Raw genomic sequence first — 40797 nt, 5'->3', positions numbered from 1 at the left:
CACAATTCAGCCCCTCCGGCGATTGAGGAGCGGGGGTCCGGGGGCTGGCCCCCGAAGCGCCGCAGCCACGCGGCGCCAGCCGCATATCGGCACAGTCGGGAAGGGGCGGGGTGGGGGAAAGATCACGCCAGTCGACGTGCGCCCGGCGACGGGACCGCAGTGAAGACGCGGGGAGCCGCGAGGCCCGCCCCGTCGAACGCCACCTCGACCGCCTTCGTCACGCCGTCCGCCGAGGACACCTCCACCAGCACGATCGCCGAGCCCCCGAACCCGCCCCCCGTCATCCGCGCCCCGAGCGCACCGGACGACAGCGCCGTGTCGACCACCAGGTCCAGCTCCGTGCAGGAGATGCGGAAGTCGTCCCGCAGCGAGGCGTGGCCCTCGGTGAGGACGGGGCCGATCGCGCGGACGTCGCCCGCCGAGAGCAGCTCGATAACCCGCTCCACGCGCCGGTTCTCCGTGACGATGTGCCGGACCAGGCGCCGCACCTCCGCGTCGTCGAGCCGGCCGAGCGCGGCGTCCAGGTCCTCGTACGCGATGTCGCGCAGTGCCGTCACGCCGAGGGACGCCGCCCCCGTCTCGCAGCCCGCGCGGCGCTTGCCGTACTCGCCGTCGCTGTGGGCGTGCTTGACCTGGGTGTCGACGACGAGGAGTTGCAGGCCCAACGCCCCCAGGTCGAAGGGGATCTGGCGCTGCGCGAGGTCGCGGGTGTCGAGGAACAGGGCGTGGCCGTCCGTGCAGCAGGCCGACGCGGTCTGGTCCATGATGCCGGTGGGCGCGCCCACGAAGACGTTCTCGGCACGCTGGCAGAGGCGGGCCAACTGCCACCGCTGGAGGCCGAGTTCGTACAGGTCGTTCAACGCGAGGGCGGTGACCACCTCCAGGGCCGCCGAGGAGGACAGGCCAGCGCCGGTCGGCACCGTCGACTCGATGTGCACGTCGGCGCCGCCCACCGGGTGCCCGGCGTCGCGCAGCGCCCAGGCGACGCCCGCGACGTAGTCCGTCCAGCGGGCGGAAGGGGTGAGTGTGTCGAGGCGCAGCTCGACCGGAGCGCCGTCGATGTCCGCGGAGTGCAGGCGCAGCACGCCGTCGTCGCGGCGGCGGACCGCGGCGGTCGCGGTGTGCGGCAGCGCGAAGGGCATCACGAAGCCGTCGTTGTAGTCGGTGTGTTCGCCGATCAGGTTGACGCGGCCGGGGGCCGTCCAGACGCCGTCCGGGGCGTGTCCGTAGAGCGTCGAGAAGGTCTCGGTGACGGTCACTCGCCCGCCCCCGAAGAGCGCTGCGCGAACGCCCAGGCGTCGGCGACGATGCCCGCGAGGTCCGCGCGGGACGGGTTCCAGCCGAGCTTCTCGCGCGCGGCGCTCGCGGAGGCGACGAGGACGGCCGGGTCGCCGCCGCGGCGCGGGGCCATGACCTCGGGGATCGGGTGGCCGGTGACCTGCCGGACGGTCTCGACGACCTCGCGCACCGAGAAGCCGTTGCCGTTGCCCAGGTTGCAGATCAGGTGCTCGCCGGGGGTCGCGGCGGTCACCGCGAGCAGGTGCGCCTCGGCGAGGTCGGCGACGTGGATGTAGTCGCGTACGCACGTGCCGTCCGGCGTCGGGTAGTCGTCGCCGAAGACGGAGATGGCCTCGCGGCGGCCCTGCGCGACCTGGAGGACGAGCGGGATGAGGTGCGACTCGGGGTCGTGCCGCTCACCGAACTCCCCGTACGCCCCCGCCACGTTGAAGTAGCGCAGCGAGACCGCGGCGAGGCCGTGCGCGGCGCACTCGCCGGTGATCATGTGGTCGACGGCGAGCTTGGAGGCGCCGTACGGGTTGGTGGGCGCGGTCGGCGCGGACTCGCGGATCGGGACCTCGTCCGGCTCGCCGTAGGTGGCGGCCGTGGAGGAGAAGACCAGCTTGCGTACGCCGGCCGTGCGCATCGCGGCGATCAGCGCCATGGTGCCGCCGACGTTGTTCTCCCAGTACTTCTCGGGCTTCACGACGGACTCGCCGACCTGCGAGAACGCGGCGAAGTGCAGGACGCCGTCATAGCTGGAGTCCAGCCACTTGGCGGCATCGCGGATGTCGCCCTCGATGAACTCGGCGCCCGCGGGCACGCCCTCGCGGAAGCCCGTGGAGAGGTTGTCGAGCACGGTCACGGAGTGGCCGGCCTCCAGGAGATGGGCGGCCACGACGCTGCCGACATAACCCGCGCCACCGGTGACCAGATACTTCCCGTACCTACCGCTCATTTACTCGCTACCTCTCGCAGTCGCTCGGCCGCGGTCTCCGGCGGCACGTCGTTGATGAACACGTTCATGCCGGATTCGGAACCCGCGAGGAACTTCAGCTTGCCGGAAGTGCGGCGAATGGTGAAAAGCTCGAGGTGGAGCGCGAACTCGTCGCGGCTCACCCCGTACGCCCCCAGGTCCGTGAACGGCGCCTGGTGCCAGGCGGAGATGTACGGCGTGGGCGGTTCACCGGGGCCGAAGATCCGGTCGAAGCGCCGCAGGAGTTCCAGATAGAGCCGCGGGAACTCGGTGCGCGCGTCCTCGTCCAGGGCGAGCAGGTCGGGCACGCGGCGCTTGGGGTGCAGATGCACCTCGTACGGCCAGTGCGCGGCGTGCGGGACGTACGCGATCCAGTGCTCGCCCTCCAGGACGACGCGCTCGGCGGCGGATTCGCGGGCGAGGACGTCGTCGAAGAGGTTACGGCCGGTCCGCTCGCGGTGGGCGGCGAGGTTGCGGAGCATCAGGGCGGTGCGCGGGGTGACGTCCGGGTAGCCGTAGATCTGGCCGTGCGGGTGGCCGAGGGTCACGCCGATCTCGGCGCCGCGGTTCTCGAAGCAGAAGACCTGGGCGACGGACGGCAGATGCGACAGCTCGGCGGTGCGGTCGGTCCAGGCGTCCAGGACGAGCCCGGCCTGCTCGTCGCCGAGGTCGGCGAAGGACGCGTCGTGGTCGGAGGTGAAGCAGACGACCTCGCAGCGCCCGGAGTCACCGGCGAGGGACGGGAAGCGGTTCTCGAAGACGACGACGTCGTACGAGGAGTCCGGGATCTCGGTGAGCCGGTCGCCCTCGGAGGGGCACAGGGGGCATTCGTCGGCCGGCGGGTGGTAGGTGCGGGCCTGGCGGTGCGAGGCGATGGCGACGAAGTCGCCGAGCAGGGGGTCCTCGCGGATCTCGGAGCTGGTGGCGACGGGGTCGAGGGGGCGGCGGTCGAAGGCCGTGCGGGCCGCGTCGTCGCGCGCGTCGTAGTGGATGAGCTCACGACCGTCGGCGAGCCGGGTCGAGGTCTTCTTCACGTCAGGGACTCCCCCATCACAACCACCAAACAGAAACGAACATAACAAACCACAAGCCAACAGCCCCGTCAACGGAAGATCCTTTGCGGCCTCTCACTGCGGCCCCGCATGCCGCCCTCGATCACAATCAAACAAAGAACACCAACACAAGTGTTCAGTTTCTGAAGCTGGGGGCGTAGGTTCCGGTCTGATCAGTTCGCGCGACGAAGCGAGAGACCCCCCATGCACTACTTGGCCGAAGGGCTACGGCTCCCCACCAACGGGCTGGATTACGCGATCCTGGCGATCTACTTCGCCGTCGTCCTGGGCATCGGTTTCGCCGCCCGGCGCAGCGTGAAGACCAGCCTCGACTTCTTCCTCTCCGGGCGCTCGCTGCCCGCCTGGGTCACGGGCCTGGCCTTCGTGGCCGCCAACCTGGGCGCCACCGAGATCCTGGGCATGGCCGCCACCGGCGCGCAGTACGGCGTGGCCGTCGTGCACTGGTACTGGATCGGCGCCATCCCGGCCATGGTCTTCCTGGGCCTGGTGATGATGCCGTTCTACTACGGCTCCAAGGTCCGAAGCGTGCCCGAGTTCCTGCTCCAGCGGTTCGACAAGTCCGCACACCTGCTGAGTTCGGTGCTGTTCGCTTTCGCCTCGATCCTGATCGCGGGCGTCAACCTGTACGCCCTGTCGATCGTCGTCGAGGCGCTCCTCGGCTGGCCGCAGTGGGTGTCCATCGTCGTCGCGGGCTTCTTCGTGCTCGCGTACATCACGATCGGCGGTCTCTCCTCGGCGATCTACAACGAGGTCCTGCAGTTCTTCGTGATCCTCGCCGCGCTCATCCCGCTCACCATCCTCGGCCTGAAGCGGGTCGGCGGCTGGGACGGCCTGACCGGCTCGCTGACCGAGCGGCACGGCGGCGACTTCATGACGGCCTGGGGCGGTACGGGCATCGGTGACCCCAACCCGCTCGGCGCGAACTGGCTGACCATCGTGCTCGGCCTCGGCTTCGTGCTCTCCTTCGGGTACTGGACGACCAACTTCGCCGAGGTGCAGCGCGCCCTGTCCGCGAAGAACCTGTCCGCCGCCAAGCGCACCCCGCTGATCGCCGCGTTCCCGAAGATCTTCATCGTGTTCATCGTGATGATCCCCGGCCTGGTCGCCGCCGTCCTCGTCCCGAAGATCGGCACCGCGGGCTCCGACCTCACGTACAACGACGCGATCCCGCTGCTCATGCAGGAGTTGCTGCCCAACGGCGTGCTCGGGATAGCCGTGACCGGTCTGCTCGCCGCGTTCATGGCGGGCATGGCCGCGAACGTCTCGTCCTTCAACACCGTGTTCACCGCGGACATCTGGGCGAAGTACGTGGTCAAGGGCCGGGAGGACACGTACTACTTGAAGTTCGGGCGGCTCATCACCGCGATCGGTGTGATGGCCTCCATCGGCACGGCCTTCCTCGCCGCCAGCTTCAGCAACATCATGGGGTACCTGCAGACCCTGTTCTCCTTCTTCAACGTGCCGATGTTCGTGGTCTTCATCATCGGCATGTTCTGGAAGCGGGCCTCCATGAAGTCCGGTGTCTGGGGTCTGGTCGCGGGCACCTCGGCCGCGATGGTCAACTACTTCGTCATCTACAAGCAGGGCGTCATCGACATCCCCTCCGACCAGGGCGCCAACTTCGTCTCCGCGATCGTCGGCTTCGCCGCCGGTGCCGTGGTCATGGTCCTCGTCACCCTGTTCACCGCGCCCAAGCCGGAGGCCGAGCTGGCCGGTCTGGTGTACGGCACCAAGTCGCCCGGCATGGAGGAGCTTCCTCAGGAGGGCGATCAGGTCTGGTACCGCAAGCCCGCCCTGCTCGGCTGGGGCGCGATCGTCCTCGCCGCCGCCTGCTACATCCCGTACTCGTTCTGATCTGATCGGAGGCCCAGAGAATGTCTGAACTGCAGCGCGAAGTCTCCGAGTTGGAGGCCAAGTCCGCCACCGCCGCCCGTCTCTTCGACATCCGGCGCATCATCGGCGGCCTGTTCGTGGTCTACGGCGTGATCGTGACCATCGCCGGGATCACCGCGTCCGACGCCGACCTGAAGAAGGCCCAGGACATCAACATCAACCTGTGGACCGGCCTGGCCATGCTGGCGCTCGGGCTCTTCTTCCTGGTGTGGCTCAAGCTCCGTCCGGCGGTAGCGCCGGTGCCGTCGGAGCCCGGGGAACAGTCGCCGTAACCGCCCGGTCGAGCAGGCCCGTACGCGCCGCGAGCGCCGCCGCCTCCAGGCGGGAGCCGACGTCCAGTTTCATCAGGACCCGCTGGACGTGCGTACGGGCCGTGCTCGGCGCTATGCCCATGCCCGCCGCGATCAGCCGGGTGTCCTCGCCGTCCGCGACCCGCACCAGGACCTCGACCTCGCGGGGCGTGAGCAGCTGCAGCAGCCGGTGGCCCTCGTCGTCGGCCTTGGCCGGCGGGTTGAGCAGGTCCGCGAACGCGCCCCGCAGCAGCGCCGGGGCCACCGCCGCCTCCCCCGCCCGGGCCTTCATGATGGCCCGCTCGACGCCCTCGATGCGCTCGTCGTGCCGTACGTAACCCGAGGCGCCCGCCGCGAACGCGGCCGCTATGCCGCGCGGCGACGGCACCGGGCCGAGGACCAGGACCGCCACCTGCGGCCGGTCCCGCTTGATCCGCGCCACCGGGTCGAACGCGCCCGGCTCCGCCGGTGCCGCCGTGCCGAGGACGCAGACCTCCGGCGCCCGCTGCACCACGAGTTCCGCCGCTCCGGCGGCCGGCGCCGCCGCGGCCAGCACCCGGTGGCCGCGCAGCTTCAGCGCCGAGGCGAGCGCCTCGGCATGCAGACGGTGATCGTCGACCACCATGAGCCGCACCACCATCGCGCTACCCCCAGATCCCCGGCGACCCGTCGAAGGCGGCACCCCCCGGTCCGCCGTTCCCCGGAAGCTACACGCTCGTTCGACGTCGCGCGCCCCCCTGGACCCGGTCTTCAACCTCCGGTCCGCCCCGAGAGCCGGAAATCCCCGCTCCGCGCAAGCGACGGCGGGCCGCCTCCCTCCGGTGGAGAGGGGCGGCCCGCCGTGAAGTGCGCGCGCGGGGGCGCTCAGTCGGTGCCGAACACCACGGCGAGGTGCCGCTTGCTGGTGTCGGACGCGCTGGGCTTCGACATCAGCTTGTCCGAGATGTAGAGGCCGCCGTTGCCGTAGAGCATCTCGGCGCCGTCCGGCAGGGAGTACTGCGTCTCGGCGTCCCGGATGTCCTCCTGCGCCGGGTTCTCCAGGAGCACCGTCTGCTTGCCGGTCTTCGGGTCGATGGTGACGACCTGACCGCCCTTGTCGTACGGCGGGATCTTGTACGCGAGGATGTTCGTGCCGTCCATCCGCAGCGGCAGCATCTGGTACCGCTCGCCCGCGTCCGCCTTCGGGCCGACCGTCTTTCCGGTGGCCAGGTCGAAGGAGATGATCTCGTTGGTCATGCCGTACTCACCGCTGCCCTGGTGCTGGGCCGTCGGGACGTACACCCGGTCGTTGCCGACGACGACGCCCGAGCACTCCTGGACCATGTTCACATCGCAGTCGAGCTGGTACTCGCGCTCGCCGAGCGCGGCCTTGCTGCGCAGCTTGCCCGCCTCGTCCAGGGCGAAGATGTCCGAGACGCCGGACGCGGTGATGTCGGTCGAGTCCACGCCGAACACCACCGGCTTCGTCGACATCACCTTGGCGTTGTCGATGCCGGCGGGCAGCTTGTACGTCCACTTGGGAGTGCCGGACGTCGGGTCGATCAGCTGGACCTCAAGCCGCGGGTTGTCGTACGAGCCGCACTTGCGGACCGCGACGAGCTGCTCGCCGCCGGCGTACCCGGCGTCCTTGCAGGTGTCCGAGGGCTTGGGCGTCCAGCGGGGCTTGCCGGACTTCAGCTCGAAGGCGGCGCCGCCGTCCGTGCCGCCGCCGACCGCGACGGTCTCACCGGAGATCACGACCTCCTGGAAGTCCGCCTTGCCGCCGCCGTCGCTGACGCTCTCCTGCCACAGCTTGTCGCCGGTCTTGGTGTCGAAGACGGCGATCTGGCTGCAGCCGTTGTACTCCTTCTTGCCCTCGGCCTCGAAGACCACGGCGGCCAGGCCGTCCTCGGAGACCTGGCGGGAGCCGGCGCAGGTCGGCCCGGACAGCGGCAGCGTCCAGAGCTCCTTGCCGTCCTTCGGCCCGTACCCGACGATCTTGCTGTCGCCGCTCTTCACGTACGCGTCGTCGGTGAGCCAGGAGCCCTTGACGCTGAGCGTGGTGTCCTCGCCGACCTTCGGCGCGGGCAGCTGGAAGCGGACCTGGGCGGAGGTGTCCGACGGCACCTTCTCGTCGCCGCCGCCCCCGGCCGGGCCGCTGTCGCCGCCCTTGCCGCCGGAACCGCCTTCGCCGGTCTTCGCCTCTTCCTTCGGCTCGTCACCGGAGGACGCGTACCAGAAACCGCCGCCGACGATCAGCGCGACCGCGACGACCGCCGCGACGATGATCGTCAGCTGCGCGTTGAACTTCTTGCCGCCACCGGGGCCGCCGGGGCCACCGGGACCGCCCATGGGCTGCGTCACCGGCTGCGGGTACTGCTGGTAGCCGTACGGCGGCTGCTGGCCGGGGGCCGGGTAGCCGTACCCCTGCTGGCCCGGCTGGCCCTGCGGGGGCGTGCCCGGGGCGGGCGGCGGCGGGGTGCCGGGCGCCTGCGGGTAGCCGTACGCCGGCTGGCCGGGCGGCGGGCCCGGCGGCTGGGCGGGCGGGGGCGTGCCGGGGGCCGGGGGCGGCGGCGTGCCGGGAGCGGGCGGCGGCGGGGCGCCGAAACCACCGCCGGGCGGCGGGCTCTGCGGGGCGCCGAAGCCGTCCTTGCGGGGGTCGTTCGGCGGCTGGGGCGGCTGCGGCGGCTGGGTCATCTGTCGTCTACCTGTCTGCCTGTGCGGTACGGCTACGGCTGCCTGAGCGGTACGGAGGGAGTGCGGGCGGGCGTGCGGCGGGGGCCTGCCGCGCGGATCAGCCGGATCCGGACGGCGGGCCCCCGGGGGTCACTTGCCGAAGGAGAGCATGCGGGTCTCCTCCTCGCCGTCACGGCCCATCAGCCGCGAGGACGTGGCGTAGAACCGGCCGTCCGCATAGGCCATCTGTCCCATGCCGACCAGGGAGTTCTCGACACTCGCCGTGGTCTCCGGGTGCTGGAGGAGCAGCTTCGGCTTGCCTCCGTCCGGGCCGAACCGCACGGTCTGGCCCGGCTTGTCGAAGGTCGGCTCGACGTACGCGACGAGGTTGCCGGAGGCGTCCGCGGACAGCGGGAGGAGCGAGCGCGGGTCCTCGGTCTTGCCGCGCCACTTGGGCTTTCCGCTGTCGAGGTCGAAAGCGATGATCTCGTTGCTGCGGTCGTAGTCGCCGGACTTCTTCGTCTCGGTGGCCATGAAGAAGAGGTCGTCGGTGGCGACCATGCCCTGGCAGCTCTGCAGCTCCTTCTCCAGGATGGACAGGCCGCAGCGCTGCGTGAACGAGTCCTTGCCGCCGTCGAGCTGCGAGCGGACCTTGCCGTTGTCCTTGAACGCGACGATGTTCCAGGACTTGTCGTCCCGGTTCACCAGGGAGACGACGAGCGGCTTGACCGAGTAGACCTTCTGCACCTCGAAGCCCTTGGGCGTCATGAAGCGCCACTTGACCTTGCCGGTCTTCGGGTCGATCGACTTGAGCTGCTCGTTCTTGTCCGGCTGGGCCAGGCAGGAGTCGACGGCGAGCACCGAATCCCCGTCGGCGGCGAAGGAGTTGGGGAAGCAGCCCCGGTCCTTCTTCAGGGTGTACTGCTCCTTGCCGTCCTTCAGGCTGTACGCGCTGCCGGACTGGGAGCGGGCCACCATCACGTTCTCGCCGGCGATCTCCAGGTCGAGCGTGACGGTCGAGTCGAAGAGGCCGCCCGTCTCGGTCTTCTTCTGCCAGCCCTTCTCACCCGTGTTGAGGTCGATCATCTGGAGCTGGTTGCACTTGCTCTTCTCCCGGTTGTCCGTGTCCTTGTAGGCCACGACGACCATGCCGTCCTCGGAGGGGCGGGGCGGGGTGTCGCACACGGCGTGCGGCAGCTTGACGCTCCAGGCCTTGCTGCCGTCGCTCGTCTTGAAGGCGGTGACCTCGTTGTACCCGGCCTGGACGACGGTGTCGCCCACGGTCCAGATGTTCATGAGCTCGGCGCCGTTGCGCGGGGTGTCGAGGTCGTTCTTGGCGACCCAGACCTTCGCCTCGCCGGGCTTGCGGCCGGAGTTGAGGTCGTCCTCGCCGCCGTCGCGGCTGCCCGCGGTCTCCTCGCCGGCGTCGGTCGGCTTGTTGTCGCCGCCGCCCTTGGCGATGGGCTGCTTCTTCTTCGGCTCCTCGTCACCGCTGGCAGCGAACCAGACGCCGCCGCCGATCACGAGGACCGCGGCGAGGGCCGCACCGATGATGGCGGCGGGCTTGCCCTTGAACGGGCTGCCCGAGCCGCCGCCGGGAGGGACGGGGCCGCCGGGCATGCCGGGCGCGGGCGCACCCGGGTACTGCGGCTGCTGCGGGTATCCGTACGCCGCCTGGCCGGGCGCTCCGGGCTGCCCCGGCTGGCCGTACGGACCCGGCTGCGCCTGGGTGTACGGGTTGTCGGCGGCGGGCTGGCCGGGCTGCGGGTAGCCGTATCCGGGCTGTGCGGGCTGGCCGGGCTGCGGGTAGCCGTACCCGGGCTGTGCGGGCGGCGGCGTGCCGGGAGGTGCGGCGGGTGGGGCCGCGGGCGGGGCCGGCGGAGCCGCGGGCGGCGGTGTGGTGGGCGGCGCGGACGGCGGCGCCGGAGGCACCGGGGGTGTCTGCGGCGGCTGACCGGGCCCCTTGGACATCCCCTGCTGAGGGTCCTGCGGTGCCCCGGCACCGCCTGGCGGCTGCGGCGGCTGGCTGGGCGGCTGACTCATCAGCGGTGTACCTCTTCACACGGGTCCCGCAACCCAACCGGCCTCCCCCGCAATTCCGTTGGTCAAATCCCCCCGGAAAGGAGCGAATCGGGCATTGTCCCCGTACCTGTGTGTCTAGTCGAGCGGGACTTCTTTCTACCACTGACCGCTGACATCCAGCCGCGTCGGCCGCCCCCTTGTTCCCAAGGGAGGACCGGCCTGTGATGCCGTCGTTACCGCCTCGCGCGGGCCGTGGGCGGGGCGTTGCGGGAGGGGCTCAGGAGGCGTCCTCCGCCAGTTCCAGCCACCGCATCTCCAACTCCTCGCGCTCCCCGGCGAGTTCACGCAGCTCGGCGTCGAGCTGGGCGACGCGGCCGAAGTCCGTGGCGTTCTCGGCGATCTGCGCGTGGAGCTTTGTCTCCTTTTCGGAGATCTTGTCCAATTGCCGCTCGATCTTCTGGAGTTCCTTCTTCGCGGCACGGGCGTCGGCCGAGGACTTCACCGGAGCCGAGCTCTGCTGAGAGGGCGCGGCCGGAGTCGCCGCGGCCGCCTCCTCCATGCGGTGCCTGCGCTCCAGGTACTCGTCGATGCCGCGCGGCAGCATCCGCAGCGCGCCGTCGCCGAGCAGGGCGAACACCCTGTCCGTGGTGCGCTCGATGAAGAACCGGTCGTGCGAGATGACCACCATCGAGCCCGGCCAGCCGTCGAGCACGTCCTCCAGCTGCGTCAGCGTCTCGATGTCGAGGTCGTTGGTGGGCTCGTCGAGGAACAGCACGTTCGGCTCGTCCATGAGCAGCCGCAGGATCTGCAGCCGCCGCCGCTCACCACCGGACAGGTCCCCCACGGGCGTCCACTGCTTCTCCTTCCCGAAGCCGAACTGCTCGCAGAGCTGGCCCGCGGTCAGCTCCCGGCCCTTGCCGAGGTCGACCCGGTCCTTGACCTGCTGCACGGCCTGCAGCACCCGCCAGTTCGGGTCCAGCTCGGCGACCTCCTGCGAGAGGTACGCCAGCTTCACCGTCTTGCCGACCGCGACCTTGCCCGCCACTGGCTGCTCCTCGCCCTGGCTGCGGGCGGCCGCCGCGAGCGTACGGAGAAGCGAGGTCTTGCCCGCGCCGTTCACACCGACCAGGCCGATGCGGTCACCGGGGCCGAGCTGCCAGGTCAGATGCTTGAGCAGCACCTTCGGGCCCGCCTGTACGGTCACGTCCTCCAGGTCGAAGACCGTCTTGCCGAGCCGGGCGCTGGCGAACTTCATCAGCTCGGAGGTGTCGCGCGGCGGCGGCACATCGGCGATCAGCTCGTTGGCGGCCTCGATGCGGTAGCGCGGCTTGGACGTACGGGCGGGGGCGCCGCGCCGCAGCCAGGCCAGCTCCTTGCGCATCAGGTTCTGCCGCTTGGCCTCCTCGGTGGCCGCGATCCGCTCGCGCTCGGCCCGCGCGAAGACGTAGTCGCTGTAGCCGCCCTCGTACTCGTAGACGTCGCCGCGCTGCACGTCCCACATGCGGGTGCAGACCTGGTCGAGGAACCAGCGGTCGTGGGTGACGCAGACGAGCGCCGAGCGGCGGGTGCGCAGATGCCCGGCGAGCCAGGAGATGCCCTCCACGTCGAGGTGGTTGGTGGGCTCGTCGAGGACGATCAGGTCCTGCTCGGCGATCAGCAGCTGGGCGAGCGCGATACGGCGGCGCTCACCGCCGGAGAGCGGCCCGATGACGGTGTCGAGCCCCTTCTCGAAGCCCGGCAGGTCGAGCCCGCCGAACAGCCCGGTCAGTACGTCCCTGACCTTGGCGTCGCCCGCCCACTCGTGGTCGGCCATGTCGCCGATGACCTCGTGCCGGACGGTGGCCTCGGGGTCGAGCGAGTCGTGCTGCGTGAGGACGCCGAGACGCAGGCCGCCGCTGTGCGTGACGCGACCGGTGTCGGCCTCCTCCAGCTTGGCGAGCATCCGGATGAGGGTGGTCTTGCCGTCGCCGTTGCGGCCGACGACGCCGATGCGGTCCCCTTCGGAGACGCCGAGGGAGACCGCGTCAAGCAGGGCACGGGTGCCGTACACCTTGCTGACTGCCTCGACATTGACCAGATTGACGGCCATTTCACTCCTGGGAAGGGTTTACATCGACGTCCCAGCGTAGTCGCTGCCCGCACCTGCCCTCGAAGCTCACCCCCAGGGGGCTCCGCCCCCGGGCCCCCGCTCCTCAAGCGCCGGAGGGGCTGATTTCGTCGCCGGTCGTTCGTCTGCGGCGCCGTCCTGGCTGGTCGCGCAGTTCCCCGCGCCCCTGAAAAAGCTGCGGCTGCGCCGCGCTTTCCCCGCCGCATCTCCAGGGGCGCGGGGAACTGCGCGACCGGCCACAGCGGCGCCGCAGCCGAAAGACGGCCCGGGGTCCGGGGCGGAGCCCCGGGAGCTGTCCGCTCAGGACTTTCGGGAAGGGGCGGGGAGGGGAAGGAAGCCCCGGGTACCGGACACCAGCGCCCACCCCCCGAGCACCATCCCCACCGCCCCCGGCGCCGACACCTCCACCGCGATCAGCAACGCCGTCCGGCCCTCCAGGAGCCCCCCGAAGCCGACCATCGACAGGCCGAGGACGCCGAGCAGGCAGAGCGTGACGCCGAGGGCCGCCAGCGGCCCGGAGCCCGTGGCCGCCGCGGCAGGGCCCGGCCGCTCGAAGCGGCGGAACGCGGCCACGAGCAGAGCCGTGACCAGCCCCGCCACGACCACCCGCACCGGCACCTGCGCCCACCACCCCCCGCTCGCGGGCTCCGGCAGCGGGACGTCGAGGGCGAGGAGCGCGCCGTACACCGCGAGCATCGCCGTGAGGTGCCACAGGAAGGCGGTCATGGCGATGCCGCTCGCGGCGACCACCCCGCGCCACACCCGCGGCCGCCGCAGCCACGCCCCGACCGGCCGCCGCACCAGCTCGACCGCGCCGACCAGCCACAGCCCGTGGCAGAGCAGCGCGAACGTGGGCGGGGCCATGTTGGAGATCTTCTCGCCGGGCATCCCGACCATCGACAGCGGATACGGCCCGTACGTCACCAGGGCCACCGCACCCACGAGCCCGCACCCGGCCAGCGCGGCGGGCACGCCCCGGACGGCGAGCCGGCCGTCCGCGCGCAGGAAGCCCAGCTGGTGCACGGCGAGCCAGACGAGGGCGAAGTTGAGGAACTCCACGTACGGGACGCCGAGGGCGAAGCGCAGGACGTCGACCGCGCCCGCGGCGCCCAGAAGCACGCCGAACACGCCCCAGCCCCACCGCTCGTGCGCCCTGAGCAGCGGCGGCGTGCAGGCGACCATCGCGAGGTAGACGCCGATGAACCACAGCGGCTGCGCGACCAGGCGCAACGCGATGTCGATCAACCCCCCGCCCGCGCCGAGGAGTTGGACGAGCAGCGCGGCCGTTCCCCAGACCAGGACGAAGACGAGGGTCGGGCGGAGGAGCCGCGACAGCCGCCCCCGCAGGAACGTCGAGTACAGCTGTGCGGGGCCGGTCCTGCCGCGCAGCGAGCGGTACGACCGGGCGTGCGCGAAGCCGCCGACGAAGAAGAACACCGGCATGATCTGCAGGACCCAGGTGAGCAGTTGGAGCTCGGGGACGACGGCCAGCAGGTTGCCCACCTCGACCCGCCCGCCCGGGCCGGTGGCCACGGCGGCCATCAGCCAGTGCCCGAGCACGACGGCACCGAGCGAGGCGACGCGCAGCAGGTCGATGTACCGGTCCCGGGTGTCCGGGGTGGCCGCTGCGAGGCGGGCGACGGTGGCGCGGGCGACGGTGGCGCCGGAGGTGGAGTCCATGCCCGCCACCGTCCCGGCCCGCCCGGGCACGGCGACAGGGCTCGGATACTCAACTGGGCCTGAGTACCTGAGTCGTACGTCGTACGTACGTCTAGACCGCCGGGTCGAGAACCGTCGCACCCGGCGCCGGGGCCGAGGCGACGCGGACCGTGCGGCAGGTGTCCGACTTCAGCAGGGCCTCGGCGACGGCTTCCGCGGACGCGGCGTCCTGGGCGAGGAACGCGGTGGTCGGGCCCGAGCCGGAGACGAGGGCCGCGAGGGCGCCGCCGTCCGTGCCGGCCACGAGCGTCTGCTCCAGGGCGGGGAAGAGGGAGAGCGCGGCGGGCTCCAGGTCGTTGGTCAGGACGGCCGCGAGAGCCTCCGCGTCCCCTGCGCGCAGGGCGTCGATGAGCGCGGGCGACGCCTCGGGGGCCGGGACGTCGTGGCCCTCCCAGAGGCGGTCGAACTCGCGGTACACGGCCGGGGTGGAGAGGCCGCCGTCCGCGAGGGCGAAAACCCAGTGGAACGTGCCGCCCACCTCCAGCGGCGTCAGCACCTCGCCCCGCCCCGTACCCAGCGCCGCCCCGCCGACCAGGCTGAACGGCACGTCACTGCCCAACTCGGCACAGATGCCGAGGAGTTCGTCCCGGGAGGCGTTCGTGCCCCACAGCGCGTCGCACGCCACCAGCGCACCCGCCGCGTCGGCGCTGCCGCCCGCCATACCGCCCGCGACGGGGATGTCCTTCGCGATGTGCAGATGCACGTCGGGGGCCACGCCGTGCCGTTCCGCGAGCGCGAGGGCCGCCCGCGCCGCCAGATTGCCGCGGTCCAGCGGGACTTGATGGGCGTCCGAGCCCGAACACGTCACCCGCAGCTCATCGGCGGGCGTCGCCGTGACCTCGTCGTAAAGCCCGACCGCCAGGAAGACGTTGGCCAGGTCGTGGAAGCCGTCCGCGCGGGCACCGCCCACCGCGAGCTGGACGTTGACCTTGGCGGGTACGCGTACGGTCACACTCACTGGCCTGCTCCCCGGTTCTCGGCGATCTTCGCGAACTGCTCGACGGTGAGGGACTCGCCGCGCGCCTGCGGGGAGACCCCGGCGGCGACGAGCGCGGCCTCGGCTGCGGCGGCCGAACCGGCCCAGCCCGCGAGGGCGGCGCGCAGCGTCTTGCGGCGCTGGGCGAACGCGGCGTCGACGACGGCGAACACCTCCGCGCGGGAAGCCGTCGTCGCGACCGGCTCGGTGCGCCGGACCAGGGAGACCAGACCGCTGTCGACGTTCGGCGCGGGCCAGAAGACGTTGCGGCCGATCGCTCCGGCGCGCTTGACGTCCGCGTACCAGTTGGCCTTCACGGAGGGCACCCCGTACACCTTCGAGCCGGGGGTGGCCGCGAGGCGGTCGGCGACCTCGGACTGCACCATGACGAGCGTGCGGTCGATGGTCGGGAACGTGGCCAGCATGTGCAGCAGGACGGGCACCGCGACGTTGTACGGCAGGTTCGCGACGAGTGCCGTGGGCGCCGGGCCCGGCAGCGCGTCGACGTGCATCGCGTCGGAGTGCACGAGCGCGAAGCGGTCGGCGCGCTCCGGCATGCGGGCCTCGACGGTGGCGGGCAGCGCGGCGGCGAGCACGTCGTCGATCTCGACGGCGGTGACCCGGTCCGCGGTCTCCAGGAGCGCGAGCGTCAGCGAGCCGAGGCCCGGGCCGACCTCCACGACCACGTCGTCGGGGCGCACCTCGGCGGTGCGGACGATGCGCCGGACCGTGTTCGCGTCGATGACGAAGTTCTGGCCGCGCTGCTTGGTGGGGCGTACGCCGAGGGCGGCGGCCAGTTCACGGATGTCGGCCGGGCCGAGGAGGGAGTCGGGGCTGTTGCTCACCGCACAAGCGTAAGGGGCTGCGGAAACGGTCCTTACAACCGCGACTACAACCGCGACTGCAACCGCGACTACAACCGCGACCCGCAGTGCGGCCAGGGGCTCGCCCCGCGCTGCGTGTACAGCTTCTTCGCGCGGTACGTCTGCTCGGCCGCGCTCGCGTCCTGGGGGCGGCCGGTGCCGCCGAGGCTCTGCCAGGTGCCGGTGTCGAACTGGTAGAGCCCGCCGTACGTCCCCGAGGGGTCCACCGCGTCGGGCCGGCCGCCGGACTCGCACCGCGCGAGCGCGTTCCAGTCGAGGCCGTCGGCGCCCTGCACGCTGGTCGGCAGCGGCCGGGTCCCGACCTTCACGTGCTGGGTCCGCGGTGCGCGCACCAGCTGCGAGTCGATCCGCCGCGGCCGCTGCCGCACGCCGTTCACGGTGCGCAGCTCGTACGTGACGCGGCGGGCGCCCTGCCGTCCGGCGCGCTCGACGACCTCGGTGCCGCGGTAGAGCATGGCGTCGTCGGTGCGCCGCACGTCGAAGGCGATGGGCTCCTCGCGCACCTCCCGGCTGCCGGTGACGCGCAGGACGGTGAGGGTCTGGCCGTCGCGCGGGAAGGACTCGGGCGGTACGGACGTGGTGTCCTGCCCGTGCAGCGAGATCCCGGCCTCGGCGACGGCCTCGCGTACGGTCGCGGCGTTGGTGCGGATGGTGCGCTCGCGGCCGTCGGCCATGACGGTCACGGTGCGTTCGGTGCGGACGTCGAGTTCCAGGCCGCCGCGGGCGATCCGCTTCGAGCGGTCGGCGGACAGGTAGGCGCCCTCCGCGCGCACGCCGAGCCGGCGCAGCGCTTCCTCGACGGTGCGGGCCGTCGTCCACACCTGGCGGCGTTCCCCGTCGAGGGTGAGGCGGACGAGCCTTCCGTACCGGACGACGACCTCGTCGCCACTGGCCAGCGGGGTGCCGGGGGCGGGCGCGACGATGTCGTGGGCGCCGACGCGCAGGCCCTCGTCGGCGATGAGTTCGCCGACGTCGTCCGCGAAGGTGTGCAGGGTGCGCGGCTTGCCGTCGACGGAGAGCTGGACGGCCTTGTCCTTGGCGACGAACGCGGTGGTGCCGCCCGCGAGGAAGGCGACGACGAGGGCCTGCGGCAGCAGTCGCCGCAGCGCCTCGGGGCGTTCGGCGCTCCGCTTGCGCCGGGCGGCGCGGCGCGCTGCGGCTCGGCCCAAACTCAGCCCCTCCGGCGATTGAGGAGCGGGGTCCGGGGCGGAGCCCCGAGGCGGTGCGACGGTCGAGCCGCGCCATTCAGCGTTCACGACGAGCACTCCAGTAACGGTCCGAACTCGGGCCAGCAGAACCTAGCCGAGCAGACGGCCGACCGTCACTCTTCACACTCGGACAGTCACGGAGCGTCGCCGCGTTGCCCCACCCTTCCGCACCGCGCCCGTTATCCGTCAGTAATCAAATGCGCGCGCCGTGTTGTCGCGTACGGCCTCCGCCATGGCGTCCTCGTCGACGCCCTTGACCTGGGCCATGGCCCGTAGCGTGACCGGAATGAGATAGGGCGCGTTAGGCCGACCGCGGTAGGGCGCGGGCGTCAGGAAGGGCGCGTCCGTCTCGACCAGGACGAGGTCGAGGGGCGCCGCGTCCAGGGCGTCCCGCAGGGGCCCCGCGTTCTTGAAGGTGACGTTGCCGGCGAAGGACATGTAGTAGCCCCGCTCGGCGCAGATCCGGGCCATCGCGGCGTCGCCGGAGTAGCAGTGGAAGACGGTGCGCTCGGGGGCGCCCTCCTCCTTGAGGACGCGCAGCACGTCGGCGTGCGCCTCGCGGTCGTGGATGACGAGGGCCTTGCCGTGCCGCTTGGCGATCTCGATGTGCGCGCGGAACGACCGCTCCTGCGCCTCCTTGCCCTCGGGCCCGGTGCGGAAGTAGTCGAGTCCGGTCTCGCCGACGCCCTTGACCTGCGGGAGGGCGGCGAGCCGGTCGATCTCGGCGAGCGCCTCGTCGAGCGCGGCGTCCCCGCCGGGCTCGCGCGCGCCCTGCCTCGACCAGCCTCCCCCAGCCCTGGGGGGCTGGGAGGTGCCCCCAGGGTCACCGAGGACGATCCGGGGCGCCTCGTTGGGGTGCAGGGCGACCGTGGCGTGCACGGCCTCGTACGCGGCCGCCGTGTCCGCCGCCCAGCGGGAGCCCTTGAGGTCGCAGCCGACCTGGATCACCGTCGTCACGCCGACGGACGCGGCGTCGGCGAGGCTCTCGGCGACGGTCGCCGACTGCATGTCGAGGTGGGTGTGCGAGTCCGCGACCGGAACCCGCAGGGGTTCCGGCAGCGGCGGCGGCGCGTCTTTGGCGTCCTTGACGTCCTTGGGGCTCATGCCTCCGATCCTACGAAGGCCCGTTCGGTTCCTGCGAAGGCCCGCTCAGTGGTCGTTCTTGTGCTGGTGCCGGAAGGGACGCAGCAGATCGGAGAGGTGCCAGTGATGCTCCGACTTGCGCGCGGCGTCCGCGCCGGGCTCCGGGGCCTCCGGCTCCGGGGCGGACTGACCGGCGTACTCGAACGGCTGCCCATAGGGGATCTTCTGGACCGAGGACACCTGCCCCGCCCGCATGATCCGTACGACATGGCCACCGCAGTTCATGCAGGTGGGCCGGGTCAGCGGGGACGGCACCCGCCGGCCGTCGACCACGTACATCACGAACTCGTTGCCCGCGCCGTCGACGAAGTGCTCGATGTCGAACGACTGCTCCCAGCCGTGACCGCAGCGCATACAGGCGAAGGAGTACGACTCTTGAACGGTGGCTACGGCCTCGCGCGGCATACCCGTGGCGATGCGGCCGGTGGTCTCACTCATGCCAGCTCCTCTTGTCCTTTGGACAAGCACGTACCGGGACGGTCGGCGTCCCTGACACCAGTGGACGCCCGCACCCGGGGGGAGCGCATCAGGCCTGTCGAAGTATTGGAGCGTTCTTGGCCTTCTCTATGCGGAAAAGGCCTGGTGCGCGGCCTACGCTTTGCCTTTCACGATAGTCCTTTGCCGTCCGATGGCGCGCTGCGAGCCGCATTCTTCGCCGCGACCACGGCATCGAACACCTCACGCTTGGGCAGGCCCGCGTCGGCGGCCACCGCGGCGATCGCCTCCTTGCGCCGCTCCCCCGCCTCCTCGCGCACCCGCACCCGCCGCACCAGCTCGTCCGCGTCGAGCTCCTCGGTGGTCTCGGGGGCACCCTCGACGACGACGGTGATCTCGCCGCGTACTCCCTCGGCGGCCCAGGCGGCGAGCTCGCCGAGCGGTCCGCGCTTCACTTCCTCGTACGTCTTGGTCAGCTCGCGGCAGACGGCCGCGCGGCGCTGCCCGCCGAAGGCCTCGGCCATCGCGGCGAGGGTGTCGTCGAGGCGGTGCGGGGCCTCGAAGTAGACGAGGGTGCGGCGCTCGTCGGCGACCTCGGCGAGGCGGCTGCGGCGCTCGCCCGCCTTGCGCGGCAGGAACCCCTCGAAGCAGAACCGGTCCACGGGGAGCCCGGACAGCGCGAGCGCGGTCAGCACGGCGGAAGGACCCGGCACGGCGGTCACCCGGATGTCCCGCTCGACGGCGGCGGCGACGAGCCGGTACCCGGGGTCGGACACGGACGGCATCCCGGCGTCGGTCACGAGCAGCACCCGCGCCCCCTCGGCGAGCGCCTCGACCAGCTCCGGCGTACGGGCGGCCTCGTTCCCCTCGAAGTACGACACGATCCGCCCGCCGGGCTGCACCCCGAGCGCCTGCGTGAGGCGGCGAAGGCGCCGGGTGTCCTCGGCGGCGACGATGTCCGCCGTCTCCAGCTCGGCGGCGAGCCGCGGCGGGGCGTCGGAGGTGTCGCCGATGGGGGTGCCTGCGAGTACGAGCGTTCCTGCTGTCACGGGCCCATCCTCGCAGGGATACGGGAGCCCTCTCGCGGCGGATGCGGCCGTGGCCCGCCCGGGAGGCCGGTACCCCCGTGCTCACCCGGCCGCGTTCCCTACGATGGCGCGGTGACCAGTGCAGCGTCCACGACGGACTCCACCGACGCGCAAGCGGGACCGGCCGCCGAAGCCGCCGATCAGGACCGGCCGCCGGCCTGGCAGGCGCGGCTGCGGCGATTCGGGTACACGGCGCGGCCCAGCGGCGACGTCCGGGCCCGGCTGGTCCCGCCGTACCCCGACCCCGGGCTCCGCGTCTGGGCCGCGCTCGGGGTGGGCGCTGACCGGATCGCGCCCCTGAACCGGCTGCTCGCCTGGGCCGGTCCGCTGCTCGTCGCCCTGGTGGCGGGGGCCCTGCGGTTCTGGCACCTGGGCCGGCCGAACAAGGTGATATTCGACGAGACGTACTACGCCAAGGACGCCTGGGCGCTGCTGCACCGCGGCTTCGAGGTGAACTGGCCCAAGGACTACAACGACGAGGTCATCCGGCTCGGCTCGGACGTGCCGCTCGGCACCGACGCCGCGTACGTGGTGCATCCGCCGGTCGGCAAGTGGGTCATCGGGCTCGGCGAGTGGATGCACGGCTTCACGCCGTTCGGCTGGCGGTTCATGACGGCCGTGCTCGGCACGCTGTCGGTGCTGCTGATCTGCCGGATCGGCCGGCGCCTGTTCCGCTCGACGTTCCTCGGCTGCCTGGCGGGCGCGCTGCTCGCCGTGGACGGCCTGCACTTCGTGATGAGCCGGACCGCGCTGCTCGACCTGGTCCTGATGTTCTTCGTGGTGGCGGCGTTCGGCTGCCTGGTCGTGGACCGGGACCGGTCGCGGGCCCGGCTGCTCGCCCGACTACCGGTGGACGAGGACGGGTTGGTCCGCCCTGACGCGGACATCGCCGAGACCGCCCGCCTCGGCTGGCGCCCCTGGCGGATCGCGGCCGGGGTCTGCCTGGGCCTCGCCTTCGCCACGAAGTGGAACGGCCTCTACATCCTGGCCGCGTTCGCCCTGATGTCGGTCCTGTGGGACGTCGGCGCCCGCCGCGTCGCCGGGGCCGGACGGCCGTATCTCGCGGTCCTGAAGCGGGACGTGCTCCCGGCGTTCGTGTCGACGGTGCCGGTGGCGATCGGCACGTACGTGGTGTCGTGGACGGGCTGGATCGTCAGCGACAACGGCTACTTCCGGAACTGGGCCGCCACCGACGGCAAGGGCGGCAGCTGGACGTTCCTGCCGGACTGGCTGCGCTCGCTGTGGCACTACGAGTACGAGGTCTACCAGTTCCACATCGGACTGACCTCCGGCCACACCTACGACTCCAACCCGTGGAGCTGGCTGGTCCTCGGCAGGCCCGTCTCGTACTACTACGAGTCCCCCTCGCCCGGTGTGGACGGCTGCCCGGCGGACGTGGCCGAGAAGTGCGCGGCGGAGGTCCTCGCGCTCGGCACCCCGCTGCTGTGGTGGGCGGGCTGCTTCGCCGTGGCGTACGTCCTGTGGCGCTGGCTGTTCCGCAGGGACTGGCGGGCGGGCGCGATCCTGTGCGGCATCGCGGCCGGGTACCTGCCCTGGTTCGCGTACCAGGAGCGGACGATCTTCTACTTCTACGCCGTGGTCTTCGTGCCGTTCCTGTGTCTGGCCGTGGCGATGATGATCGGCGCGATCCTCGGCCCGCCCGGCTCGACGGAACGCCGCCGCATCGTGGGCGCGGTCGGCTCGGGCGTCCTGGTCCTGCTGATCGTGTGGAACTTCATCTACTTCTGGCCGATTTACACCGGAACTCCGATTCCGATGGATTCATGGCGGGCGCGGATGTGGTTCGACACCTGGGTGTAGCCGTCCCGTTGACGCCCCGTTGATCCCATTCGCATAACGGCGCCCCGTCCGCCCGCATGGGCGACGTACGCTCCCCTCATTCTTGAACGCGTTCAAAGAACCCTGGGGAGGGGCACGATGCGTGGAGGGGCCAAACTCGCGCTGGTCGGCGGAGTGTTCGCCGCGATGGTGGGGAGCGCCGGGTACGGGGCGTACGTACTGGTCGGCGATTTCGGGGATGCCGGCGGCGGGGCGGGGGACGGGAAGGCGGCCGTGAGGAGCGGGCCGCCGGACAAGGCGGAGGTGCGCGAGACGGCCGAGGCGTTCCTGTCGGCGTGGGCGAAGGGGGACGCCGAACAGGCCGCCTCGCACACGGACTTCGCGCAGGAGGCGTCCCGCACGCTCGACGCGCTCGCCTCGGACGCCGGGTTCGAGCGGGTGCGGGTGAAGGCGGGCACGCCGAAGGGCCGGACCGTGCCGTTCTCCGTGACGGCCACGGTCACGCACGGGAAGTACAGCGAGAAGCTGCGCTACGACTCGGAGTTGAGGATCGTGCGCGGCGAACGCTCGGGCCGGGCCCTTGTCGACTGGAAGCCGTCCGTGGTCCACCCGGAGCTGCGCGAGGGCGACACCCTGCGGGTCGGCGAGGCGCCGGAGCCGCCGATCAAGGCCGTGGACCGGGACGGGACGGAGCTGAAGCGGGCCGATTACCCCTCGCTCGGGCCGATCCTGGACACGCTGCGCGAGCGGTACGGCGACGAGGCGGGCGGCACCCCGGGCGTGGAGCTGTGGGTCGAGCGGGCGGGCGGGTCCACGGCCGACGACACGCTCCTCACCCTCGCCGAGGGCCGCCCCGGCGAGCTGCGCACGACGCTCAGCGCGAAGGTGCAGGCGGCTGCGGAGAAGGCGGTCGCGCCGCACGCCGATGCGTCGGTGGTCGCCCTCCGGCCGAGCAGCGGGGAGATCCTGGCGGTCGCCAACCACCGCGCGGACGGCTTCAACGCGGCCTTCCTCGGCAAGCTGGCGCCGGGCTCCACGATGAAGATCATCTCCGCCGCGATGCTCATCGACAAGGGCCTGACCAGCGAGAACGGCAAGGCGCCCTGCCCGGACACGGCGGTCTGGCAGTCCCAGCGGTTCCCCAACCTGCGGGGCCTCGCGCCGAACGAGGACGGCACGCTCTCCGACGGCTTCGCCCGCTCCTGCAACACCGCGTTCGTGAAGTTCGCCGACGACGTGCAGGTGGACGACCTCACCACCGAGGCCCGCCGCCACTTCGGCATCGGCGCCGACTGGAAGACCGGGGTCGTCACGTTCGACGGCAGCGTGCCCGCGTCCGGCGGCCCGGACACCGCCGCCGCGATGCTCGGCCAGGGCCAGGTGCAGCTGAACCCGCTGAACCTGGCGTCGATCGCCGCGACCGTCAAGGCGGGCGCCTTCCGGCAGCCGGTGATCGTGCCGCGCTCCCTCGACGACCGGACGCTCGCCACGGCCACCCCGCTGAACGGATCCACCGCCGAGCAGCTGCGCCGGATGATGCGCCGCACCGCCCTCAGCGGCACCGGGGCCCGCGCGATGGCGGGGCTCGGCGGGGACATCGGCGCCAAGACCGGCTCGGCGGAGGTCGACGGGCAGGAGCGGTCCGACAGCGCGTTCACCGCGTACCGCGGGGACATGGCGGCCGCCGCGATGGTGCAGAAGGGCGGGCACGGCGGGGACGTCGCGGGGCCGATCGTCGCCGAGGTGCTGCGGGCGGGCGGCTGACGGGCCGCGGGCCGTTCCGGTACGGGGCGGCGGCAGGCGGTTGACGGAGGCAGCGGCAGGCGGCTGACCAGGAGGGGTGCGGGCCGGGCCACCCGGCCGGTGAGAGTTGTCACTTACGGCCTATAGGGTGCCCATCCGGCAGGTCCGGTCGGAAGGCGCGGGCATCCGCGAAGCAACAACCGGCAAGCGCGGGCATCCGCGAAGCAACACCGGCAAGCGCGGGCATCCGCGAAGCAACAACCGGCAAGCGCGGGCATCCGCGAAGCAACACCGGCAAGCGCGGGCATCCGCGGAACGAGCAGCTGTGGGCAGGAGAGAGCGCATGGAACCCGAGGGCGGGCACGGCACCGGAGCGGTGGGCTCCAGGAGCGGGATGCGCAAGGAGGCCAAGATCGCCCTGATCGGGGCCGCCGTCGTCGCGGTCGCGGCCGGTGCGGGCTTCACCGCGTACGCCCTGGCCGGCGGCGGAAGCGAGAACGGCGGCAGCCAGGGCAGCGACAGGACCGCCGCCGGTGAGCCGAAGAAGGAGGAGCTGGGCCCGCCGAGCGCCGCCGAAGTCCGGTCCACCAGCGCGGAGTTCCTCACCGCGTGGGCCAAGGGCGACGCCGCCGCGGCGGCCGCGCGGACGGACGACGCCAAGGCCGCCCGCGCCGCCCTGGCCTCGTACCGCAAGGACGCCCACCTCACCGAGGTGAAGCTGGAGCCGGGCAAGGCGTCGGGCCGGAAGGTGCCGTTCTCGGTGTCGGCCGTTGCCTCGTACGAGGGAACCAGCAAGCCCTTCGCCTACGAGTCCGAACTGACCGTCGTGCGCGACGAGAAGAGCGGCGAGCCCGTCGTGCGCTGGCAGCCGTCCGTGGTCCACCCGGAGCTGCGCGAGGGCGACTCGCTGCGTGCCGACGAGGCCGGGAAGCCACCGATCAAGGCCGTGGACCGGGACGGTACGGAGCTGACCGCGCAGAAGTACCCCTCGCTCGGCACGGTCCTGGACTCGCTGCGCGAGAAGTACGGGGACAAGGCGGGCGGCGAGCCGGGCGTCGAACTCCGCATCGTGCGCAAGGACTCCGAGGCGGCGGAGAAGGGTGCGGGCACCTCGGACTCCGACGAGAAGGCGCTGCCCGACAAGACGCTGCTCACGCTCACCAAGGGCACCCCGGGCACCGTCGAGACCACGATCAGCGCGAAGGCGCAGGCCAACGCCGAGGCGGAGGTGGCCAAGCGGCAGCGCGCCTCCGTCGTGGTGCTCAAGCCGTCCACGGGCGAGGTGCTCGCGGCCGCCAACTCCAACACGTCGGGGATGAACGTCGCGCTGCAGGGCTCGCTCGCGCCCGGCTCCACGTTCAAGATCGTGTCCGCGTCGATGCTCCTGGAGAAGGGCCTCGCGGGCATCGACAAGCCGCACCCGTGCCCCAAGTACGAGACGTACGGCGGCTGGAGGTTCCAGAACGTCGAGAAGTTCGAGATCAAGAACGGCACGTTCCGCTCCAGCTTCGCCGCGTCCTGCAACACCGCCTTCATCTCGCAGGCCAAGAAGCTCAAGGACAACGACCTGACCAAGCAGGCCCAGGAGGTCTTCGGGCTCGGCAAGGGCGACTGGACCAGCGGCGTCTCGACGTTCGACGGCGCGGTGCCGGTGCAGTCCGACGCGCAGATGGCCGCCTCGCTGATCGGCCAGGGCGGGGTGCGGATGAACCCGCTGAACGTGGCGTCGTTCATCGCGACGGCCAAGACGGGCACGTTCCGCCAGCCGTACCTCGTCTCCCCCGACGTGGACGACCGCACGCTCGCGACGGCCCCGCGCAAGCTGAAGCCCTCGGCCCAGGCCCAGCTGAAGGAACTCCTCACGTACACCGCCACATCCGGCTCGGCCGCCGAGGCGATGTCCGGGCTCGGCCCCGACATCGGCGGCAAGACCGGCTCGGCCGAGGTCGACGGGCAGAAGAAGCCCAACGGCTGGTTCACCGCCTGGCGCGGCGACCTCGCGTCGGCGGCGGTCATCCAGGAGGGCGGCCGCGGCGGTTCCTCGGCGGGACCGCTGGTGGCGGCGGTGCTGCGGGGCGGGGCGTGAGTCTTACGGACTGAATCGTGGTCGCATGCTGCCTACACGTACGGCTAGCGTGCGGCCATGACCAGCTCATCCGGCACCACCGCCCACCCCCGTTTCGCCGAGGCCCTGCGTGAACTCGGCCTGGAATCCGTGCTGTCCGGGGTGCGTTCCTTCCCGGACGCCACCCGCACCGCGGCGCAGGCCGCCGAGGCCGTCGGCTGCGCGCTCGGCGAGATCGTCAAGTCGCTGATCTTCGCGGCGGACGGCGTGCCGGTTCTGGTCCTGATGGACGGCGCCTCGCGCGTCGACATGGAGCTCGTACGGCGTGAGCTGGGCGCCGAGAAGGTCACGCGGCCGAACGCGGATGTCGTACGCGAGACAACCGGGTACGCGATCGGCGGGGTGCCGCCCTTCGGGCACCGCACCCGCACCCGGGTCCTCGCCGACCGCGGCCTGCTCGACCACGCCCTGGTGTGGGCGGCCGCGGGCACCCCGCACACGGTGTTCCCGATGGACCCGAAGGACCTGGTCGCGCACGCGGGCGGCACGCTGGTGGACGTCCGCGAGGCCCGCGAGGTCCGCGAGGCCCGCGAGTCCGGCCGATGACGCCGCTCGTCGCGGGGGCCGTCGTGCTGGCCGCGGTCACGCACGCCAGCTGGAACGCGATGGCCCACCGCATCAAGGACCAGCTGGTCGCGTTCACCCTGATATCCGGCGGCGGCGCCCTGATCGGCGCCGTCCTCGCCTGCTTCGCCCCGTTCCCGGCCGCCGGTGCCTGGCCGGCCCTGATCGCCTCCGCGGTCCTGCACGTGGCCTACCAGGCGCTGCTGATGCGGTCGTTCACCCTCGGCGACTTCGGCCAGATGTATCCGATCGCGCGCGGTACGGCGCCGCTCGTCGTGACCGTCGCCGCGGCCGTCTTCGTCGGTGAGCGCATCGACGGCTGGCAGCTGACCGGCGTGGTCGTCGCCTCCGCGGGCCTCGTCGGCCTCGCCCTGTGGGGCATCCGCGGCTCGGGCCGCCGCCCGCACTGGCCCGCGCTGCTCGCCGCGCTCGCGACGGGGCTGTCCATCGCCGCGTACACGGTGGTGGACGGCGTGGGCGTACGCGCCTCCGGCACCCCGCTCGGCTACATCGCCTGGCTGATGATCCTGGAAGGCCTCTCGATCCCGGCGTACGCCCTCTACCGGCACCGCTCCCGACTCCCCGGGCTGCTGCGCCCGCACGCGGTCCACGGCCTGCTCGGCGCGGGCCTCTCGGTCGCGGCGTACGGACTCGTCCTGTGGGCCCAGACCCGCGCGGCACTCGCGCCGATCGCGGCGCTGCGGGAGTCGTCGATCATCGTGGGCGCGGCGATCGGCGCGATCTTCTTCAAGGAGAAGTTCGGCACACCGAGGATCGCGGCGGCGGGGTTGATGGTGGTGGGGATCGGGTTGATGCTGCACGTGGGGTAGGCGGTTTTTCTCCCCTCCCCGCCCCTGCCCGAAAGTCCTGCGGACAGCCCTGGGGGCAAGCCCCCAGACCCCCGATCGCGCTGAGGCGCTCGTCCTCAAACGCCGGACGGGCTGAGTTGTGCGGGCGGCGCTGGGTGAAGTGCCCCGATAGGGGCGCTGGGCTGTGACATTTGCGGCTCCGCCACGGGGCGCGACCAGCCACGACGGCGCGAAAGCCGAACGACGGGCAAGGAAAGCCCCTCCGGCGATTGAGGAGCGGGGGCCGGGGGCGGAGCCCCCTGGGGGTGGCCCAGCCGACCTCAGCCGATGACCCCGCGTACCGCCCGTACAAGGGCCTGCGCCCGAGGATCCGCCGTAACCCCCTTCTGGAGCCCATTCGTCACGTACCCGAACGCGATCCCGGACTCCGGGTCGGCGAACGCGAGGGGGCCGCCGCGGCCGGGGTGGCCGAAGGAGCCGGGGGCGAGCAGCGGGGACGCGGGGCCGTGCAGCATGTAGCCGGGGCCGAAGCGGGTGTTCACGACGAGCACCCGGTCGGGCCCCGCCGACTCCTCCGTACGCGCGAGAGCGAGCGTCGCGGGCGCGAACAGGCGGGCGTGGCCGTCGACTTCACCGATCAGTCCGGCGTAGAAGCGGGCCAGGGCGCGGGCGGTGGCGATGCCGTTGGAGCCGGGCAGCTCGGCGGCGCGGTACGCGGCGGAGTTCTCGTCGGGCGTGCTGAGCGCGGCGAACGCCCGCCGGGTCAGCGAGGACGGGTCCGCGTAGGCCTCGGCGACGTTCCGCTTGGGCCGCAGCCGCAGCGCGCTTCCGCCCGACGGCTCGGGCGGCTCGACGGGCCCGACCCGGCCGACGCGGTGCGCCTGCCCGGCGGGCAGCCCGAGCCACAGGTCGAGGCCGGCCGGCCCGGCCAGCTCCTCGGCCAGCCAGCGCTCGATGGTCCGCCCGGTCACGCGCCGCACCAGCTCGCCGACGAGCCAGCTGTACGTCTGCGCGTGGTAGCCGTGGTCGGTGCCGGGCTCCCAGGCGGGGGCCTGCGCGGCGACCGCCTCGGGTCCGGTGCCGAGGTCGGCCATGGCTATGGGGTGGTCGAGCGCGGGCACGCCCGCGCGGTGCGAGAGCAGGTGGCGTACGAGGGTCCGCTCCTTGCCGTGGGCCTTGAACTCGGGCCAGTACGTGCCCACGGGGGCGTCCAGGTCCAGCAGTCCGCGCTGGTGCAGGAGCAGCGGGACGGCGGCGGCGACGCCCTTGGTCGCGGAGCGGACGATCTGGGCGGTGCCCTGCTGCCAGGGCTCGTCGCCGTCCACGTCCCGGGTGCCTCCCCACAGGTCGACGACCTTGCGGCCGTGCCGGTAGACCGCGACGGCGGCGCCGCGCTCGCCCCGCTCGGCGAAGTTCCTCACGAAGGCGTCCTCGACGGGACCGAACCCCGACGCCACACTGCCCTGGACGTCCACGTCCCCGCCCTTTCCGTCTGCTGCTGTGTCCGGCTTCGTCACGTGCCGACCCTCTATGGTGCAACGTTCTACGGTGCAACGTTCATCTACCGATGCGGATTCCGGGGCGCTCGGGGGGCTGCGCGCAGGATTTTCGGGCAGGCGTCGGGGCGAGGAGGAAGCGGAGCTGGTGCGACTGCCGTGCGGTACCCCGGATCGTGACTGCTCAACCACCCGATCACGACGGGGTTTTGTCCGGTATGTCACGTGAGGCGGACGTCACTTCGCCCAGAGCAGCTCCCGGGAAATATGCGACATTAGGGATGTAACGCCGGAATGCCGGAACGCCCTGAGTGTTCGCCGTCGGTTCGATGAAGTTGAGGAGCGCGCGATGTCCGCCGCCGTGGTCGAGGAAAAAGCACGGGCCCATCTCGTCACCGATGCCCCGGACGGCCACCGCGCGATCCGCGTCGCCCTGCGGTACGACCCCGAGGCGCCGGACGCGGACATCCGCGTCGCGGTCCCCGGATCGCCGGGCGACGTCGAGTGGGACCTGCCGCGCGCGCTCCTGGAGAAGGGCCTGCGCACACCGACCGGCACCGGCTCCGTACGGGTCTGGCCGTGCGGCCGGGTGCAGGCGGTGATCGAGTTCCACTCCGAGTCCGGGGTGATGGTGCTCCAGTTCGACTGCGTCGCCCTGGTCCGCTTCCTGCGCCGCACGTACGCGGTCACGGCCACGCCCACCACCTCTTCCACCGTGTGAGTCACCCGTAGGCGGAGGCCTGTGCCGGTGCGCGCCGTGCCGGGTGCTGTGTCTCAGGTTGCCGCACCCTTCGTACGGGAAAAGCATGGTGACGTGAGAGACGCCGCATACCTCCGCTTTCCGCATCTGCACAACAACCTCCTCTGCTTCGCCGCCGAGGACGATCTCTGGGTGGCCCCCATCGCCCCGGAGGGAGCGGTCCCCGAGCGGGCCTGGCGGCTGACCGTGGACCGCACCCGGATCGGCCATCCCCGCTTCTCCCCCGACGGCACCCGGATCGCGTTCACGACCTGGCGCAGTCTCGACCCGGAGATCCATGTCGTCCCGGTCTCGGGCGGACCGGCCACCCGGCTCAGCTACTGGGGCAGTACCGACACCAAGGTGTGCGGCTGGTCCCCCGACGGCGACATCCTCGCCGTCGCCTCCCACGGCCAGCCCTTCTCGTACTTCACCTGGGCCTACACCGTGCACACCGACGGCTCCCCGGGCGGCAAGCTGCCCTGGGGCCCGGTGGACGACATCGCGGTCGGCGAGCTCGACGGGGAGCGCCGCACCCTGCTGCTCACCGGCCGGCCCCCGCACGAGCCGGCCGCCTGGAAGCGGTACCGCGGCGGCGCCACCGGACGGCTCTGGCTGCACGGCGAGCGACTGCTCCCGGATCTGCACGGGCACTTCTCCAGCCCGATGTTCGTCGACGGCCGGATCGCCTTCCTCTCCGACCACGAGGGCATCGGCAACCTCTACTCCTGCCGCCCCGACGGCTCCGACCTGCGCCGCCACACCGACCACGACAGCTTCTACGCCCGGCACGCCGCCGGCGACGGCGAGCGCGTCGTCTACCAGTGCGCGGGCGAGCTGTGGATCGTGGACGAGCTGAGCGCCGGGTCCAAGCCCCGCAAGCTCGACGTCCGCCTCGGCGGCCCGCGCGCCGGCCGCCGCGTCTACCAGGTCCCGGCCGCCACCAACCTGGACGCGCTCGCCGTGGACGAGACGGGCCGGGCCAGCGCGGTCGTCGTCCGCGGCAGCCTCTACTGGCTCACCCACCGCGACGGCCCGGCCCGCACGATCACGGACAGCCCTGGCGTACGGGTCAGGCTGCCCGAGATGACCGGCCCGGGCGGCCAGGTCGCGTACATCACGAGCGCGGACGGCGCGGACGCCGTCGAGATCGCCTACCTGCCGCGGGCCAGCGGCGACCGGGAGCCGCGCCGGCTCGCCTCGGGCGAACTCGGCATCGTGCAGGAGATGATCGCCGACCCGGAAGGCGAACGCCTCGCCATCGCCTCGGACGACGGGCGGCTGCTGCTCCTCACTGTGTCCGAAAATGCGGCTGACGCCGCGGGGACGGAGGAGTCCACCGGGGAGGTCACCGAGCTGATCCGGTCCATCAACGGGCCCGTGCGCGACCTCGCGTTCTCCCCCGACGGGGCCTGGCTCGCCTGGTCGCACCCGGGGATCGGCCGCTCGCTGCGGCAGATCAAGCTGGCCCGGATCAAGGACCGCACGATCGTCGACGTCACCAACGGCCGCTTCGAGGACGAGAATCCGGTGTTCACGCGGGACGGCCGCTATCTGGCGTTCCTGTCCTGGCGCGGCTTCGACCCGGTCTACGACGTGCACACCGGCGACCTCTCCTTCCCGCTCGGCTGCCGCCCCTATCTCGTACCGCTGTCCTCGGCCACGCCCTCGCCGTTCGCGCTCTCGCCGCACGGGCGGCCCGCGGCGGGCGGGCTCGATCCGGACGAGTCCGCAGGCGAGGGCAAGACCGTCATCGTGGAGACCGAGGGCCTGGAGAACCGGGTCACGCCGTTCCCGGTGGCCGCGTCCAAGTACTCCGCGCTGCAGCCGGTGAGCGGCGGCGGCCTGGTCTGGATGCGCTGGCCGATCTCCGGCGCGCTCGGCGAGACCTTCGCCAACCCCACGGACACCTCGGGCCGGCCGAGCCTGGAGCACTTCAACATCGCCAAGGCCCGCAGGACCGAGCTGGTCGACCACCTCGACATGTTCGCGCTCAGCGGCGACGGCAGTCGCCTGGTCGTCGTGGACGAGGGCGAGCTGCGCGCCGTGCCCGCCACCGAGCCCGGCGACGGCGACTCCACGGTCTGGATCGACCTGCGGCGCGTCATGCACGAGGTCGACCCGGCCGCCGAGTGGCGCCAGTCGTACGCGGAGGCGGGCCGGATCATCCGCGCCTACTTCTGGGACCCCGGCATGTGCGGCGTCGACTGGGACGCGGTGCTCGACCAGTACCGCCCGCTGGTCGAACGGGTCGCGTCCCCCGACGAGTTCGCCGACCTGCTCCGCGAGGTCCTCGGCGAACTGGGCACGTCGCACGCGTACGTCACGCCCGCGCGGCGCAACGAGGGCCCGCCGCACTACCAGCGCGCCCAGGGCCTGCTCGGCGCCAACCTGGTCTGCCGGGACGGGGTCTGGCTGGTCAAGCGGATCCTGCCCGGCGAGTCCTCGGACTCCAAGGCCCGCTCCCCGCTCGCGGGCGCCGGCATCCGCGAGGGCGCGGTGCTCACCCACGTCGACGGCCGGCCGGTCGACCCGGTGCGGGGCCCCTATCCGCTGCTGGCGGGCGCGGGCGGCACGACCGTCGAGCTGACCTTCCAGCCGGCCGAGGGCGAGGGTCGCGCGCGCCGCGTGGCCGTGGTCCCGCTGGTCGACGAGCGCCCCCTGCGCTACCAGGACTGGGTGGCCAAACGCCGGGAGGTCGTACGGGAGTTGAGCCACGGCAAGTGCGGCTATCTGCACATCCCGGACATGGGCGGCTCGGGCTGGGCCCAGTTCAACCGCGACCTGCGCATGGAGATGTCCCGCCCGGCCCTGATCGTGGACGTACGGGGCAACGCGGGCGGCCACATCAGCGAGTTGGTGATCGAGAAGCTCACCCGCACGATCCTCGGCTGGGACCTGACCCGCAACGCCCAGCCCGTCTCGTACGCCTCAAATGCCCCGCGCGGCCCGGTCGTTGCCCTCGCGGACGAGGCGACCTCCTCCGACGGCGACATGATCACGGCCGCGTTCAAGCTGCTCGGGCTCGGACCGGTCGTCGGTCAGCGCACCTGGGGCGGCGTGGTCGGCATGACCGGGCGGCACCGGCTCGGCGACGGCACGGTCATCACGGTGCCGATGAACGCCGCGTGGTTCGACGCGTACGGCTGGGAGATCGAGAACAAGGGTGTCGAGCCGGACCTCGAAGTGCTGCGCACCCCGCTGGACTGGGCGGAGGGCCGGCACGCCCAACTCGACGACGCCGTAAGGCTCGCGCTCGACCTCCTGGAGCGGCACCCGGCGGCCGTGCCGCCGGACCACTCCGACGTCCCGGACCGGCGGCGGCCGAAACTGCCGCCGAGAGGGCTGTGACCTGGCCGGTAACGGAGTGCGACAGATCGAAATGCGGCTTTCATCCCCCCGTGCAAGGCTGAGTCTCGCCCCACCCCACCACTTCCCAGGAGTGAAAACACATGGGCATGAAGGACCAGTTCAACGAGAAGTCCGAAGAGCTCCGCAACAAGGCCAAGGACGCGATGGGCTCGAAGGAAGAGACCCCGCAGCGCGGCCAGCAGCCGCAGCGCGGTCAACAGCAGCCCCAGCGCGGCCAGCAGGACCCGCAGCGCGGTCAGCAGCAGCCCCAGCGCGGCCAGCAGGAGCAGCAGCGCGGTCAGCAGGACCCGCAGCGCGGCCAGCAGGCCCGCGAGCAGGCCTCGGAGCGCAACTCGGACCTCCGCGACGAACGCGAGCGCACGACGCAGGAACAGCAGGACCGGTTCAACCAGAACTACGAGTCCTGACGCTCGCCGCAGGCACGTGAAGGTGCGCCCGTACGAAACGTACGGGCGCACCTTTCTGCACTGCTGTGGGCAGATGTTCCGCAGGGCGATGGGGGTCCCCCCTGCTCGAGCGAAGCCGAGAGCTTGGGGGAGGGTGGGCACAGCCCCACGACGACGGTCACATGACGTGCGACCTCAGCCCCGACGGGCAGCGTCGTCCGCCGCACCCCCCGCTCCGACGAGCCCCCGCGAAACCTCCCCGAGCCGAGGCTCGAACCTCCGCATCTCCCGCTGCCCGACGGTAGCGATGACCCCCGGCAGATACCCCCGCAGGGACTGCATCCCGCGCAGCCACCACTGCGCGTACACATGCGCCGAGCGCCGCTCGATCCCCGCCACGATCCGGTCCACGGCAGGCCCGAGCGGGTACGTCTTGTTCGACGGCCACGGAAGCCGCTGCCGCAGCTCCCGCATCACGTCGTCCGAGTCCGCCCCGCGCACCATGTCGGTGTCGGTCCACGACAGGTAGCCCACGCCGACCTTCACGCCCTTGTAGCCGACCTCGGCGCGCAGCGAGTGCGCGTACGCCTCCACGCCGGACTTGGACGCGCAGTACGCGCTCATCATCGGCGCCGGAGTGAGCGCCGCGAGCGAGGCGATCTGCAGCAGGTAGCCGCGCGACTCCATCAGGACCGGCAGGAACGCGCGGCCGGTCACCGCGGAGCCGATCAGGTTGACCTCGATCACCCGCCGCCACGCCACCGGGTCGGACTCGGTGAACGGACCGCCGCTGGCCACACCCGCGTTGGCGACGACGATGTCGACCTTCCCGAACCGCTCCTTGACCTCCTGCGCGACCCGCGCCATGGCCTCGTGGTCGGTGACGTCGGCGTGCCAGTAGTCGCTCTCGCTGTGCAGCCGCTCCGAGACCAGCTTCAGCTCGTCCGGTTCGAGGCCGACCAGCGCGACCTTGGCCCCGCGCGCCGACAGCTTGCGGGCGAGCAGCTCACCCACGCCGCGCGCCGCCCCGGTGACGACGGCGACCTGCCCTTCCAGGCTGACCTTGCTCATGCGCCCTCCCTGACCTTTTCGTTCCGTACGTACGTACCGACGAGTTCCCGGATCTTCCCGCTGACCGCCCCCGGCGCCTCCACCGGGGTCATGTGGCCGAGTCCCGGCAGCTCGGTGAGGCCCACGCAGTTCGGCAGCGCGGCGACCAGGGCCCGGGAGTGCACGGCGGGCGTCAGCCGGTCGACGGTGCCGACGAGCACGGCGGTCGGCGCGGTCAACCGCCGTACGTCCGCGGCCAGATCGAGCGTCTCCAGTACGTGCGACCAGCCGTACCGCACGAGGCGCGGGCAGGCGTGCACGATCCGGGCGCAGGCCTCGACCTTGTCCGGCGCCGAGCCGGGGCCCATGGTCGCGAACCGCAGCACCTTCTTCCCGACGGGTGTGACCGGCCCGAGCGGGGCCCGCGAGCCGAGCACGGCCTTGGTGAGCCTCGTGCGCAGCTTGCCCGCGCGCATCGGGACGACGGTCGCCTCGTCGAGGAGGTTCCAGCCGCCGGTGCTGCAGAGCAGTACGGCGGCGGCGTGCTCCTTCAGCTTCGCCCGCCCGGCAGCGGCCATCAGCGTCATACCGCCCATGGAGTGCCCCACGAGCACGGCCTTCTCGCCGGGCGCGAGGGCCGCGCCGAGCACCGCCTCCAGGTCGTCGGCGAGCGCCCGCGCGCTGTAGCCGGAGGCGTCGGGGGCCGCCGGGCTGCGCCCGTGCCCGCGCTGGTCGTACGCGATGACACGGTGATCGCGCGCCAACTCCCGTATCTGCGCGGCCCAGAAGGCGGTCGAGCAGGTCCAGCCGTGGGCGAGCACCACGACGGGAGCCGCGGGGTCGTCGAGGGGGCCGTGCATCTCGACGTGGAGGCGGGAGCCGTCCGCGGAGACCGCGGTGAGCTCGCGGGCGGCGGCGGGCGGGGCGTAGGGCCCGGATGCGACGTGGGTCAGCCGGCTCATGCTCCGGCCTCGACCTTCTTCTTGCGGCCCTTCCCGGAAGGCCGGTCCGTCCCGGCGTCCTTGGGCGGCCGTACGACCTCGTACTCCCCGAGGTCCACGCGCTTCGTGGCCGCGCGGAACTCGGTGGTGGTGCCGGGCCAGACGGTGGTGTTGACACCGTTCTCGTCGAGGTACCAGCTGGTGCAGCCGCCGGTGTTCCACACGGTGCGCTTCATCCGCTCCTGGACCTTCGCGTTCCAGGAGGTGACGGCGGCGGGCCTGGCGTCGAGCGCCGCCCTGCCACCGAGGACGTCCAACTGCCGCATGTAGTCGGCGAGATAGTTCAACTGGGCCTCGATCATCAGGATCATCGAGGAGTTGCCGAGCCCGGTGTTGGGGCCGATGACGGTCAGGAAGTTGGGGAAGCCGTCGACGGCCGCGCCGCGCATCGACTGCACGCCGCCCTTCCAGTGCTCGGCTAGCGTGCTGCCCCCGGCGCCGATGACGCGCTCCGCGATCGGCATGTCCGTGACGTGGAAGCCGGTGCCGAAGATGATCGCGTCGACCTCGGCCTCGGTGCCGTCGGCGGCCACGACCGTGTTGCCCCGCACCTCGGTGAGACCGCTCGCGACGACGTCCACGTTGGGCCGCGCGAGGGCCGGGTAGTACGTGTTGGACAGCAGGATGCGCTTGCAGCCGATGCGGTAGTCCGGGGTCAGCTTGGCCCGCAGCGCCGGATCCTTGATCGCGCGCCGCATGTTGGCCTTGGCCAGGGACTCGACCATGCCCAGCTCGTTCGGCCGCTTGGTGAAGGCCTGCACCTGGAGTTCCCGGATGCCCCACAGCACGCCGCGCCGCGCCTGCGTGGTGAACGGCAGCTGCCGGTGCAGCCAGCGCTCGACGCCGCTGATGGCCCGGTCGGCCCGCGGCATGACCCACGGCGGGGTGCGCTGGAAGAGGGTGAGGCTGCCGACCTCGCGCTGGATCGCGGGCACGATCTGGATCGCCGACGCACCCGTGCCGACCATCGCGACGCGCTTGCCGCGCAGGTCGTAGTCGTGGTCCCAGCGCGCCGAGTGGAAGACCTTGCCCTCGAAGGAGTCGAGGCCGGGGATGTCCGGCGTCTTCGGGTCGGAGAGCGGCCCCGCCGCCGAGACGACGACGTCGGCGGTGAGGCGGCTGCCGCGTGCCGTCTCTATCTCCCAGTGCAGCTCCTCGGCGTTCCAACGCATCCGCGTCACCTCGGAGTTGAAGCGGATGTGCGGCCGCAGCCGGAAGACGTCCGCGACATGCTCCAGGTACGCCCGGATGTGTTCCTGCCCGGAGAAGGCGCGCGGCCAGTCCGGGTTGGGGGCGAACGAGAAGGAGTACAGGTGCGAGGGCACGTCGCAGGCGCACCCCGGATAGCTGTTGTCCCGCCACGTGCCGCCCACCGAGTCGGCCCGCTCCAGGACGACGAAGTCGGTGATGCCCTCGCGGCGCAGCCGGACGGCGGCACCGAGCCCGCCGAACCCCGACCCGATCACCGCCACCCGCACGTGCTCGCGCTCGCGCTCCTGCTCGGCCATGCCGCCGCCTCCCGCACTCCACGACTATGCCAGTGATTACTGGCGCAGTTGGGAGAGTAGAGCAGCTCCTTACTCATGGGTAGGGGTCGGACCGAAGAAAGTTACCGCCGGTACTCCCACCCGTCGCCCGACCACCGCCCCTCAACGGGCCCCTTACGGGCCACAGCGCTTGTCATAGGGTCGGGGCGTGCCCGAAGAACCGCAGAACCGCGCCCCCCGCGAATACCGCATGGACGAACTGGCCGCCGCGGCCGGCATCACCGTGCGCACCCTGCGCTTCTACCGCGAGCGCAAGCTGCTCCCCCCGCCCCGCCGCGAGGGCCGCATCGCCTGGTACGACGAGCACCACCTGGCCCGCCTGCGCACGATCACCGCACTCCTGGAACGCGGCCACACCCTCAACGCCATCGCCGACCTCACCGACGCCTTCGAGTCCGGCCGCGACGTCGGCGAGATCCTCGGCCTCGCCGGAGCCCCCACCGAGGAGACCCCGGTCCGCCTCACCCCCGAGGAACTGGCGGACTACTTCGAGGGCGAGGTCACCCCGGAGAACCTCCAGGCGGCCCTGGACCTCGGGTACATCGGCACCGACGGCGACGAGATCGTGCACATCAGCCGCCGCCTGCTCGACGTCTCGGCGGCCCTCGTCCGCGAAGGCGTCCCGCTCGCCGAGGTACTCGCGGCCGGCCGCAAGGTACGTGAACACGCCGACGCCATGGCCGAGTTGTTCATGACGATCCTGCGCGACCACACCCCCGAGTCCGACCCCGAGAAGCTGCGCCCGCTCGCGAAGGCGGTCGTGGAGGCGGAACTCTCCCTGGCCATGGACCGCCGCCTCAGCAATCCGTAAGGCGCGGGCGTCTACAGGTGAGCCCGGGCGCCCAGGGGACGGGGAGACGCCCCCTACAGGTCGTAGACCACCGTCACCGGCGCGTGGTCGCTCCACCGCTCGGCGTGCGTCGCGGCCCGCTCCACGTACGCCTTGACCGCCTTGCCCGCGAGGCCCGGCGTCGCCATCTGGTAGTCGATCCGCCAGCCCGTGTCGTTGTCGAAGGCCCGCCCGCGGTACGACCACCACGAGTACGGCCCCTCGACGTCCGGGTGCAGCTCGCGCACCACGTCGACGTAGGCCTCCAGGACCTCGCTCAGCCAGGCCCGCTCCTCGGGCAGGAACCCGGCGTTCTTCCTGTTGCCCTTCCAGTTCTTGAGGTCGGCCTCCTGGTGGGCGATGTTCCAGTCGCCGCACACCACGACCTCGCGGCCGTCGGCCGCGGCCAGCTCCTTCAACTCCCGCAGGTGGACGAGGAATTCGGCCATGAACCGCTCCTTCTCGTCCTGCCGGTCCGTGCCGACCTCACCCGAGGGCAGATACAGGCTCGCCACCGTCACGCCCGGCAGATCCACCTCGACGTACCGCCCGCTGGAGTCGAACTCCTGCGAACCCCAGCCGATCCGCACCCGGTCGGGCTCGCGCCGCGTGTAGAGCGAGACACCCGCGCGGCCCTTCGCCGCCGCGGGCGCGTGCACCACGTGCCAGCCCTCCGGCGCCCGCACCGAGTCCGGCAGCTGTGCCGCCTCGGCCCGCACTTCCTGCAGGCACACGGCGTCGGCGTCGGTCGCGGCCAGCCACTCCACGAAGCCCTTCTTGGCGGCGGCACGCAGCCCGTTCACGTTCACGGTGGTCACATTCAGCACCCCGACACGGTACCGGCACACTGGAGCGCATGGACATCAGACCGACGCCGTACGACCACCCCGACGCGATCAAGCTCAGCAACGAGGTACTGCGGGAGTACGCCCAGCGCTACGGCGAGGAAGAGGGCGACGCCACCCCGCTCGCCCCGTCGATGTTCCAGCCCCCGCACGGCCTCTTCCTGCTCGCCCACGACGCCCTCGACCGCCCCGTCGCCACCGGCGGCTGGCGCACCCAGGACGCCAACGACGAGGGCTACGCGGACGGCGACGCCGAGATCAAGCGGATGTACGTGATCGAGCAGGCCCGCGGCCAGGGCCTGGCCCGCCGCATACTCGCGCTCCTGGAGGCCGACGCCCGCGCCGCCGGCCGTACCCGCATGGTCCTGGAGACCGGCGACCAGCAGCCCGAGGCCATCGCCCTCTACGCCTCCGAGGGCTACACCTTCTGCGCCAAGTTCGGCTACTACCGCCACTACGACTCCAGCCGCTGCATGGCCAAACCGCTGTGAGCCCGCTCACTCCTGGCTGAGCGCCGCCCACTCGCCGTCACCTCGCCCCGTACCGCGCTCCCACCCGGGTCCCGGGGCGGGGACAGTGCGCGAACAACGCGAGAACCCCGCCGGATGAATCCGACGGGGTTCTCAATTGCGGTGGACCTGAGGGGATTTGAACCCCTGGCCCCCTCGATGCGAACGAGGTGCGCTACCGGACTGCGCCACAGGCCCTTGCAACGAGAGAAACATTAGCACCCTCACCGGGGTGCTTGGAAATCCGTTCCCTCGCGGCTCCCGCGCTGGTCAGATCCCCGGCCGTCACTCGTTGGCCGCGCGCGGCCGGTCGCCGTCCGCGTACTGGTCGAAGAGCGGCGTGCGACCGCGCTCGCGGCTGCGGCGTGCGGCCGCCCGGCGCGCGGGCGCCTCGCTCCCGGAGCTCCCGGAGCGCGTGCCCCGCCGCGGCTCCTCCTCGGCCGGCTTCGCCGTCTGCTCGGCCTCCGCCTCCTTCGGCTGCCCGGCCGCGCTGGACCGGGCCGAGCTCCAGGTGTCGGGGGCGCTCAGGTCGATCCCGCCGGTGGCGCGGGGCGCGACCGGGGCGGTGACGTACGTCGGCAGCGGCACCGGCACGGGCTCCCAGCTGTCGCCGCGCGCCGCACCGCGGCCCCGCTCGCGCTGCTGGTCGACCCACTCGGCGTGATCGGTCTGCTCGACCAGGGCCCGGCGGTCGGCGGCGAGCGCGGAGAGGCCGGGGTTCTCGGCGGGGTCGGCGCCGTGACCTTCCTCGGCCGACTCGTCCGTGCTCTCGGCCGGGGCGGGCCTGCGCCCGGCGGGCCGCCGCTCCCGCAGCTGCCTCGCCGCGGCCTCGGCCCGGCGCCGGTCCATCGTGTACGTGTAGCGGCGCCGCTCCTGGGCCCGCAGGTAGACGATGTACGTGCTCAGGAGCACCGCGGGCACGCCGGGCGCCCACAGGAACGCGAAGCCGCCGACGGCCGCGACGATCGAGCCGAGCGTGAACGCGAGGAACAGCACCACCGTCGTACGCCGGCGGCGTGCGAGCACCTTGGTGCGCCGGGCGCGCGCGGCGGCCGCTGCGGCCTCCGAGCGCGCGGCCCGCTGGGCCCTCTCGGCGCGCGCGGCATGCGCGGCCTGCTCGTCCTTGGCCGGGCGGCGCGCGGGGCGCTGCTCCTGCCGGGGTTCTCGCGGCTGCTCTCGCGGTCTCGGCTGTTCGCCGCGCTGCTCGCCGTCCTCGGACACGGCGAAGGCCCGGACGTCGACGGATCCCGTGAGGGATTCCGTCGCGGCGTCCGGGTCGGCCATGGGCTCTTCCCCTTCGGTACGCGCCCGCAGATCCTTGGCGTACCGACGCTCCATCCCCGCCCGCCCGGAAAGCAGGCGGATGGCGGTACTGAAGCGTTCCGTCGGACGGGCTTCGTTGAGCTCGTCCTGCCTACGGAGCCACATCGGCACCAAGTAGGCGGCCCAGGCCCCGACAATGACTGCGTAGATGAGGCCGCTGCTGCTCACGCCTCACACGGTAGAGGGGTTTCGTTGAGGCCATCTGCCAATTCCGCCGGTGTGTCGCACGATCTGGCTGATATCTCGAACTTTTTTTGTGACTGATGCGATCAGCAGGCTTCGAGAGCAGGACAACCAGAGGCACCGGAGGCATATTCGTGGTCAATCTGCGCTCTTTTTCGAACACACATTTTATTTCGCGGAGTCAGGCCGTGTTCCGTGGTGTGTCCTTCGGACTGTTTCCGGATCGCCGCTGGTGCCAGCGGGTGAGCAGCCCTTCCGGGACCTCTTCCGCGGTGAGCGCGAACACGAGGTGGTCCCGCCAGCCGCCGTCGATGTGGAGATAGCGCGGGCGCAGCCCTTCCTCACGGAATCCGAGTTTCTCCACGACCCGGCGGCTCGGGGTGTTCTCGGGCCGAATGCAGACTTCGACGCGATGCAGACCCACGCTCCTGAAGCAGTGGTCGACGACGAGCGCGACGGCCGTCGGCATCACTCCGCGCCCGGCCACCGACTGGTCGACCCAATAGCCGATATGGCCCGAGCACATCGAGCCCCAGGTGATCCCGGCGACCGTCAGCTGGCCCACCAGACGGCCCTGGTACTCGATCACGAAGGGCAGCATCCGGCCGGCGTTCGCCTCCGCGCGCAGATGGCGCACCATCTGCCGGTAGGTAGGCCGGGCCGTGATCGGACCGGCGGGTCCGGGCGGCGGAATCGTGGCTTCCCAGGGGCGCAGCCAGTCGCGGTTGC

At 72.0% G+C, this 40797-nt stretch carries 33 protein-coding genes and 1 tRNA gene (1 of these 34 cut by a window edge); 12 read left to right on the top strand and 22 right to left on the bottom strand.

Annotated elements, in window-relative coordinates; genetic code table 11:
• Positions 1-122 precede the first annotated feature (122 nt).
• Genes galK through galT form a run of 3 tightly spaced genes read right to left on the bottom strand, consistent with a single transcriptional unit; the run spans position 123 to position 3288 of the window.
• Positions 123-1259, bottom strand: coding sequence for a galactokinase (gene galK / locus QIT00_RS25305; RefSeq protein ID WP_282537684.1), 1137 nt, complete (start codon positions 1257-1259; stop codon positions 123-125).
• The gene (gene galE, locus QIT00_RS25300) at positions 1256-2236 is read right to left on the bottom strand and encodes a UDP-glucose 4-epimerase GalE (RefSeq protein ID WP_282537683.1); all 981 of its coding nucleotides are present in this window, start codon (positions 2234-2236) and stop codon (positions 1256-1258) included. The genes galK and galE overlap by 4 nt, the downstream gene beginning before the upstream one ends.
• Positions 2233-3288 carry a galactose-1-phosphate uridylyltransferase gene (gene galT / locus QIT00_RS25295; protein ID WP_282537682.1) on the bottom strand — a complete coding sequence of 352 codons (1056 nt, stop codon included), beginning with the start codon at positions 3286-3288 and terminating at the stop codon, positions 2233-2235. The genes galE and galT overlap by 4 nt, the downstream gene beginning before the upstream one ends.
• 222 nt (positions 3289-3510) lie before the next feature.
• Here galT and QIT00_RS25290 point away from each other — a divergent pair, with 222 nt between their 5' ends.
• Positions 3511-5181 carry a sodium:solute symporter family protein gene (locus tag QIT00_RS25290; protein WP_282537681.1) on the top strand — a complete coding sequence of 557 codons (1671 nt, stop codon included), beginning with the start codon at positions 3511-3513 and terminating at the stop codon, positions 5179-5181.
• Positions 5182-5201: 20 nt separating this feature from the next.
• Positions 5202-5492, top strand: a complete 291-nt coding sequence (locus tag QIT00_RS25285; RefSeq protein ID WP_282537680.1) for a hypothetical protein — start codon at positions 5202-5204, stop codon at positions 5490-5492.
• On the opposite strand, the gene QIT00_RS25280 is transcribed toward QIT00_RS25285, so the two are convergent.
• The 11 genes from QIT00_RS25280 to rsmI all read right to left on the bottom strand — a co-directional run bounded on the left by QIT00_RS25280 (position 5434) and on the right by rsmI (position 19708).
• On the bottom strand, positions 5434-6150 hold the full coding sequence (locus QIT00_RS25280) for a response regulator transcription factor (RefSeq protein ID WP_282537679.1): 717 nt from the start codon (positions 6148-6150) through the stop codon (positions 5434-5436). The genes QIT00_RS25285 and QIT00_RS25280 overlap by 59 nt on opposite strands.
• A 224-nt stretch (positions 6151-6374) precedes the next feature.
• Positions 6375-8186, bottom strand: coding sequence for an outer membrane protein assembly factor BamB family protein (locus QIT00_RS25275; RefSeq protein ID WP_282537678.1), 1812 nt, complete (start codon positions 8184-8186; stop codon positions 6375-6377).
• Between the two features lie 129 nt (positions 8187-8315).
• The gene (locus tag QIT00_RS25270) at positions 8316-10208 is read right to left on the bottom strand and encodes an outer membrane protein assembly factor BamB family protein (protein WP_282537677.1); all 1893 of its coding nucleotides are present in this window, start codon (positions 10206-10208) and stop codon (positions 8316-8318) included.
• Positions 10209-10464: 256 nt separating this feature from the next.
• A complete protein-coding gene (locus QIT00_RS25265) occupies positions 10465-12276 on the bottom strand; it encodes an ABC-F family ATP-binding cassette domain-containing protein (RefSeq protein WP_282537676.1) in 1812 nt (603 codons plus the stop codon).
• 318 nt (positions 12277-12594) lie between these two features.
• Positions 12595-13974, bottom strand: coding sequence for an acyltransferase family protein (locus QIT00_RS25260; protein ID WP_282537675.1), 1380 nt, complete (start codon positions 13972-13974; stop codon positions 12595-12597).
• Between the two features lie 91 nt (positions 13975-14065).
• Complete coding sequence (locus QIT00_RS25255) at positions 14066-14971, bottom strand: 4-(cytidine 5'-diphospho)-2-C-methyl-D-erythritol kinase (RefSeq protein WP_282537674.1); 906 nt, start codon at positions 14969-14971, stop codon at positions 14066-14068.
• Entirely contained in the window at positions 14968-15834 is an 867-nt protein-coding gene (gene rsmA / locus QIT00_RS25250; RefSeq protein ID WP_282537673.1) for a 16S rRNA (adenine(1518)-N(6)/adenine(1519)-N(6))-dimethyltransferase RsmA, read from the bottom strand. Before rsmA ends, QIT00_RS25255 begins: the two co-directional genes overlap by 4 nt.
• Positions 15835-15902: 68 nt before the next feature.
• Entirely contained in the window at positions 15903-17138 is a 1236-nt protein-coding gene (locus tag QIT00_RS25245) for a ubiquitin-like domain-containing protein (RefSeq protein WP_408909848.1), read from the bottom strand.
• A 129-nt stretch (positions 17139-17267) separates the two neighbouring features.
• Positions 17268-18185, bottom strand: a complete 918-nt coding sequence (locus QIT00_RS25240; protein ID WP_282537672.1) for a TatD family hydrolase — start codon at positions 18183-18185, stop codon at positions 17268-17270.
• Between the two features lie 45 nt (positions 18186-18230).
• A complete protein-coding gene (locus tag QIT00_RS25235; protein WP_282537671.1) occupies positions 18231-18662 on the bottom strand; it encodes a hypothetical protein in 432 nt (143 codons plus the stop codon).
• Between the two features lie 167 nt (positions 18663-18829).
• Positions 18830-19708 carry a 16S rRNA (cytidine(1402)-2'-O)-methyltransferase gene (gene rsmI, locus QIT00_RS25230; protein WP_282537670.1) on the bottom strand — a complete coding sequence of 293 codons (879 nt, stop codon included), beginning with the start codon at positions 19706-19708 and terminating at the stop codon, positions 18830-18832.
• A 111-nt stretch (positions 19709-19819) separates the two neighbouring features.
• On the opposite strand from rsmI, the gene QIT00_RS25225 reads away from it, so the two are divergent.
• The 5 genes from QIT00_RS25225 to QIT00_RS25205 all read left to right on the top strand — a co-directional run bounded on the left by QIT00_RS25225 (position 19820) and on the right by QIT00_RS25205 (position 26809).
• Positions 19820-21568: a dolichyl-phosphate-mannose--protein mannosyltransferase gene (locus tag QIT00_RS25225; RefSeq protein WP_282537669.1), complete on the top strand. Its 1749-nt coding sequence runs from the start codon at positions 19820-19822 to the stop codon at positions 21566-21568.
• A gap of 117 nt (positions 21569-21685) precedes the next feature.
• A complete protein-coding gene (locus QIT00_RS25220; RefSeq protein WP_282537668.1) occupies positions 21686-23311 on the top strand; it encodes a penicillin-binding transpeptidase domain-containing protein in 1626 nt (541 codons plus the stop codon).
• Between the two features lie 373 nt (positions 23312-23684).
• A complete protein-coding gene (locus tag QIT00_RS25215; RefSeq protein WP_282537694.1) occupies positions 23685-25376 on the top strand; it encodes a penicillin-binding transpeptidase domain-containing protein in 1692 nt (563 codons plus the stop codon).
• Between the two features lie 57 nt (positions 25377-25433).
• Positions 25434-25961 carry a YbaK/EbsC family protein gene (locus tag QIT00_RS25210; RefSeq protein ID WP_282537667.1) on the top strand — a complete coding sequence of 176 codons (528 nt, stop codon included), beginning with the start codon at positions 25434-25436 and terminating at the stop codon, positions 25959-25961.
• Positions 25958-26809 carry a DMT family transporter gene (locus QIT00_RS25205; RefSeq protein WP_282537666.1) on the top strand — a complete coding sequence of 284 codons (852 nt, stop codon included), beginning with the start codon at positions 25958-25960 and terminating at the stop codon, positions 26807-26809. The genes QIT00_RS25210 and QIT00_RS25205 overlap by 4 nt, the downstream gene beginning before the upstream one ends.
• A gap of 299 nt (positions 26810-27108) precedes the next feature.
• Here the strand turns inward: QIT00_RS25205 and QIT00_RS25200 are convergent, their stop codons facing one another.
• A complete protein-coding gene (locus tag QIT00_RS25200; protein ID WP_282537693.1) occupies positions 27109-28263 on the bottom strand; it encodes a serine hydrolase domain-containing protein in 1155 nt (384 codons plus the stop codon).
• A gap of 370 nt (positions 28264-28633) precedes the next feature.
• On the opposite strand from QIT00_RS25200, the gene QIT00_RS25195 reads away from it, so the two are divergent.
• From QIT00_RS25195 to QIT00_RS25185, 3 genes are all read left to right on the top strand, one after another.
• Positions 28634-29005 (top strand): SsgA family sporulation/cell division regulator, encoded by a 372-nt coding sequence (locus QIT00_RS25195; RefSeq protein WP_282537665.1) that lies wholly within the window; start codon positions 28634-28636, stop codon positions 29003-29005.
• 93 nt (positions 29006-29098) lie between these two features.
• The gene (locus QIT00_RS25190) at positions 29099-32374 is read left to right on the top strand and encodes a S41 family peptidase (RefSeq protein WP_282537664.1); all 3276 of its coding nucleotides are present in this window, start codon (positions 29099-29101) and stop codon (positions 32372-32374) included.
• Between the two features lie 101 nt (positions 32375-32475).
• Positions 32476-32802, top strand: a complete 327-nt coding sequence (locus tag QIT00_RS25185) for a hypothetical protein (RefSeq protein WP_282537663.1) — start codon at positions 32476-32478, stop codon at positions 32800-32802.
• Positions 32803-32976: 174 nt separating this feature from the next.
• On the opposite strand, the gene QIT00_RS25180 is transcribed toward QIT00_RS25185, so the two are convergent.
• The 3 genes from QIT00_RS25180 to QIT00_RS25170 are packed head-to-tail and all read right to left on the bottom strand — an operon-like array spanning position 32977 to position 36340.
• Entirely contained in the window at positions 32977-33852 is an 876-nt protein-coding gene (locus tag QIT00_RS25180; RefSeq protein ID WP_282537662.1) for an SDR family oxidoreductase, read from the bottom strand.
• Positions 33849-34793, bottom strand: coding sequence for an alpha/beta fold hydrolase (locus tag QIT00_RS25175; protein WP_282537661.1), 945 nt, complete (start codon positions 34791-34793; stop codon positions 33849-33851). The genes QIT00_RS25180 and QIT00_RS25175 overlap by 4 nt, the downstream gene beginning before the upstream one ends.
• The gene (locus tag QIT00_RS25170; RefSeq protein WP_282537660.1) at positions 34790-36340 is read right to left on the bottom strand and encodes a flavin-containing monooxygenase; all 1551 of its coding nucleotides are present in this window, start codon (positions 36338-36340) and stop codon (positions 34790-34792) included. The genes QIT00_RS25175 and QIT00_RS25170 overlap by 4 nt, the downstream gene beginning before the upstream one ends.
• Before the next feature lie 229 nt (positions 36341-36569).
• Here QIT00_RS25170 and QIT00_RS25165 point away from each other — a divergent pair, with 229 nt between their 5' ends.
• Entirely contained in the window at positions 36570-37190 is a 621-nt protein-coding gene (locus tag QIT00_RS25165; protein WP_282537692.1) for a MerR family transcriptional regulator, read from the top strand.
• A 53-nt stretch (positions 37191-37243) separates the two neighbouring features.
• Here the strand turns inward: QIT00_RS25165 and QIT00_RS25160 are convergent, their stop codons facing one another.
• The gene (locus tag QIT00_RS25160; RefSeq protein ID WP_282537659.1) at positions 37244-38056 is read right to left on the bottom strand and encodes an exodeoxyribonuclease III; all 813 of its coding nucleotides are present in this window, start codon (positions 38054-38056) and stop codon (positions 37244-37246) included.
• 8 nt (positions 38057-38064) lie between these two features.
• On the opposite strand from QIT00_RS25160, the gene QIT00_RS25155 reads away from it, so the two are divergent.
• Positions 38065-38544: a GNAT family N-acetyltransferase gene (locus QIT00_RS25155; RefSeq protein WP_282537658.1), complete on the top strand. Its 480-nt coding sequence runs from the start codon at positions 38065-38067 to the stop codon at positions 38542-38544.
• A gap of 142 nt (positions 38545-38686) precedes the next feature.
• On the opposite strand, the gene QIT00_RS25150 is transcribed toward QIT00_RS25155, so the two are convergent.
• From QIT00_RS25150 to QIT00_RS25140, 3 genes are all read right to left on the bottom strand, one after another.
• Positions 38687-38760: transfer RNA gene (locus QIT00_RS25150), tRNA-Ala, on the bottom strand.
• An 87-nt stretch (positions 38761-38847) separates the two neighbouring features.
• On the bottom strand, positions 38848-40053 hold the full coding sequence (gene sepX, locus QIT00_RS25145) for a divisome protein SepX/GlpR (RefSeq protein ID WP_282537657.1): 1206 nt from the start codon (positions 40051-40053) through the stop codon (positions 38848-38850).
• 196 nt (positions 40054-40249) lie between these two features.
• Positions 40250-40797: the 3' portion of a GNAT family N-acetyltransferase gene (locus QIT00_RS25140; RefSeq protein WP_282537691.1), read on the bottom strand. Its footprint extends 100 nt past the window's final position; the window shows 548 of its 648 coding nt (coding positions 101-648); the start codon falls outside the window, past its right edge; it ends in the stop codon at positions 40250-40252.

Source organism: Streptomyces luteolus (assembly GCF_029968015.1).
GTDB classification, from domain to species: Bacteria; Actinomycetota; Actinomycetes; order Streptomycetales; family Streptomycetaceae; genus Streptomyces; species Streptomyces luteolus.
This window is presented reverse-complemented; position numbering and strand designations above follow the sequence as displayed.

What these genes read in the sequence shown, in the direction of transcription:
- galE (WP_282537683.1), bottom strand. Translation starts at nt 2,236, where the DNA reads ATGAGCGGTAGGTACGGGAAGTATCTGGTCACCGGTGGCGCGGGTTAT.
- QIT00_RS25290 (WP_282537681.1), top strand. Translation starts at nt 3,511, where the DNA reads ATGCACTACTTGGCCGAAGGGCTACGGCTCCCCACCAACGGGCTGGAT.
- QIT00_RS25285 (WP_282537680.1), top strand. Translation starts at nt 5,202, where the DNA reads ATGTCTGAACTGCAGCGCGAAGTCTCCGAGTTGGAGGCCAAGTCCGCC.
- QIT00_RS25280 (WP_282537679.1), bottom strand. Translation starts at nt 6,150, where the DNA reads ATGGTGGTGCGGCTCATGGTGGTCGACGATCACCGTCTGCATGCCGAG.
- QIT00_RS25275 (WP_282537678.1), bottom strand. Translation starts at nt 8,186, where the DNA reads ATGACCCAGCCGCCGCAGCCGCCCCAGCCGCCGAACGACCCCCGCAAG.
- QIT00_RS25270 (WP_282537677.1), bottom strand. Translation starts at nt 10,208, where the DNA reads ATGAGTCAGCCGCCCAGCCAGCCGCCGCAGCCGCCAGGCGGTGCCGGG.
- QIT00_RS25265 (WP_282537676.1), bottom strand. Translation starts at nt 12,276, where the DNA reads ATGGCCGTCAATCTGGTCAATGTCGAGGCAGTCAGCAAGGTGTACGGC.
- QIT00_RS25260 (WP_282537675.1), bottom strand. Translation starts at nt 13,974, where the DNA reads ATGGACTCCACCTCCGGCGCCACCGTCGCCCGCGCCACCGTCGCCCGC.
- QIT00_RS25240 (WP_282537672.1), bottom strand. Translation starts at nt 18,185, where the DNA reads ATGAGCCCCAAGGACGTCAAGGACGCCAAAGACGCGCCGCCGCCGCTG.
- QIT00_RS25235 (WP_282537671.1), bottom strand. Translation starts at nt 18,662, where the DNA reads ATGAGTGAGACCACCGGCCGCATCGCCACGGGTATGCCGCGCGAGGCC.
- QIT00_RS25220 (WP_282537668.1), top strand. Translation starts at nt 21,686, where the DNA reads ATGCGTGGAGGGGCCAAACTCGCGCTGGTCGGCGGAGTGTTCGCCGCG.
- QIT00_RS25215 (WP_282537694.1), top strand. Translation starts at nt 23,685, where the DNA reads ATGCGCAAGGAGGCCAAGATCGCCCTGATCGGGGCCGCCGTCGTCGCG.
- QIT00_RS25210 (WP_282537667.1), top strand. Translation starts at nt 25,434, where the DNA reads ATGACCAGCTCATCCGGCACCACCGCCCACCCCCGTTTCGCCGAGGCC.
- QIT00_RS25205 (WP_282537666.1), top strand. Translation starts at nt 25,958, where the DNA reads ATGACGCCGCTCGTCGCGGGGGCCGTCGTGCTGGCCGCGGTCACGCAC.
- QIT00_RS25195 (WP_282537665.1), top strand. Translation starts at nt 28,634, where the DNA reads ATGTCCGCCGCCGTGGTCGAGGAAAAAGCACGGGCCCATCTCGTCACC.
- QIT00_RS25185 (WP_282537663.1), top strand. Translation starts at nt 32,476, where the DNA reads ATGGGCATGAAGGACCAGTTCAACGAGAAGTCCGAAGAGCTCCGCAAC.
- QIT00_RS25180 (WP_282537662.1), bottom strand. Translation starts at nt 33,852, where the DNA reads ATGAGCAAGGTCAGCCTGGAAGGGCAGGTCGCCGTCGTCACCGGGGCG.
- QIT00_RS25175 (WP_282537661.1), bottom strand. Translation starts at nt 34,793, where the DNA reads ATGAGCCGGCTGACCCACGTCGCATCCGGGCCCTACGCCCCGCCCGCC.
- QIT00_RS25170 (WP_282537660.1), bottom strand. Translation starts at nt 36,340, where the DNA reads ATGGCCGAGCAGGAGCGCGAGCGCGAGCACGTGCGGGTGGCGGTGATC.
- QIT00_RS25165 (WP_282537692.1), top strand. Translation starts at nt 36,570, where the DNA reads ATGGACGAACTGGCCGCCGCGGCCGGCATCACCGTGCGCACCCTGCGC.
- QIT00_RS25155 (WP_282537658.1), top strand. Translation starts at nt 38,065, where the DNA reads ATGGACATCAGACCGACGCCGTACGACCACCCCGACGCGATCAAGCTC.